General features: G+C 71.9%; 58 protein-coding genes, 1 tRNA gene and 1 pseudogene (1 of these 60 cut by a window edge). 38 read left to right on the top strand and 22 right to left on the bottom strand.

Annotated features, from left to right (window positions below; all coding sequences use genetic code 11):
• Positions 1–14, bottom strand: the 5' end (the start) of a protein-coding gene (locus BMZ92_RS33540; RefSeq protein ID WP_091516056.1) for a hypothetical protein. Its footprint begins 463 nt before the window's first position; the window shows 14 of its 477 coding nt (coding positions 1–14); its start codon is at positions 12–14; its stop codon lies off the left edge, out of view.
• Between the two features lie 134 nt (positions 15–148).
• Here BMZ92_RS33540 and nfi point away from each other — a divergent pair, with 134 nt between their 5' ends.
• Positions 149–808, top strand: a complete 660-nt coding sequence (gene nfi, locus BMZ92_RS33535) for a deoxyribonuclease V (RefSeq protein WP_091516080.1) — start codon at positions 149–151, stop codon at positions 806–808.
• A gap of 331 nt (positions 809–1,139) precedes the next feature.
• Here the strand turns inward: nfi and BMZ92_RS33525 are convergent, their stop codons facing one another.
• Positions 1,140–1,736, bottom strand: coding sequence for a TetR/AcrR family transcriptional regulator (locus BMZ92_RS33525; protein ID WP_091516054.1), 597 nt, complete (start codon positions 1,734–1,736; stop codon positions 1,140–1,142).
• Positions 1,737–2,002: 266 nt separating this feature from the next.
• Entirely contained in the window at positions 2,003–2,866 is an 864-nt protein-coding gene (locus tag BMZ92_RS33520) for a LysR family transcriptional regulator (protein ID WP_091516052.1), read from the bottom strand.
• A gap of 141 nt (positions 2,867–3,007) precedes the next feature.
• Between BMZ92_RS33520 and BMZ92_RS33515 the strand changes: the two genes are divergently transcribed.
• Entirely contained in the window at positions 3,008–3,865 is an 858-nt protein-coding gene (locus BMZ92_RS33515; RefSeq protein WP_091516050.1) for an NAD-dependent epimerase/dehydratase family protein, read from the top strand.
• A gap of 53 nt (positions 3,866–3,918) precedes the next feature.
• Here the strand turns inward: BMZ92_RS33515 and BMZ92_RS33510 are convergent, their stop codons facing one another.
• From BMZ92_RS33510 to BMZ92_RS33500, 3 genes are read right to left on the bottom strand one after another with little or no spacing between them, the layout of a single operon-like run.
• Complete coding sequence (locus BMZ92_RS33510) at positions 3,919–4,254, bottom strand: SCO6045 C-terminal-like domain-containing protein (RefSeq protein ID WP_091516048.1); 336 nt, start codon at positions 4,252–4,254, stop codon at positions 3,919–3,921.
• A complete protein-coding gene (locus tag BMZ92_RS33505; protein WP_091516078.1) occupies positions 4,251–5,054 on the bottom strand; it encodes an MbnB/TglH/ChrH family RiPP precursor modification enzyme in 804 nt (267 codons plus the stop codon). Before BMZ92_RS33505 ends, BMZ92_RS33510 begins: the two co-directional genes overlap by 4 nt.
• On the bottom strand, positions 5,054–5,902 hold the full coding sequence (locus BMZ92_RS33500; RefSeq protein WP_091516046.1) for a TIGR04222 domain-containing membrane protein: 849 nt from the start codon (positions 5,900–5,902) through the stop codon (positions 5,054–5,056). Before BMZ92_RS33500 ends, BMZ92_RS33505 begins: the two co-directional genes overlap by 1 nt.
• A 104-nt stretch (positions 5,903–6,006) precedes the next feature.
• Between BMZ92_RS33500 and BMZ92_RS37120 the strand changes: the two genes are divergently transcribed.
• Complete coding sequence (locus tag BMZ92_RS37120; RefSeq protein WP_143250005.1) at positions 6,007–6,192, top strand: hypothetical protein; 186 nt, start codon at positions 6,007–6,009, stop codon at positions 6,190–6,192.
• Between the two features lie 138 nt (positions 6,193–6,330).
• Here BMZ92_RS37120 and BMZ92_RS33495 read toward each other — a convergent pair.
• The 3 genes from BMZ92_RS33495 to BMZ92_RS33485 form a co-directional block, all read right to left on the bottom strand.
• Positions 6,331–6,407: transfer RNA gene (locus BMZ92_RS33495), tRNA-Ile, on the bottom strand.
• A 325-nt stretch (positions 6,408–6,732) separates the two neighbouring features.
• The gene (locus tag BMZ92_RS33490) at positions 6,733–7,575 is read right to left on the bottom strand and encodes an NAD(P)H-binding protein (RefSeq protein WP_091516044.1); all 843 of its coding nucleotides are present in this window, start codon (positions 7,573–7,575) and stop codon (positions 6,733–6,735) included.
• Entirely contained in the window at positions 7,572–8,000 is a 429-nt protein-coding gene (locus tag BMZ92_RS33485) for a nuclear transport factor 2 family protein (RefSeq protein WP_091516041.1), read from the bottom strand. Before BMZ92_RS33485 ends, BMZ92_RS33490 begins: the two co-directional genes overlap by 4 nt.
• Before the next feature lie 102 nt (positions 8,001–8,102).
• Here BMZ92_RS33485 and BMZ92_RS33480 point away from each other — a divergent pair, with 102 nt between their 5' ends.
• Entirely contained in the window at positions 8,103–8,954 is an 852-nt protein-coding gene (locus BMZ92_RS33480) for a helix-turn-helix transcriptional regulator (protein WP_091516076.1), read from the top strand.
• Here BMZ92_RS33480 and BMZ92_RS33475 read toward each other — a convergent pair.
• Positions 8,914–9,927: a LacI family DNA-binding transcriptional regulator gene (locus BMZ92_RS33475; RefSeq protein WP_245783408.1), complete on the bottom strand. Its 1,014-nt coding sequence runs from the start codon at positions 9,925–9,927 to the stop codon at positions 8,914–8,916. The genes BMZ92_RS33480 and BMZ92_RS33475 overlap by 41 nt on opposite strands.
• Positions 9,928–10,082: 155 nt before the next feature.
• Here BMZ92_RS33475 and BMZ92_RS33470 point away from each other — a divergent pair, with 155 nt between their 5' ends.
• The 6 genes from BMZ92_RS33470 (at position 10,083) to BMZ92_RS33445 (ending at position 15,584) form a co-directional block, all read left to right on the top strand.
• Positions 10,083–11,102 (top strand): asparaginase, encoded by a 1,020-nt coding sequence (locus BMZ92_RS33470; RefSeq protein ID WP_091516073.1) that lies wholly within the window; start codon positions 10,083–10,085, stop codon positions 11,100–11,102.
• Between the two features lies 1 nt (position 11,103).
• Positions 11,104–11,982, top strand: a complete 879-nt coding sequence (locus tag BMZ92_RS33465; RefSeq protein ID WP_091516036.1) for a polysaccharide deacetylase family protein — start codon at positions 11,104–11,106, stop codon at positions 11,980–11,982.
• Positions 11,983–12,010: 28 nt separating this feature from the next.
• Complete coding sequence (locus BMZ92_RS33460) at positions 12,011–13,330, top strand: MFS transporter (RefSeq protein ID WP_091516033.1); 1,320 nt, start codon at positions 12,011–12,013, stop codon at positions 13,328–13,330.
• Entirely contained in the window at positions 13,330–14,085 is a 756-nt protein-coding gene (locus BMZ92_RS33455) for an SDR family NAD(P)-dependent oxidoreductase (RefSeq protein ID WP_091516032.1), read from the top strand. The genes BMZ92_RS33460 and BMZ92_RS33455 overlap by 1 nt, the downstream gene beginning before the upstream one ends.
• An 8-nt stretch (positions 14,086–14,093) precedes the next feature.
• The gene (locus BMZ92_RS33450) at positions 14,094–14,804 is read left to right on the top strand and encodes an SDR family NAD(P)-dependent oxidoreductase (RefSeq protein ID WP_245783407.1); all 711 of its coding nucleotides are present in this window, start codon (positions 14,094–14,096) and stop codon (positions 14,802–14,804) included.
• Between the two features lie 177 nt (positions 14,805–14,981).
• Positions 14,982–15,584: a hypothetical protein gene (locus BMZ92_RS33445; protein ID WP_143250004.1), complete on the top strand. Its 603-nt coding sequence runs from the start codon at positions 14,982–14,984 to the stop codon at positions 15,582–15,584.
• Positions 15,585–15,824: 240 nt separating this feature from the next.
• On the opposite strand, the gene BMZ92_RS33440 is transcribed toward BMZ92_RS33445, so the two are convergent.
• From BMZ92_RS33440 to BMZ92_RS33425, 4 genes are read right to left on the bottom strand one after another with little or no spacing between them, the layout of a single operon-like run.
• Positions 15,825–16,976 (bottom strand): sulfotransferase family protein, encoded by a 1,152-nt coding sequence (locus tag BMZ92_RS33440; RefSeq protein ID WP_091516025.1) that lies wholly within the window; start codon positions 16,974–16,976, stop codon positions 15,825–15,827.
• A complete protein-coding gene (locus BMZ92_RS33435; RefSeq protein WP_091516023.1) occupies positions 16,973–17,749 on the bottom strand; it encodes an SDR family oxidoreductase in 777 nt (258 codons plus the stop codon). The genes BMZ92_RS33440 and BMZ92_RS33435 overlap by 4 nt, the downstream gene beginning before the upstream one ends.
• Entirely contained in the window at positions 17,749–18,912 is a 1,164-nt protein-coding gene (locus BMZ92_RS33430) for a hypothetical protein (protein ID WP_091516018.1), read from the bottom strand. The genes BMZ92_RS33435 and BMZ92_RS33430 overlap by 1 nt, the downstream gene beginning before the upstream one ends.
• An 11-nt stretch (positions 18,913–18,923) precedes the next feature.
• A complete protein-coding gene (locus BMZ92_RS33425) occupies positions 18,924–19,409 on the bottom strand; it encodes a nuclear transport factor 2 family protein (protein WP_091516070.1) in 486 nt (161 codons plus the stop codon).
• A 59-nt stretch (positions 19,410–19,468) separates the two neighbouring features.
• Between BMZ92_RS33425 and cysD the strand changes: the two genes are divergently transcribed.
• The 3 genes from cysD to BMZ92_RS33410 are packed head-to-tail and all read left to right on the top strand — an operon-like array spanning position 19,469 to position 22,707.
• Positions 19,469–20,380, top strand: coding sequence for a sulfate adenylyltransferase subunit CysD (gene cysD / locus BMZ92_RS33420; protein ID WP_091516016.1), 912 nt, complete (start codon positions 19,469–19,471; stop codon positions 20,378–20,380).
• Between the two features lies 1 nt (position 20,381).
• Positions 20,382–22,196 carry an adenylyl-sulfate kinase gene (cysC, locus tag BMZ92_RS33415; protein WP_091516014.1) on the top strand — a complete coding sequence of 605 codons (1,815 nt, stop codon included), beginning with the start codon at positions 20,382–20,384 and terminating at the stop codon, positions 22,194–22,196.
• Between the two features lies 1 nt (position 22,197).
• Positions 22,198–22,707: a pyridoxamine 5'-phosphate oxidase family protein gene (locus tag BMZ92_RS33410; RefSeq protein WP_091516012.1), complete on the top strand. Its 510-nt coding sequence runs from the start codon at positions 22,198–22,200 to the stop codon at positions 22,705–22,707.
• Here the strand turns inward: BMZ92_RS33410 and BMZ92_RS33405 are convergent, their stop codons facing one another.
• On the bottom strand, positions 22,708–24,024 hold the full coding sequence (locus BMZ92_RS33405; RefSeq protein WP_091516009.1) for an MFS transporter: 1,317 nt from the start codon (positions 24,022–24,024) through the stop codon (positions 22,708–22,710). It lies immediately after the preceding gene.
• Positions 24,025–24,168: 144 nt separating this feature from the next.
• Between BMZ92_RS33405 and BMZ92_RS33400 the strand changes: the two genes are divergently transcribed.
• Positions 24,169–24,870 carry a FadR/GntR family transcriptional regulator gene (locus BMZ92_RS33400; protein ID WP_091516066.1) on the top strand — a complete coding sequence of 234 codons (702 nt, stop codon included), beginning with the start codon at positions 24,169–24,171 and terminating at the stop codon, positions 24,868–24,870.
• Positions 24,871–24,876: 6 nt separating this feature from the next.
• Here the strand turns inward: BMZ92_RS33400 and BMZ92_RS33395 are convergent, their stop codons facing one another.
• Together BMZ92_RS33395 and BMZ92_RS33390 are read right to left on the bottom strand one after the other, a co-directional pair.
• Positions 24,877–25,653 carry a tyrosine-protein phosphatase gene (locus BMZ92_RS33395; protein ID WP_091516007.1) on the bottom strand — a complete coding sequence of 259 codons (777 nt, stop codon included), beginning with the start codon at positions 25,651–25,653 and terminating at the stop codon, positions 24,877–24,879.
• Between the two features lie 11 nt (positions 25,654–25,664).
• Entirely contained in the window at positions 25,665–26,411 is a 747-nt protein-coding gene (locus BMZ92_RS33390) for a rhomboid-like protein (protein WP_177228984.1), read from the bottom strand.
• 128 nt (positions 26,412–26,539) lie between these two features.
• Here BMZ92_RS33390 and BMZ92_RS33385 point away from each other — a divergent pair, with 128 nt between their 5' ends.
• Entirely contained in the window at positions 26,540–27,562 is a 1,023-nt protein-coding gene (locus BMZ92_RS33385; RefSeq protein WP_091516005.1) for an aminotransferase class V-fold PLP-dependent enzyme, read from the top strand.
• Here BMZ92_RS33385 and BMZ92_RS33380 read toward each other — a convergent pair.
• The gene (locus tag BMZ92_RS33380) at positions 27,546–28,547 is read right to left on the bottom strand and encodes a Gfo/Idh/MocA family protein (RefSeq protein WP_091516002.1); all 1,002 of its coding nucleotides are present in this window, start codon (positions 28,545–28,547) and stop codon (positions 27,546–27,548) included. The genes BMZ92_RS33385 and BMZ92_RS33380 overlap by 17 nt on opposite strands.
• A gap of 83 nt (positions 28,548–28,630) precedes the next feature.
• Here BMZ92_RS33380 and BMZ92_RS33375 point away from each other — a divergent pair, with 83 nt between their 5' ends.
• Together BMZ92_RS33375 and BMZ92_RS33370 are read left to right on the top strand one after the other, a co-directional pair.
• Positions 28,631–29,218 (top strand): TetR/AcrR family transcriptional regulator, encoded by a 588-nt coding sequence (locus tag BMZ92_RS33375; protein ID WP_091515999.1) that lies wholly within the window; start codon positions 28,631–28,633, stop codon positions 29,216–29,218.
• A gap of 23 nt (positions 29,219–29,241) precedes the next feature.
• The gene (locus BMZ92_RS33370; RefSeq protein ID WP_091515996.1) at positions 29,242–29,868 is read left to right on the top strand and encodes a hypothetical protein; all 627 of its coding nucleotides are present in this window, start codon (positions 29,242–29,244) and stop codon (positions 29,866–29,868) included.
• 240 nt (positions 29,869–30,108) lie between these two features.
• On the opposite strand, the gene BMZ92_RS33365 is transcribed toward BMZ92_RS33370, so the two are convergent.
• A complete protein-coding gene (locus tag BMZ92_RS33365; protein WP_091515993.1) occupies positions 30,109–31,032 on the bottom strand; it encodes a ferritin-like domain-containing protein in 924 nt (307 codons plus the stop codon).
• Positions 31,033–31,137: 105 nt separating this feature from the next.
• Between BMZ92_RS33365 and rimP the strand changes: the two genes are divergently transcribed.
• The 6 genes from rimP to rbfA all read left to right on the top strand — a co-directional run bounded on the left by rimP (position 31,138) and on the right by rbfA (position 36,943).
• Positions 31,138–31,674, top strand: a complete 537-nt coding sequence (gene rimP, locus BMZ92_RS33360) for a ribosome maturation factor RimP (RefSeq protein WP_091515990.1) — start codon at positions 31,138–31,140, stop codon at positions 31,672–31,674.
• Positions 31,671–32,696, top strand: coding sequence for a transcription termination factor NusA (gene nusA, locus BMZ92_RS33355; protein ID WP_091515989.1), 1,026 nt, complete (start codon positions 31,671–31,673; stop codon positions 32,694–32,696). Before rimP ends, nusA begins: the two co-directional genes overlap by 4 nt.
• Before the next feature lie 23 nt (positions 32,697–32,719).
• The gene (locus tag BMZ92_RS33350) at positions 32,720–33,019 is read left to right on the top strand and encodes a YlxR family protein (protein ID WP_091515986.1); all 300 of its coding nucleotides are present in this window, start codon (positions 32,720–32,722) and stop codon (positions 33,017–33,019) included.
• Positions 33,020–33,173: 154 nt separating this feature from the next.
• Complete coding sequence (gene infB, locus BMZ92_RS33345) at positions 33,174–36,113, top strand: translation initiation factor IF-2 (RefSeq protein ID WP_091515984.1); 2,940 nt, start codon at positions 33,174–33,176, stop codon at positions 36,111–36,113.
• A 63-nt stretch (positions 36,114–36,176) separates the two neighbouring features.
• A complete protein-coding gene (locus tag BMZ92_RS33340) occupies positions 36,177–36,470 on the top strand; it encodes a DUF503 domain-containing protein (RefSeq protein WP_091515982.1) in 294 nt (97 codons plus the stop codon).
• 17 nt (positions 36,471–36,487) lie between these two features.
• Positions 36,488–36,943 (top strand): 30S ribosome-binding factor RbfA, encoded by a 456-nt coding sequence (gene rbfA / locus BMZ92_RS33335; RefSeq protein WP_091515979.1) that lies wholly within the window; start codon positions 36,488–36,490, stop codon positions 36,941–36,943.
• Positions 36,944–36,988: 45 nt separating this feature from the next.
• Here rbfA and BMZ92_RS33330 read toward each other — a convergent pair whose 3' ends face one another.
• A complete protein-coding gene (locus tag BMZ92_RS33330; RefSeq protein WP_091515978.1) occupies positions 36,989–38,011 on the bottom strand; it encodes a TRM11 family SAM-dependent methyltransferase in 1,023 nt (340 codons plus the stop codon).
• Positions 38,012–38,075: 64 nt separating this feature from the next.
• On the opposite strand from BMZ92_RS33330, the gene BMZ92_RS33325 reads away from it, so the two are divergent.
• From BMZ92_RS33325 to BMZ92_RS33270, 12 genes are all read left to right on the top strand, one after another.
• A complete protein-coding gene (locus BMZ92_RS33325; protein ID WP_091515975.1) occupies positions 38,076–39,056 on the top strand; it encodes a DHH family phosphoesterase in 981 nt (326 codons plus the stop codon).
• Positions 39,057–39,645: 589 nt separating this feature from the next.
• Positions 39,646–40,950 (top strand): MATE family efflux transporter, encoded by a 1,305-nt coding sequence (locus tag BMZ92_RS33320; protein WP_091515973.1) that lies wholly within the window; start codon positions 39,646–39,648, stop codon positions 40,948–40,950.
• A 122-nt stretch (positions 40,951–41,072) separates the two neighbouring features.
• The gene (locus BMZ92_RS33315; protein WP_091516064.1) at positions 41,073–42,383 is read left to right on the top strand and encodes an MFS transporter; all 1,311 of its coding nucleotides are present in this window, start codon (positions 41,073–41,075) and stop codon (positions 42,381–42,383) included.
• Between the two features lie 25 nt (positions 42,384–42,408).
• Positions 42,409–43,302 (top strand): tRNA pseudouridine(55) synthase TruB, encoded by an 894-nt coding sequence (truB, locus tag BMZ92_RS33310; protein ID WP_281245246.1) that lies wholly within the window; start codon positions 42,409–42,411, stop codon positions 43,300–43,302.
• Between the two features lie 24 nt (positions 43,303–43,326).
• Positions 43,327–44,283 (top strand): bifunctional riboflavin kinase/FAD synthetase, encoded by a 957-nt coding sequence (locus BMZ92_RS33305; protein ID WP_091515971.1) that lies wholly within the window; start codon positions 43,327–43,329, stop codon positions 44,281–44,283.
• A gap of 113 nt (positions 44,284–44,396) precedes the next feature.
• On the top strand, positions 44,397–44,873 hold the full coding sequence (locus BMZ92_RS33300) for a helix-turn-helix domain-containing protein (RefSeq protein WP_091515970.1): 477 nt from the start codon (positions 44,397–44,399) through the stop codon (positions 44,871–44,873).
• A 6-nt stretch (positions 44,874–44,879) separates the two neighbouring features.
• Positions 44,880–45,398, top strand: a complete 519-nt coding sequence (thpR, locus tag BMZ92_RS33295; RefSeq protein ID WP_091515968.1) for an RNA 2',3'-cyclic phosphodiesterase — start codon at positions 44,880–44,882, stop codon at positions 45,396–45,398.
• Between the two features lie 111 nt (positions 45,399–45,509).
• On the top strand, positions 45,510–45,779 hold the full coding sequence (rpsO, locus tag BMZ92_RS33290; RefSeq protein WP_091515966.1) for a 30S ribosomal protein S15: 270 nt from the start codon (positions 45,510–45,512) through the stop codon (positions 45,777–45,779).
• Between the two features lie 223 nt (positions 45,780–46,002).
• A complete protein-coding gene (locus BMZ92_RS33285) occupies positions 46,003–48,240 on the top strand; it encodes a polyribonucleotide nucleotidyltransferase (protein WP_091515963.1) in 2,238 nt (745 codons plus the stop codon).
• Between the two features lie 77 nt (positions 48,241–48,317).
• Positions 48,318–49,667: a M16 family metallopeptidase gene (locus tag BMZ92_RS33280; RefSeq protein ID WP_091515960.1), complete on the top strand. Its 1,350-nt coding sequence runs from the start codon at positions 48,318–48,320 to the stop codon at positions 49,665–49,667.
• Positions 49,664–50,422 (top strand): 4-hydroxy-tetrahydrodipicolinate reductase, encoded by a 759-nt coding sequence (dapB, locus tag BMZ92_RS33275; protein WP_091515957.1) that lies wholly within the window; start codon positions 49,664–49,666, stop codon positions 50,420–50,422. Before BMZ92_RS33280 ends, dapB begins: the two co-directional genes overlap by 4 nt.
• On the top strand, positions 50,419–50,871 hold the full coding sequence (locus tag BMZ92_RS33270) for a hypothetical protein (RefSeq protein WP_091515956.1): 453 nt from the start codon (positions 50,419–50,421) through the stop codon (positions 50,869–50,871). Before dapB ends, BMZ92_RS33270 begins: the two co-directional genes overlap by 4 nt.
• Before the next feature lie 3 nt (positions 50,872–50,874).
• On the opposite strand, the gene BMZ92_RS33265 is transcribed toward BMZ92_RS33270, so the two are convergent.
• Positions 50,875–51,399, bottom strand: coding sequence for a YqaA family protein (locus BMZ92_RS33265; RefSeq protein WP_091515954.1), 525 nt, complete (start codon positions 51,397–51,399; stop codon positions 50,875–50,877).
• Positions 51,400–51,588: 189 nt separating this feature from the next.
• On the opposite strand from BMZ92_RS33265, the gene BMZ92_RS33260 reads away from it, so the two are divergent.
• Positions 51,589–52,083: a GtrA family protein gene (locus tag BMZ92_RS33260; protein WP_245783406.1), complete on the top strand. Its 495-nt coding sequence runs from the start codon at positions 51,589–51,591 to the stop codon at positions 52,081–52,083.
• A 72-nt stretch (positions 52,084–52,155) separates the two neighbouring features.
• Positions 52,156–53,073 (top strand): annotated as a pseudogene (locus BMZ92_RS38445) (glycosyltransferase family 87 protein); the annotation flags it as partial.
• A 279-nt stretch (positions 53,074–53,352) separates the two neighbouring features.
• Here BMZ92_RS38445 and BMZ92_RS33250 read toward each other — a convergent pair.
• Positions 53,353–53,910, bottom strand: coding sequence for a GNAT family N-acetyltransferase (locus tag BMZ92_RS33250; protein WP_091515952.1), 558 nt, complete (start codon positions 53,908–53,910; stop codon positions 53,353–53,355).
• A 56-nt stretch (positions 53,911–53,966) separates the two neighbouring features.
• On the opposite strand from BMZ92_RS33250, the gene BMZ92_RS33245 reads away from it, so the two are divergent.
• Positions 53,967–55,169 (top strand): winged helix-turn-helix domain-containing protein, encoded by a 1,203-nt coding sequence (locus BMZ92_RS33245; RefSeq protein WP_091515950.1) that lies wholly within the window; start codon positions 53,967–53,969, stop codon positions 55,167–55,169.
• Positions 55,170–55,690: the final 521 nt, after the last annotated feature.

Genomic DNA, 55,690 nt, shown 5'->3' with positions numbered 1-55,690 from the left:
TCAACAACGGGCATGGTGTCACTTCCTGTCGATCCGCTCGCCGTTCTTACCAGGTACCCCTGCCGCTGGGGGTGCTGATCATCATCTGTATGACAACTGTTACTCTTCGGCCGTGTTTCGGTCCTGTGGGTCGACTCCCTTCCGCGAGTTGACGACTGTATTGCCTCGCGATGAAGCCGAAGCGGTCGAAATCCAGAACGAACTCCGGCGACATGTCCACGTTGAAGATGACCTGCGTGGGCCGGTGAAAACTGCGATGGGCGTGGACGTTGCCTATCGCTTGTCGTCGGATCGAGCCTTCGGTGCCGCTGCCGTGCTCGACGTGGCCGACTTCTCCGTCGTCGAGAGCGCGGTCGCTGATGCGAACTCGGAATTCCCGTATGTCCCAGGGCTGTTCGCGTTCCGCGAAGTACCGGTCCTGGTCGAGGTGCTGCGGAAGATATCCACCGCACCTGATGTCGTCCTCTGCGACGGGAACGGTATCGCACACCCGCGGTCGTTCGGCCTTGCTTGTCACCTCGGACTACTGCTGGATCTGCCGACGATCGGCGTAGCGAAGAACCCGATGATGGGCGAGTACTCGGAGCCAGGCCAGAACCGCGGCGATCGGTCCCCGGTGCACATGAACGGCCGGGTGGTGGGGTACGTGCTGCGCACGCGCCCCGGGGTCAAACCGATTTTCGTCTCGCCCGGGCACAAAGTATCCGTCGACACGGCCGCGCAGATCGTCCTCGACCTTTCGCCGCGCTATCGGCTGCCGGAGCCCATCAGGGCCGCGGACCACGAGTCGAAGCTCGCCAGGGGTTGAGTTTTCGTTCAAGCTGATGGCATGTCGGAACAGGTGACCGCCGGACGTCGCGCTGCGCGAGCGATCCTCATCGACGACAGCGGCCGGTTGGCGTTGATCAAGCGCACCAAGCCGGGCTAGGCGCCGCACTGGACCGCGCCCGGTGGAGGCGGCTCTGCAACCGGGAACTGGTGGAGGAACTCGGCGTAAAGGCCACGGATGCGTCAGGGGTGCTCCTGTTCAGCTTGTGGGCCCCCGGATGGCGCGGCACTGCTGCACGCGGCGACGACCGCGGTGATCGGCGGGGTGCCGCTGGACCGGCTCTGGCATGCGGTGCCGGCGTATCCCACTGTCAGCGCAGGTGTGCCTTCACCGCGACGTGGTCCACTATGGACGCATCCCGGTACTTCAGGATCCCTTCGACGCCGAGCAGGAAGGTCTCGCAGACCGGCGCGGGGTCGGACAGGCAACCCGCCGCCATCGCGCCGTCGCGCAGCATGACGAAGTGCCGGGCGTGCGGCGCGGGTGTGGTCTCGCCGGTGGCGGCCATCAGCTCGGTGATCGTGTCGAGGAACCACTGCCGGTGCTTCAGGACGGCTTGGTGGACCGGGTGCTCGACGTCGGGGTACTCGGCGGCGGCGTTGAGGAACGCGCACCCGCGGAACCCCTCAGAGCGGATGCCGTCGGTGATCGTCCCGGCGACGGCCCGGACCGTGTCCGCGGGGGAGTGTCCCGCCGCGCGCACGGAGTCGATCTGGCTCCGGATCAGTTCGTCCGCGGCGGTCAGGTAGGCGACGACCAGGTCGTCCTTGCTGGGAAAGTGCCGGTAGAGCGTGGCCCGCGTGACCTTCGCCTCGGCGACGATCCGGTCGATGCCGACCGAGTGCAGCCCCTCCGCGTAGAAGAGCCGGCTGGCTGTGCCGAGCAGCCGGGCACGTGCTTCCGACACCTGGTCACCTGCTTTCTGGTCGCTCCCAGTGTACGAGGCGAACGTTCGGTCTTGATGACCGCGACGGCTTGGCGTCAGGGAGGCTTCCGGCTCCCTTCCGGCAAGGAGCCGGAAGCCTCGAGCGTCAGCTCCGGGGGTGTGGTCGTCCCGGTTTGTTTTGAGCTGACCGTGTCATCGTGCTGCATGCCCGTTCGGGTGCCGTTGGCCGGAAGCGTCCCACCGCGGCATGGTGTGTTCGGGGAGGCCGACGGGAGCGCTTGCCGAGACTAGGGCACCAGCTTTGCCGCAGCGGCGGCGAAAGCGTCGATCAGCGGCGACCGGCGCGTCGCGAGCCAAGCCAGGCACACCTGGTTCGGCCCGATGTCCTCGACCGGGATGCCGATGACGTCCGGGCGGGTGTAGAACGTCGCCGTCGACAACGGGATCACGCTGATCCCCGCTCCGGCGGCGACGAGTTCCAGTTTCTCTTCGACGCTGTTGATGCGAGGCACTTCGGGGCGTTCCGGCTTGCGCAGTTCGAGGGCGATGTCGCGCCACTCCGGGACGGCGTCGGGGTCCTGCAGCAGGTGCTCGCCGGCGAGTTCGGTGACCGACACGGACTCCTTGCCGGCCAGCCGGTGCCCGGCGGGCACCATCACGACGCGGGGTTCGGTGAACAGCGGTCGCACGGTCAGCCCGCGCTGGTCGACCGGCAGTCTGACGATGCTGACGTCCACGCGGCCGTCGTGGACGACCTCCACCTGGTCGTGCCAGCTCGTGCGCAGCAGCCGGACGCTGACGTCCGGCCGCCGCCGGACCAGTTCCTGTATGGCCGGGGTGACCACGATGCCCGGCATGAACCCCACGGTGAGCACCGGCTTCGCCTCGGCCGCGGCCGCGACCCTCCGGTGCACGGCCTCGGCCGCCGCCAGCAGGTCCCGGGCGTCGGCAAGGAGCTGTTCACCCGCCCCGGTGAGGACCGTGCTCCGGCGGTCGCGGACGAACAGCGGCGTCTTCAGCTCGTCCTCGAGGGCGCGGATCTGACGCGACAACGCCGGCTGGGCGATGTGCAGCCGCGCGGCGGCCCGCCCGAAGTGCAGCTCTTCGGCCACCGCCACGAAATATCGCAGCTTCCGCAAGTCGAAGTCCACGTCGACGCACCTCCGCTCCCGCCCATCATCGCAGGTCTGTGATGCCGTCGCGGCATCACAGCGCGCGGAACGGGTCTTGGACGCACCCCGGGTGCCCGGGTCACCGTGGAGGAGGAACGGAACACGAGTGATGGGACAGTGATGAAGATCTTCCTCACGGGCGGTTCGGGCTACATCGGCCGCGCGACGATCGGCGAGCTGGTACGGCAAGGGCACATCGTCGAGGCGCTCGCGCGCAGCGAGCGTGCCGAGGCGGCCGTGATCGCCGCCGGGGCGAGCGCGGTCCGTGGCGACCTGACCGACCTCGACGTGCTCAACCAGGCAGCGGCCCGGGCGGAAGCGGTGGTCCACCTCGCTCAGGCCACCAGCGGCGAGGAGGACCTGGCGGCCGCGACCGCGATGCAGGACGGCGTCGGGGGCGGTACCTACGTGCACACCGGCGGCAGCTGGGTCTACGGCCACACCGACGGGGTCCAGGACGAAACCGCACCGTGGAACCCGCCGGCCGTCGTGGCCTGGCGGCAGGCCGTCGAGAACGCGGTGCTGGCCCGGGCCGCCGACGGCGGACGCCCGGTCATCGTCCAGCCCGGCCTGCTCTACGGGGGCGACAACCGCCTGATCGACATCTTCTTCGTCCAGCCGGGGAAGGAAAACGGCGCGATCCCCTACATCGGCGACGGCGGCAACCACTGGGCACTGGTCCACCTCGACGACCTCGCCCGGCTGTACGTGGCGGCGTTGTCGGCTCCGGCGGGCTCGGTGTACCTCGGCGTGGGCGGGGTCAACCCGACGGCCAAGGAGGTCGCCGAGGCCTGCGCCCACGCCGCCGGGCTCGACGGGAAGACCGTCTCCCTCAGCCTCGAGCAGGCCCGCGAGCAGATGGGCCCGATCGCCGACGCGTTCGCCCTCGACCAGCAGCTCACGTCGGCCAAGGCGCAGCGCGAGCTGGGCTGGACGCCTGCGCACACCGATCCGCTGACCGAGTTCGCAGCGGGATGAGCCGGGAGTACCAACCAGGGCAGCACCGTTACGGCGGGAAAGCCGCACGGCGGTCAGCGCCGGAAGCGGTCCCACGGCCAGCGCTTGAGGTGGCCTTCGCGGCGGGCCCACGCCACGAACGCTCGCGCGTCCTCCCGGGCGTGGACGCCCTCCTGCCGCGGATGAGCCCGCGCGTACTCGGCGAACAACGCCGGAAAGCGTTCTCCGAGCAGCCGGCACTCCCGGAAGGCGAGTTTCGCCACGACGCGCCCGCGCTTCGCCCGCAGGGCCGCCGCTTCCACGTCCAGCCGGACGGGGTCGAAGCCCGGCGGCGGGGGAGCGCCGGCGAGCAGCGTACGCAGGAGGGCCGCCTGGGCCGCGGCGAGCTGTTCCCGCTGGGGCTCCGTCACGGCGGGGTCACCACCGCGCGGATCGCCGCCAGCTCGGCCGCGAGCTCGTCGTCGGTCGGGAAGTCGTCGTCGCGTTCGAGCAGGACACCAGGCGGATCGGTGCGTGCCGCCAGCTCCTCGAGCAGCTCGAGGACCTCGGGGAGGATCGGATGGGCATGCGTGTCGTGATACACCCCGTCGCGCTCGACGCCGCCCGCGATGTGCACGTACGCCAGCCTCTCCAGGGGCAGTTCGTCGAGCAGGCGTTCCGGGTCGCTGCCGAGGTTGCGCGCGTTCGCGTACAGGTTCGCCACGTCGACCAGGAGGAGGCAGCCGGTCCGCTCGGTCAGCTCGGTGAGGAACTGCGCTTCGGTCAGTTCCGCGTCCGGCCAGTCGAGCAGGGCGGCGATGTTCTCCAGCGCGAGCGGCACGGGAAGCGCTTTCTGAGCCTCGCGCACGTTCGCCACGAGCACGTCCAGCGCCTCGCGGGTGCGGGGCACCGGCAGCAGGTGCCCGGAGTCGAGGCCACCCGCCCGCACGAAACACACGTGATCGCTCACCAGGGGAGCTTCGAGGGCTTCGGCCAGCGCGGCCAGGCGCGCGACGCGCTTCACCTCGACCGGCGCGGCCCCGCCCAGCGACAGCGAAACCGCGTGCGGCAGCACGGGGAGCCCGCGTTTCCGCAGCAGCACAAGGGATTCCGGCAGCCGGTCCGGCCGCAGGTTCTCGGCGACCACCTCGGCGAAGTCCACTCCCGGCAGTCGTTCCACCGTCAGGTCGAGCTCCGGCCGCCAGCCGATCCCGACACCCAGCGCGCCCATCAGCCGCCGCACCCGCCTCCACCGCCGCACGAGGAACCGCTGCTGCACGACGAGCTGAACGACGACGAGTCGCCCCCGGAGGAGCCCGATGAGCTGGACGCACCGAGGGCCTGGGCGATGGCCTGGTTCGGATAGGCGGCGATGCCGCCGATGGCGACGGCCGCGGCCGCGCCGGTCAGACTGGGCAGTCTGACCGGGAGGTTCTTCGAGCGGTTCCGGCTGCGCATCGCGGTATGCACCTCTGCTCCGGCCCGGCTGCGCCACGGCGATCGTGGCCAGAGCGCGACGAACGTGGCGATCGCGGCGCAGACGAGCAGCAGGATCAGGTTGCCGACGGGCCGGTACAGCCGGACGCCGTTGACCAGCCGGGCGATGCCGACCCCGAGCACCACGAGCAGCGGGAGCGCGCACAGCAGCGCACGCGACCACGCCTGTGGAACGATCAGTCCGCGTTCCACGAGCGAGGCACGCGTTTCCCGTACCTCCGGATGGCGTCGCAGCGCCGAACGCACCTGGCGCAGCGATCGCTCGCCGTACTCCCGGACGTGGTCGTACACGGCGCGCGCCAGGTCGGCTTCGCTCGACTCCTTGCCGACGGCCTGGAGCCACCCGCCGCGCCGCGCCCGCAGCCGCTGGGCCTTCAGCAGCGTGGCGACCGCGGAGTCCAGCACGCGGCGCGGGCCGCCCGCGAGGTACGCGGCCTCCCGCAGGCTCAGCTTGCTCTGCGCCGGCGGGACCGGGCGCCGTGCCACCAGCCGCCGCAGCAGGAAGGTCAGCAGGATCCCGGCCACCACGGCCGCGAAGTACAGGCCGGTGAACTGCGGTCCGGACAACCCCCATGGCTCCATGCGCGGAGCCTAACCTCCGGAACGGCCGTTCCGGAGCGAAAACCCGGTGCTCGTCCCGAGCTGTGATCTTGTTGACTCGGGGACCGGGTGGGTACCCCGAGCGCATGAAGGACCATCCACGGACGAGTGCCGTGTCGCTGTTCACCGCGGTCGGCACGGTCGGGATCCTCGCCGCCGGTGTGCTCGGGCTCGTGGCGCGGCACGCGGCGCTGGGCTGGTGGCTGCTGTGGTGCGGAGCGCTGGTCGTGGTGATCGGCCTCAACGTCTGGGCGTATTTGGCGTCGCGGTGAGCACGTTCTGGCGTTGGCCACTGAAAATGCGAACGTTCGAGTCGGAGAACAGCAATTCGGCGATGACGAATCCAGAAGAGGCGATCTTCAAGGTCGACGAAGCGTTCTAGTTCTCTGGCAATCATGCTTGGTCGCAGCTGGTGGGCCGGGCGGGGCTCGAACCCGCGGCCAAGGGATTATGAGTCCCCTGCTCTAACCAACTGAGCTACCGGCCCCAGGGCACAGGGCGAGCGCACCCCGGCCGTTATGAGTTGTTCGTCAACATACCGCACGCACCCGGCTGCGCCCGACAGCGGGCGTGCCGACTGGTCCGCAGGTGGGCACGCCGACCCGCCCGCACCCGGGCGTGCCGGGCACGCCGACCCGCCCGCACCCGGGCGTGCCGGGCACGCCGACCCGCCCGCACCCGGGCGTGCCGGGCACGCGCCCCGAGCGTCAAGGCGCTGACCGCCTCCGGGCCCGCCCCGCAGGCCAACGCCACAGGCACACCAAACACCCGGGTGCGCCTCCGCGGCATCAAGCGCGGAGGCGCACCCCAACTCACCCGGCCAACCACGCCCCCGCGTGCTCCTGCGCGAACTCCGCGAACGACCTGGGCGCGTGCCCGGTCAGGTCGAGGACCGTCGTGGTCACCTGGTCCTCCCGGCCCGCTCGCACGCGGGCCTCCACCGCCACGAGGGCCTCCGCGAACGCGGCGGGCACGCCGGCCGCCTGGTAGTGCGCCGACAGCTCCCGGCTGTCCGCGTGCACCACGCGGACCGGCCGGCCCGTGTGGGCCGAGATGATCGCCGCCGCGTCTGGGTAGCTCAGCGCCTTCGGGCCGGTCAGCAGGTGGTCGCGGGGCTCCGCGGGGTCAATGTCGGAGCAGGACAGCAGCACGGCGGCCGTCGACGCGATGTCGCGCGCGTCGATCCAGCCGATGCGGCCCTCGCCGGCCGACGTGCGGATCTCGCCGTCCCGGCGGATCCGTTCGCCGAGCGGGTGCGGGCTCAAAAAATTCTGCATGAACCCCGACGGGCGCAGCACCACCCAGCCCGGCCGCGCCCGCACCTCGGCCGCCAACTCCTGCGAGTTCGGCAGCACGATGGCCGTTCCGAGCAGCACGACCCGCCGCACCCCGCGCCGTTCCGCCTCCGCCAGGAACGGGGCGACGACCGGCACCGGGTCGACGCTGTTCACCGGTGGCACCAGGAAAACCCGGTCCACGCCCTCCAGCGCGCGAGCATGCGTCGCCGGGTCGGTCCAGTCGAAGGCGACTGCGTCCGGATCACCCGCAGGCGGCTTGCGGCACGCCACCCTCGCCATGACCCCGCGCTCCCGCAACAGCCTGACCAGCGCACTCCCGGTCTTCCCAGTGCCGCCGGTCACCAGTACCGCGCTCATCGGGCGACCGACGCGAGCAACTCCGGCAGCACCCCGGCCGCCGACGCCGCGGCCAGCGGGCTCCAGTAGTCCCGGTACCGCGTGATGAGACCGTCCCGCACCGTCACCACCACGATGTAGTCCAACCGATACGGCTCCCCAGTACGAACGGTGAGCCCGGTCGCGGTCAGCTCGACCACGATCGTGTCCGGGTGATCCGTGCGGTACACCGTCAGCGCCGGGAATTCCCGCACGTCGATCCGCTCGGGGTAGTTCGCCAGGTACCGGCGGACCTCCTCGCGGCCCGTCAGCCGCCGCGGCGAGGCTCCCGCGGCGAACGGGAACTCCGCCACCCCGTCCTCCGCCCACAGGTCCGCGACCGCGTTCATGTCCTTGGCCAGCAGCAGATCCAGCATCTTCTGGACCAGGTCTTCGGGTTGAGTCATGTCATCCACAGTCACGGACCGTCCGGCACCGTGGCACACCCAGCTGTGCCACGGACTGCCAGTCCGTGGCTCGCGCCGCCGCCCCGTGCCACCATGAACGTGATGAGCAAAGGGGAACTGGCCGACTTCCTGCGACGCCGCCGGGAAGCGCTGCGGCCGGACCAGCTACCGGCGACCGGCCGCCGCCGCACCCCCGGCCTGCGGCGCGAAGAAGTCGCCGCACTGGCGGGGGTGTCGGTCAGCTACTACGAACGTCTCGAACAGGCCCGCGCACCGCGCCCGTCCCCCGAAGTGCTGGCCGCGCTCGGCACGGCGCTGCGGCTGACCGGCGTGGAACGCGAGCACCTCGCCCGCCTGGCCGGCCAGGTCCCGCCCGGGCCGGACGACGGACGCGCCGAGGTGCCCGCCCACGCCCGCCTGCTGCTGGACCGCCTCGGCCCGGTACCGGCGTACCTGGCCGACGAGCGGCAGGACATCCTGGCCTGGAACGCCGCCGCCGCCGCGTTGATCACCGAGTTCGCGGAGCTGCCCGTGGCGGAGCGCAACGTCCTGCGGATCGCCATGCGCCTGGGTGGCACAGTCTGTTCAGGACAGCCGGGCCGCTTCGCCCGGCAGTCGGCCGCGCAGTTGCGTGCGGCCAGCGCCCGCAGACCGGCCGACCGCGTGCTCGCCGAGCTGGTCAACGCCTACGCCGCACACAACCCCGAGTTCGCCGCCGGCTGGCGCGAGCACGACGTGCAACCGGTCCCGACGCTGCGCAAACGCTTGCGCCATCCCGATTTCGGCGAACTGGAGCTGGACTGCCACACGCTGCTGGTGCCCGGAACCGACCTCCGGCTGGTGATGTACACCGCGGAGCCGGGCAGCCCCAGCGCGGCCGCGCTGGCTCGCCTCAGTCCAAAGGGGACAGAGGTCACCCCGTCGTCGAAGCACGCACCATCAGCTTCGGCGTAAGCCGTTCCGGCTCGACGGTCTCGCCCGCCATCAGGCGCACCAGCAACGACAACCCCCGGTACCCCATCTCGTGCATGGGGGAGCGCACCGTCGTCAGGGGGACCGGCAGCTCGGCCGCCAGAGGAGTGTCGTTGAAGCCCACGATCCCGATGTCCTCGCCGACCCGCAGTCCCGCGTCGCGTGCCGCGCCGATGGCGCCGATTGCCGCGAAGTCGTTCACCGCGAAGATCGCCGACGGGCGTTCCGCCAGGAGCCGCTCGGCGCCGAGGCGGCCGCCGCGCGCGTCGAACGGGGTGTGGACGATGCGGGACTCCGGCACGGGGCAGCCGGCCGCCGCGAAGGCGTCCACGAAACCCGCCGTCCGGTCGATTCCCGTGCTGGCGTACGGCTCGCCCGCGATCACCGCGACCCGCGAATGCCCCAGCGACAACAGGTGTTCCGCCGCGAGCCTGCCGCCTTCGTAGTCGTCGCACGTCACCGACGGGTACTCGCCCGAGCGGCGGCTCACCAGCACGAACGGGACACCGCGAGCGGCGACGGAAGCGAGGAATTCCCCGTCGGCGTAGGCATCACCGAAGATGAGCCCGTCCACGCGGCGGCCCAGCACCATTTCGGTGCGCGCCCGCTGCACCTCCGGCACGTCCCGCGTGTTCGTGACGAACGTCGACAGTCCGTGCTCCGCCGCCGCTTCCTCGATGCCCTCGTAGATCGTCGCGAGCACGATGTCCGACAGGCGCGGCACGAGCACGCCGACGAGGTTGCTCCGCCGCGTCCGCAGGCTCGTCGCGTGCGGGTTGGGGCGGTAGCCCAGCTCGTCGGCCAGCTTGCGGATCCGCTCCACCGTCGCGCCTGACGCCGCTCGCGCGCCTTCGTCCGGCTTCGCGTGCAGCACCCGGGACACCGTGGAGACGTGCAGCCCGAGCTGGTCCGCCAGGGTGCGCAGGGTGACGGGTCGCTGCTTCTCCGTGCCCACTTCGCGCTGCCTCCCGGCGGGTTTACAGAGCCTTTCCCGATCGTAACAGCGAGTTGATTGACCGCGGCCCCTCCTCGTGTGCATGATACCCAAACGTTTGGGCCAAACGATTGGGTAGCTGAAGGTGACCGCCGTGGTCACTCCGAGGAGGTATGGTGAGCAAGGTCGTGGTGTTGTCGACGGGCGGAACGATCGCGTCGCGCCAGAACGGGCGGGGTGCGAGCCTCGCCAGCGACGCGGTGTCCGCGCTGCTCGACCGCCTGCCGTTCGACGTGCCGGTCCCCGTCGAGGGCCGGGACGTGCTGTGCGTCGGCAGCTACCTGCTCACCCCCGCCGACATGGCGCTCATCGCGCGGGAGATCCGCGCCGCGCTGGCCGAACCGGGCGTGCTCGGCGTCGCGGTCACGCACGGCACGGACACCATGGAGGAAACCGCTTTCCTCGCCGACCTCGTGCACGACGACCCGCGTCCGGTGGTGTTCACCGGCGCGCAGCGGCCGGCGGACGCGGCCGACACCGACGGCCCGCGCAACCTCGCGGACGCCATCACCGTCGCCGCCGACGAACGGGCCCGCGACCGCGGCGCGCTGATCACCTTCGACGGGGCGGTGTTCGCCGCCAGGGGTACGCGCAAGACGCAAACCCTTGCCGCTGCGGCGTTTTCCACCCCCGACGCCGGTCCCGTCGGCCAGGTCCGCGAAGGCGCGGTGCTGTTCACCGCGGCCCCCGCCCGCGGCCCGCGCGTCGAGCTGACCGGCCTCGACGCGCGGGTCGACATCGTCGCGCTCTACCCCGGCGTGGACACCGCCGCGCTGGACGCCGTGGTCGCGGCGGGCGCGACCGGTGTCGTGCTCGAAGCGACCGGCGCGGGCAACGGCAACCCGCGCATCCGCGACGCCGTCGCCCGGCTGACCGCCGACGGTGTCGTCGTCGCCCTGTCCACCCGTGTCCACGCCGGGCCCGTCGCCGCGCTCTACGGCAACGGCGGTGGCGTGGACCTCGTCGAGGCGGGAGCCGTCCCCACCGGGATGCTCCGCCCGTCGCAGGCCCGCATCCTGCTGACCGCCCTGCTGGCCGCCCACCGCGATCCGGTGCGCGTGGCCGAGGAGCTCACCCGGCACGCCGAGAACCCCTTCGGCGCCCGCAACCCCCTGTCTCTCGGAAGGAAGTACTGACGTGGCAAAGGAAATTCGTGTCGCCTTCGGCGTGGACGTCGACGCGGTGGCCGGCTGGCTCGGCTCCTACGGCGGCGAGGACTCGCCCTGCGACATCTCGCGCGGCATGTTCGCCGGCGAGGTCGCCGTCCCGCGCCTGCTGAAGCTGTTCGAGCGCAACGACCTGCGCACGACCTGGTTCATCCCCGGCCACTCGATCGAGACGTTCCCGGACCAGACGCGGATGGTGGTCGACGCCGGGCACGAGATCGGCGCGCACGGGTACTCGCACGAGAACCCGATCGCGATGACCCGCGCGCAGGAAAGCGCTATCCTCGACCGCAGCATCGAGCTGATCGAGAAGCTCACCGGCAGCGCGCCGACCGGCTACGTCGCGCCGTGGTGGGAGTTCTCCCCGGTCACCAACGAGCTGCTGCTCGAACGCGGCATCAAGTACGACCACTCGTTGATGCACAACGACTTCACGCCGTACTACGTGCGCGTCGGCGACAGCTGGACGAAGATCGACTACGCCAAGCCCGCCGAGGAGTGGATGAAGCCGCTGGTCCGCGGCGAGGAGACGAACCTCGTCGAGATCCCGGCGAACTGGTACCTCGACGACCTGCCCCCGATGATGTTCGTCAAGGCCAGCGCCAACAGCCACGGCTTCGTCAACCCGCGTGACCTCGAACAGATGTGGCGCGACCAGTTCGACTGGGTCTACCGCGAGCTGGACTACGGCGTGTTCACCATGACCATCCACCCGGACGTCTCCGGCCGCCCGCAGAACCTGCTCATGCTCGAGCGCCTCATCGAGCACATCAACAGCCACGAAGGCGTGCGCTGGTCGACCTTCGACGAGATCGCCGACGACTTCCTCGCGCGTTTCCCCCGTTCCTGAGCACTACCCTCCCCAGAAGGGCACTCTCATGACCACTGCGCCTTCCACCGGTGTGCGCTCCTTCCCCCGCGTCGGGGTCAAGGCCACCCGCCGGGCGACGATCATCGCGTTCTTCGCCTGGCTGTTCGCCGTCTACGACTACATCCTGTTCGGCACCCTGCTCCCGGAGATCGGCGGGCACTTCGGCTGGAGCGACTCCACGGCGTCGCTCGTGTCCACTTTGGTCTCGGTCGGCACGGCGGTGGTCGCGCTCGCGGTGGGACCGATCGTCGACCGGATCGGCCGCCGCCGCGGCATGATCCTGACGGTCTCCGGCACCGCCGTCGCCTCCGCGCTCAGCGCCGCCACCCCCGGCGCGGGGTACCTCGTCGGCGTGCGGGCGTTCGGCGGGCTCGGCCTGTCCGAGCAGGCGGTGAACGCGACGTACCTCAACGAGATCTACGCCGTCACCGAGGACGAGAAGATCAAGAAGCGGCGGGGCCTGATCTACAGCCTCGTGCAGGGCGGGTGGCCGCTCGGCGTGCTGCTGGCGTCGGCGTTCGTCGCGATCTTCCTGCCGCTGGTCGGCTGGCGCGGCTGCTTCCTGCTCGCCGTGTTCCCCGCGGTCGTCATCGCGCTGGCGCGGCGCGGGCTGAAGGAGAGCCCGCAGTTCGAGCTGGAGCAGCGGCTGCGTGCGCTGCGCAAGCAGGGCAAGGCCGACGAGGCGGCCGCGCTGGCGGGGGAGTACGGCGTGTCGGCCGAGCCGTCGGCGCCGCTGGCGGCGATCTTCAAGGGCGCGGCGCTGCGGAACACGCTGGTGCTCGGGTTCGCGTGGCTGGTCAACTGGTTCGGCATCCAGGTGTTCAGCGTGCTCGGCACGACGGTGCTCACGGCGGGCAAGGGCGTCAGCTTCACCGGCTCGCTGGTGATGCTCATCGTGATCAACGCGATCGGCTACCTCGGGTACGTGTTCCACGGCTGGATCGGTGACCGCTTCGGCCGCCGGAACGTGATCGCGATCGGCTGGCTGATCTCGGGTGTGCTGTTCACGCTGACGCTGACCGTCGCGAGCGGGACCGTCGCGGTGGTGACGCTGTACTCGCTGGGGATGTTCTTCCTCATCGGACCGTACGCGGCGCTGCTGTTCTACATGGGAGAGTGCTACGACACCCGTTGCCGTGCCACGGGAACCGCTTTCCTGAACGCGCTTTCCCAGCCGGGCGCGATCCTCGCCGGCGTGATCACCACGGCGATGCTCGCCTCGGGTTCGAACTGGAACACGGCGGCGCTGCTGGTCGGCGCGGTGGGCACGTTCGCTTCGGGACTGGTGATGTTCGCCGCCCGCAAGGTCAAGACGCTGGAGGCGTGATGGAGGTCGCGATCATCAGCGGCGCCGCGAGCGGCATCGGCCGCGCGCTGGCCGTCGCCTACGCGGAACGGGGCGTGCGGACCGTGGTCGGCACGTTCCCCGGCGACCCGCACGATCCACAGGAGACGGTCGCCGCCGTGAAGGAGGTCGGCGGGGAGTGCGTCGTGCACGAAGTCGACGTGCGGGACTCGTCCCAAGTGGACGCTTTCGCACAGCGTGCGCTCGACGAGTGGGGGCGGCTGGACTTCGCCGTCGCCAACGCCGGGGTGCTGCGCAAGGCCGCGCTCGCCGACCTCGACGACGCGGCGTGGGACGACCTGCTGCAGGTGGACCTCACCGGCGTGCTGCGGGTGTTCCGCGCCGCGGCCGCGCGGATGAGCGGGCCGGGTGCGATGGTCGCGGTGTCGTCGATCGCCGGTGGCGTCTACGGCTGGGGCGAGCACGCGCACTACGGCGCCGCGAAGGCCGGGGTGTTCGGGCTCAGCCGGAGCGTGGCGGTGGAGCTGGCGCCGCGCGGGATCCGGGTGAACACGGTCGTGCCCGGCTACGTCGTGACGCCGCAGTCGCTCGACCCGGTCAACTCACTCGGGCCGGACGGGCTGGAGCGCGCCGGCCGGGACATCCCGCTCGGCCGCCCGGCCCGGCCGGAGGAGATCGCCGCCGTGATCCGGTTCCTGACGTCGGCGGAGGCGTCGTACGTGACCGGGCAGACGATCACGGTGGACGGTGGGCTGACCGTGCGGATGCCGGCGTAGGAGGAATGGTGTCACTGCTGGAAAACCGGACCGCGCTCGTCGTCGGCGGCGCGAGCGGGATCGGGCAGGCCATCGCGAGCGCGTTCGTGAAGGAAGGTGCGCGCGTCGTCGTGGCGGACCGGGCGGAGAGCGCGGCGTTCGACTCGGTGCCGATCGACGTGACGGACGAGGACTCGGTGGTCGCGGCCGTCGCGGCGGCCACCGGGCGGCTCGGGGAGATCGACGTCCTGGTCAACTCGGCCGGGATCCTCACCGAGTCGCCGCTGACCGAGATGTCGCTGGAGACGTGGTCGCAAACGCTGGCCGTGGACCTCACGGGCGTGTTCCTGTGCTGCCGCCACGTCGTGCCGCGGATGGTCGAACGCGGGCAGGGGCGGGTGATCAACATCGCTTCGCAGCTCGGCATCAAGGGCGGGCACGGGCTGGCGCACTACGCGGCGGCGAAGGCCGGCGTGATCGGGCTGACGAAGTCGCTCGCGCTGGAGGTGTCGGGGCGGGGCGTGCTGGTGAACGCGATCGCGCCGGGCCCGATCGAGACGCCCATGGTCGAGGGCATCACGGAGGACTGGAAGGCGGCGAAGCGGGCGGAACTGCCGCTGGGCCGCTTCGGGCGGCCGGAGGAGGTCGCGCCCACGGCTGTTCTGTTGGCCAGCGATCCGGGTGGGAACCTCTACTGTGGACAGACGCTGGGTCCGAACTCGGGTGACGTGATGCCGTGAGGGGCTTTCCGGGGCTTGCCTCCGTCCCTGGCCTCGTGGTGCGCGGTCCGGGCGCGGTGGCCTGGGCTCCGTCGCCTGCTGAGGCTCACAGGCTCGGCGATACCGTCCGGCCGAGCGGGATCGCCGGGTGTGAGGGCGTCGTCCGCCGCGGAAGGGCGAGGAGCGAAAGGAGGCGGGATGTGCGGAGCCTGCGGTGAGCACGGCGCAGTGGACTGGGCCCGCCCCTTCCTCGCCAGCGTGCCTGCCCGAGGTGCGGTCGCGGGCGCGGTAAAAGCGCTTGCTCGGCCGGGTCTGCGCGTGCAGGCCCGGCCCGGCGGCTGGCTCGTATCGGCCCCGACCGGGCGGACCGTCGCGTGTGCGGGGCTCACCGAGCTGGCCGACGCCGTGCGGCCGTGGGTGGCGCCGGGGTCGTACTGCGGACGTGGTTCCGGCGCTGTGACGGTGCCGGAACCCGACGCCCGGCGGCCGGTGCGCATCCACGTCGATCCGAGTCGGCCGGAGAAGCTGAGTGGTGACGACCTCGTCGTGTCCTACGTCGAGCACGAGCGGCACCTGCTGGCCGAGCTGGCCCGGCCGCCGTGGTCGCTGCGCTGCTACCTCGCGCCCGGGCGCGAGCCGGATCTGGTCGACGACGAGCCCGCCAACGCTGCCGACCTTCTCGTGTGGCTCGCGCTCACACAACCGGAGGAAGCAGTCGTGCGAGGAGCGCTCGCCGAAGAGGTGTGGCTGGACATCGAGATCCGGGCCGGGCACGTCGTGAGGGCGTGCGCGCGCAGGTAGTGGGGTTTGGGTCACGTCACGTCGTGAAGGCGCGAGCAGGTAGCGAGATCCGGGCCGGGCACGTCGTGAGGGCGTGCGCGCGCAGGTAGCGGGTTCGGGCCGGGTCGCGTCGTCAGGGCACGGGCGTGCAGGTGGCGGGATCCGGGCCGGGCACGTCGTGAGGGCGTGCGCGCGCAGGTAGTGGGGTTTGGGTCACGTCACGTCGTGAAGGCGCGCGCAGGTAGCGAGACCCGCGCCCCATCACCTGTTCGGGGCGTGCGCCTCCAGGTAGCGCGCGAAGCGTTCATCGACCTGCTCGACGGTCAACCCGAAATCCTCCAGCGCGTACCGGTGGCCGGGGCGGGAAGCGCTTTCCCGCTGCAGCCGCGTCATCTCCGCCCGCGCGGACGGCGTGAACGGCAAGTCGAAATGGCGATAAATCCCCTCGACCGTGCCCACCGGGTCCGCCATGAAATCCGCGTAGTCCACATCGCAGAACTGGGCCGCGTCATAGCGCTTGCGGGCATCGAGGAACTCCGACGCGCCGCGCGACCACAGCTCCAACTGCGTGCGCCCCACGGTCTCCCCGTGGAAGACGGTCGACCACTCCGCCGCGGCCTGCTCGTTCAGGCTGCACACCGAGGCGATGATCGTCGACGGCGTGCGGTGGGTTTGGACCACCAGCGCATCCGGGTACACAGCCATCAGCGCGTCCAGCGCGAACAGGTGGCTCGGGTTCTTCAGCACCCACCGCCGGTCCTTGTCCGGCAACCCGATCAGCTGCAGGTTCCGCCGGTGCCGCCGGTAGGCGTCCGTCCAGTCCTGCCGCCGCAACCACTCCGAGTACGTCGGCAGGTACGCCAGGCACTCGTAGGACACCGACTTCGCCGACTGCCGCAGCAGCTGCCAGCACTCCTCGACCTGGTCCGCCGACATCTCGTGCGCGCCGAGGAACTCCGGGTGCTCGACGTGGTGCTGCTCGTACCCGGCCTGGATCCGCTGGAACACCGGGTTGTCCGCCCACGTCGCCCGCGGCGGGCGAGGCTGCGGGACCTCCGTCAGCCACACCTCCAGCCCCTGGTGCGCCGGATCGGCGGTGAGCAGCCGGTGCAACGCCGTCGTGCCCGTGCGGGGGAGGCCCGTGACGAAGATCGGTCGCTCGATCGGGACGTCCGCGTGTTCGGGAAAGCGCTTCCACGCCGCCTCGCTCAGCAGCCGGGCGATCAGCGCGCCCCGCAGGAACGCGCGCTTGACCCGCCGCCCGAACGGCGTGAGTGACGCGTCGCGCTCGTACGACTCCAGCAGGACCGCGAGGCCTTCGCGGTAGTCGTCGTCGCCGAAGTCGTCGAGGCCCGTGAACCGGGTGGCGGAGGCGTGGAGATCCTCGACCGTGCCGACGTTCTCGCGCGTCATGAGTGGTACTCCCCGCCGTTGACGTCCAGGCAGTGCCCGGTGATCGCGCGCGCCAGGTCCGAGACCAGGAACACCACCGCGTCGGCGATCTCCTCGGGCTCCGGCAGCTTCCGCAGGTCGATCGTCGCGGCCGTCTCCTCGTAAACCTGTTCCGCCGTCACGCCGCGTTGCTGGGCCAGGTAGGCGAAGTAGAACTTCAGGTGGTCGCCCCAGATGTAGCCGGGCGCCACCGAGTTCACGCGCACCCCGCGCGGCCCGAGCTCGGTCGCCAGCGCCTGCGCGACCGCCAGCAGCGCCGCCTTCGCCGTCTTGTACGGCCCGAACCCCTGCCGCGAGTGCCGCAGCACCGCGGAGTTGATCATCACCGCCGAGCCGCGGGTCTTCTCCAGCTCCGGCACGAACAACCGGGTCAGCCGGAGCGTGGCTAGCACGTTCGTCTCCAGTGCCGCCCGCAGCTCGGGCAGTCCGACTTCGGCGAGCCCGGTGATCGGTGGCATCGCGAAGGCGTTGTTCACCAAGGCGTCCACTCGACCGAAAGCGTCCACAGAGGACTCGACCAGCCGGCGCGCGGCGGCTTCGTCGTCGATGTCGGTCGGTACCACCACCGCCCGCCGACCGATCTCCGCGACCTCCTTGGCGACCTCCGCGAGCCGGGACTCCGTCCGCGCCGCCAGCACGACGTCCGCCCCCGCCCGCGCGCTCTGCACCGCGATCGCCCGGCCCAGCCCGGACCCGACGCCGGACACGACGACCACCTTGTCCCGCAACAACATCAGCCGAGCATCCTCCTCGCGACGGCGGCCTGCCGGGCCGCGATGCGCGCCGCGAACCCGTCCGGCGCGATCTTCGCCTCGTCGTAGTAGGGCAACCGCGCGGGCAGATCGTCCACTTTGACCACCGACACCTCCGGCCCGTCCTCGGGCCCGAGCGCGCGGGACAGCCGCTGCCAGCGGATCTGCACGTACCCGCGCCGGTGCCCGGTGCGCTCCAGCCAGTTCACCACGCCGGGATCGCGCTCGCTGATCACGAACCGCAGCTTGCCGTCCGGGTCCAGGTGCGCCTGGTCGGCGGTGAGGCTCGTCTGGTGGTTGACGTAGTCCAGCGAGATGTACCACATGCTGCCGAGCTGGATGCCCTGGTACGGCGCGTCCGACTTCGGCACCGTCACGATCATCGCCTCGTCGTCGGCGAGCTCGTAGTGCCCCGCGGAGGAGAACTGCGTGCTCAGCCCGCCCGGGGTCGAACGCGGTTCGGTCATCGTGTTGACCGGCAGGTCCAGGTAGAACCACTTCGGGAACGCCAGGAACGTCCGCAGCCGGGACAGCAGGAGCTTGCCGGCCACGCCGTACCGCTTCTCCAGCACGTCCCGGGTCAACGGAGGCGGTGCGTGACCCACGTGATCCGCCCGCGCGATCCTGATCGTGCCGCGTTCTTCGCCGGTCCAGTCGCTGTACACCTCGCGTACGACGAGCATCGCCGAACCCGGGCCGAGCGTGAAGTAGTTCGGTCCCGCCTTGCCGGGACCGAACCGGATTTCGTAGTCCCCGTCCGGGCCGATCTCGATCTCGCGGTCGTCGAAGGCGGTCAGGCTGTCCGGCACGTCGGCGGGGGAGTAGTCGCCGTTGAGGATCTGGAAGCTGAGGTCACGCGTCGTGCCGCGCGTGCCCGTGACGACGTACTCCGCGTTGTCGCGCAGGTAGGAGTGGAAGTACAGGGTGTCGGGGTTGTCCAGCCCCATCTTCGTGTACGGGCCTGTGGACTGGACGAAGAACGGGAAGTCGCGCTCGTAGGCCCACGCCATCTGGAGCGAGGCGCGGATGCTGCCCGCGAGGTAGTCGTAGCCTTCGACGAGGTCCTGTTCGTCGCGGACGTGCGGCGCCTCGGCGATGACCTTCTCGGCCTCCGCGATGGCGGCGGCGAACTTGTCCGTCAGCATCGCGCGGCCCCCTAGAACGCGTTCTCTACGGATGTCCAGCGGTTCGCTGTGAAGCGCAGGCTCGGCACGTCGTCGAAGGACAGCATGAACTCGTACGTCCGGGTGTAGCCGGTGTGCGTGATGCGCCAGCGCCCGTCCTCGCAGCGGCGGTAGGTGTCCTCGTACACCGCCGCGCCCTTGATCATGATCCGGTGCTCCGGCGCGATGACCGTGTCCTCGAACGGCCACAACCCGGTCGCGGTGTCGCCGTCGACGTCGATCTCCGGCTGCACCGCGAAGTGTGTGGTGATCAGGCTTCCGCCGAGCTTCTCGCGGAGGAACCCGACGATGGCCTCGCGCCCGGTCAGCGAGATCGGCTCCCCGTAGGTCGGCGTGCCGTAGCTCGCCGTCGCCTCGGGGGTGAGGGTGTCGGCGACGTCGTCCCAGCGCTTGAGGTCCACGCAGCGGAGGTAGCGGTGCTTGACCCGCCTGATGTCTTCGAGCACGCCGAGGTCCATGCCGCCCAGCATGCTCCGGGGATTGACCGAAAGCAAGAACGTGTTCTAATTTCGAGCTCGTGACCACGGCCTACGAGCTGTCGGGCCTCGAGGCGCTCGAGGCCGAGTCGGTGCACGTCTTCCGCGAGGTCGCGGCCACGTTCGAGCGGCCGGTGCTGCTGTTCTCCGGCGGCAAGGACTCGGTGGTGATGCTGCACCTCGCACGCAAGGCGTTCTGGCCCGCGCCGCTGCCGTTCCCGGTGTCGCATGTGGACACCGGGCACAACTTCGACGAGGTGCTGGACTTCCGTGACCGCACCGTCGAGAAGTACCACCTGCGGCTCGTCGTCGGTTCCGTGCAGGACGACATCGACGCCGGGCGGGTGACCGAGGAGACCGGCCCACGAGCCTCCCGCAACCGCTTGCAGACCGTGACGCTCCTGCGCCTGATCCGGGAAAACGCTTTCGACGCCGTGTTCGGCGGGGCCCGGCGCGACGAGGAGAAGGCCCGCGCGAAGGAACGCGTGTTCAGCTTCCGGGACGAGTTCGGCCAGTGGGACCCGCGCAACCAGCGCCCGGAGCTGTGGCACCTCTACAACGGGCGCCACCGGCGCGGCGAGCACATCCGCGTCTTCCCGCTGTCCAACTGGACCGAGCTCGACATCTGGTCCTACATCGCGGCGGAGGACATCGAGCTGCCGTCGCTGTACTACGCGCACCGGCGCCAGGTCGTGCAACGCGACGGGATGCTGCTCGCGCACACGCGGCACCTGCGCCTGCTGGACGGTGAACACCCTTACGAGGCCACGGTCCGCTTCCGCACGGTGGGCGACGCGACGTGCACCGGTTGCGTGGAGTCCACCGCCGCGACGGCCGAGGAGGTCGTCGCCGAAACCGCCGCCACGCGGCTCACCGAACGGGGCGCCACGCGCGCCGACGACCGCATTTCCGAGGCGGGCATGGAGGACCGGAAGAAGGAAGGGTACTTCTGACATGCCCCAGGAGCTGCTGCGGCTCGCCACGGCGGGCAGCGTCGACGACGGCAAGTCCACCCTCATCGGCCGCCTGCTGTTCGACTCCAAGACGCTGTTCACCGACCAGCTCGCCGCCGTCGAGCGCGCCAGCCGCGACCGCGGCGAGGACTACCCGAACCTGGCGCTGCTCACCGACGGCCTGCGGGCCGAACGCGAGCAGGGCATCACGATCGACGTCGCGCACCGCTACTTCGCCACCCCGCGCCGCCGTTTCATCATCGCCGACACCCCGGGCCACCTGCAGTACACGCGGAACATGGTCACCGGCGCGTCGACCGCCGACCTCGCACTGATCCTCGTCGACGCCCGCAAGGGGGTGCTGGAGCAGTCGCGGCGGCACGCGTTCCTCGCCAGCCTGCTCGGGATCCCGCACCTGGTGCTGTGCGTGAACAAGATGGACCTCGTCGGCTGGTCGCGGGAGCGGTTCGACGAGATCCGCGAGGAGTTCCGCCGGTTCGCGATGAAGCTGTCCGTGCCCGACCTGACGTTCGTGCCGGTTTCCGCCTTGCACGGCGACAACGTCGTGCACCGGAGCACGAGCATGCCGTGGTACGAGGGCGTGCCGCTGCTGCACCACCTGGAGGAGGTGCACGTCGCGTCCGACCGCAACCTCGTCGACGCCCGGTTCCCCGTGCAGTACGTGATCCGCCGCGACGACTTCCGCGGGTACGCCGGCACCCTCGCGGGCGGGGTGTTCAAGCCCGGCGACGAGGTGCTCGTGCTGCCGTCCGGCCTGCGGACGCGCGTGCGCGAGATCGTCGCGCCCGGTGGCCGGGAACTGGCCGAGGCCTTCGCCCCGCAGGCCGTCACGATCCGGCTCACCGACGACCTCGACGTGGGGCGCGGGGACCTGATCTGCCGTCCCGGCAACCGGCCGCACAGCGGGCAGGACCTCGACGCGATGGTGTGCTGGTTCTCGGACCGCAGCACGCTCGCCCCCGGCGCGACCTACACCCTGCGGCACACCACGCGCGAGACCAGGGCGGAGGTGCGCTCGCTCGACTACCGGCTCGACGTCAACACCCTGCACCGCGACGAGTCCGCCGCCGCGCTGGCGCTCAACGAGATCGGCCGCGTCCACCTGCGCACGCGGCAGCCCGTCCTGTTCGACCCCTACCGCCGCAACCGCGCCACCGGAAGCTTCATCCTCGTCGACGACACCACCAACGACACCGTCGCCGCCGGCATGATCACCGGGGCCGCGACGCCGGTCGTGTGGCACGCGGCGACCGTCACCCGTGACGAGCGCCCGACCCGCGGGCTGACGGTGTGGCTCACCGGGCTGTCCGCCTCCGGCAAGTCCACCGTCGCCGCCGAGCTGGAACGCCTGCTCGTCGCCGCCGGGCGGCCCGCCTACCGGCTGGACGGGGACAACCTGCGGCACGGGCTCAACGCCGACCTCGGGTTCGGCGCCGCCGACCGCGCCGAGAACGTGCGCCGCGTCACGGCCGTCGCGCAGTTGTTTGCCGACGCGGGAATCGTGGCGATAGTGTCGCTGATCAGTCCCTACCGCGCGGACCGGGCCAAGGCCAGGGCGGCGCACGAGGACGCCGGACTGTCCTTTGTGGAGGTTTTCGTGGACACGCCGCTGGAGGTGTGCGAGGCACGCGACCCGAAGGGCATGTACGCCCGCGCCCGTGCCGGCGAGATCCGCGGCTTCACCGGCGTCGACGACCCGTACGAGCCGCCGGTGGCGCCGGAACTCGTGCTGCGGCCGGGGGACGGCGACCCGACGACGATGGCCTCGGCCATCCTGAACCTCCTGGACGGCTGACATGGGCGTCAACCAGCGCGCGCAGATCCGCATGACCGACGACGAGATCGAGGCGTTCGTGGCGCGCAGCCGCACCGCCACGATGGCCACCCTCGGCCCGAACGGCACCCCGCACCTCGTCGCGATGTGGTATGCGGTCGTGGACGGGAAGATCTGGTTCGAGACGAAGGTCAAGTCGCAGAAGGTCGTGAACCTGCGCCGCGACGACCGGATCACGGTGCTCATCGAGGACGGGCACACCTACGACAAGCTGCGTGGGGTGTCGATCGAGGGCCGTGCCGTGATCAGCGACGACCCCGACGACATCTGGCGCGTCGGCGTCAGCGTGTGGGAGCGCTACACCGGCCCGTACACCGACGAGGCGAAACCGCTCGTGGAGATGATGATGAACAAGCGTGTCGTGGTGCGCGTGGACCCGGAGCGGACGCGTTCGTGGGACCACCGCAAGCTCGGGCTCGACCCGATGCCGCTGGGCGGCACGACGGCGGAGTTCCTGAACGGCAGCGACTGATCAGTTCTGCGGCGTGGCGAGCGCGGACGTCTGCGAAGCCTGCCTGCGCGGCGCGTCGCCGAGTGACTTCACGAGCACGCCGCCCGCCGTCATCACCAGCCCGATCGTGACCAGGCCCCACTTCGCCGAGCCGAACAGGCTGGACATCCAGCCCACCCAGTACGGGCCGATGAAGCCCGAGAGGTTGCCGATCGAGTTGATGACGCCGATCGCCCCGGCGGCCGCCGCACCGGCCAGGAAGGCCGACGGCAGCGTCCAGAACGCCGGGAACGCCGCCATCACCCCGATGGCGCAAGCGCACAGGCCCGCGTACCCGAGCCACGGCGCGCTGGTCAGGAACGCCGAGACGACCAGCGCCAGCCCGCCGATCACCATCGGCAGCATCGTGTACGTCGACGACCTGCCCGTCCGGTCGCACGCCCGGCCCCACACCACCATCGCCACCGCGCCGATCGCGTAGGGCGCGGCGGTGAGCAGCGTGACGCTGAGGTTGTCCTTGATCGCCAGGCTGGACTTGATGATCTGCGGCATCCAGAAACCGAGGCCGTAGAGCCCGAACGCGATGCCGAAGTACACCAGGCCGAGCGCGATCGTCCGGCCGCTGAACAACGCCTTGCGCACCGGCAGCGGGTTGCCGCGTTCGGTCGCCGCCTGCTCGCGGGTCAGCACGTCCTCGATCGCCGAGCGCTCGTCCTCGGTGAGCCATTTGGCCTTCGCGGGCCGGTCGGGCAGCAGCCACAGCAGCGCGACGCCGAGGAAGACGGCGGGCAGGCCCTCCGCCAGGTACAGCCAGCGCCAGCCGCTCAGCCCCGCGACCCCGTCGAGCTCGAGCAGCAGCCCGCCCAGCGGGGCGCCCAGCGCGGTCGACAGCGGCACCGCCACCATGAACAGCCCGGTCACGGTGGCCCGGCGCGCGGCGGGGAACCAGTAGGTCAGGTACAGGATCATGCCGGGGAAGAACCCGGCCTCGGCGATGCCGAGCAGGAACCGCAGCACGAAGAAGCTGACCTCGCCGGAGATCGCCGCGCACGCCGCCGCCACGAGGCCCCACACGATCATGATCCGGGCCATCCAGCGCCGCGCGCCGACGCGGTGCATGATCAGGTTGCTCGGGGCGTCGAGCAGGATGTAGCCGAGGAAGAGCACGCCGGCGCCGAAGCCGTACGCGGTCGCGGTGAACCCGAGTTCCTCGTTCATGGTCAGCGCCGCGACCGAGAGGTTCGTGCGATCCAGGTAGGCGACGAAGTAGCAGACCGCCATCAGGGGGACCAGCCGCCTGGTGGCCTTGCGCAACGCCGCGGACGTCAGCTCGGACATGCCTCTCCTCGGGCACCCGGGTCGGTCCTCGTCCGACCACACCGTCGGAAGGCGACGCTAGCAGAGACGATCAGCAACTGGTAGGACCAATTTTCGGGCCGCGGGACGCGCGACAGGGCGCGGGTGATCGGGCAGGATGCCGTCGTGAGCACCGGCGACGAGCAGGTCTGGAGCGCGACGGTGGACCACCTGCGCGCGCTCATCGACAGCGGGGAGCTGCCCGCGGGCTCGCGGCTGCCCTCCGAGCGGAAGCTGTGCGAGCAGCTCGACGTCAGCCGTGGTTCGCTCCGGCAGGCCCTGCGGGTGCTGGCCTCCATCGGGTACGTGTCGATCCGGCCGGGGTCGGGGACGTACGTGCGGGACCGCGAGGGCACGGACCGGGAGCTGCGCACGTGGTTCCGCGAGCACGACCAGCTGGTGGACCGGCTGTTCGACCTCCGCATGATGGTCGAGCCGACGCTCGCGGAGCGGCTGGCGGCGGAGCACACCGAGCCGGTGCTCGCGCGGCTGCGGTCGAACGTGGCGGAGATGGCGGCCGCCGCGGCCAAGGGGGACATGCTGCGCGTCATCGCCACCGACGCCGAGTTCCACCGGGTCATCGCGGAGAACGCGGGCAACGACGACGTCGCCGGGCTGCTGCGCTCGGTGCTGTCCCTCGTCGGCGAGGAACGGCGCGCCGCGCTGCGCCTGCCCGGCCAGATCGCCAAGGCCGTCGAGGAGCACGGCGAAATCCTCGCCGCCATCGAGAAATCCGATGGGGAGCGGGCCAGGGAGCTGACGGTGAGTCATCTGCGCGAGGCGCAGTCACTGGTGCACCGGTACGCCGGTGAGTCCACTTCGGACTGACCGGCGCTACGCCACGAGCTTCTCCCGCAGCCGCTGGGCGTCGGACTCGCCGAAGCCGTGTTCCGCCAGCCACGCCAGCGGTCCGCCGTAACGCTCGTCGACCTGGGTGAGGAACGCTTCCATCGTTTCCGGGCGCGGGCGGTGCTTCTCGTCGTCGCCGCCGCGTTTTTCCAGGTCCGGCGCGTAGGTCGGCGACGCCCGCAGCCGCGCCATGATCCCCGCGATCCGCGTGCCGCTCGCGGCGTAGTCCGCCACCACCGCCTCGCGCTCGACGCCCGCCACCGTCAGCGACAGCGCCACCACGACCCCCGTGCGGTCCTTGCCCGCCGCGCAGTGCACGAGCGCCGCACCCGGCGTGTCCGCGATCGTCCGCAGCGCGCGCACCACGCTTTCCGGCCGGTCCTCCAGATAACCCAGGTACAGCGCGCACATCGGGTCGTCCGGGTAACGCTCCAGCGTGCGCTCACGGCGCGAGAACAACGCGTCCACCGCCGCGTCGGTCATCTCGCCGAGCTCGGGCAGGACGGACAGGTGCACGTGCCGCACCCGCTCGACCGCGCGCAGCGGCCCCGGCCCCTCCGACTCGACCTCGTGCGTGCTGCGCAGGTCGACCACCGTCCGCAGCCCGACGTCCTCGACGAGGAGCTTGACGTCCGCGGGTGTGAGGCCCTGCAGGTTGTCCGAGCGCAACAGCGTGCGGTCCGCGATCACCCCGCCGTCGGCGGTCGGCAGGCCGCCGAGGTCACGGGCGTTGGCCGCCCCTTCGAGTTCGAGCCACTGCATGCCCCCATCGTTCACGGCGCGATCGAGCCGGCCAAGGGAGCGTCCGGGCGAACCGGATCACGGCGCCGCCGGGGCAGCCGCAGCGTGCCGGTCAGCCCGCGCCGCCGCAACCACGCCCACCAGCCCAGAACCCCGATGTGCACGGCGATCGCGTGCCCCGCGAGCGTGACCACCGACAGCAGCGAACCCGGCTCGTCAGCGACGTAGATCACACCCACGAGGAGTTCGAGCAGCACCACGGCGGGCAGCCGCAGCCGCCGTTCCAGCACCGGCACCATCGCGCCCGCCGTGGCGAAGAAGCCGTAGCTGACGCCGATGTCGAGCCAGTGCGCGTCCGTCGGCGGCAGCCAGCCCTCCCGCAGCGCCACCATCACCGGCAGTTCCGTGGCCAGCGTCGCGAGCGCGTGCCCGCTGGCGAAGACCGCGAACGTCCAGCCCGCGCCGACGCGGCGTTCCAGCGGCGCGACCGCCACCGCGAAGATCAGCACGTAGACCAGCCAGCCCGAGTCGTCGATCCACAGCGCACTGCTGATCAGGCTGGACACGGGGCGGTGCCACAGGTTGTGGGCGTCCGTGCTGGCCTCCGCGAGCAGCTCCGCCGACACCGATTCGCCCACGACGCGCTGCAGCACCGTGGTCGCGAGCAGCACCGCGAGGTACCAGAACGTGAACGGGGTGGTGCCGGGACCGGGCAGCAGTACGGCGGCGCGGGTGGTCCACCGCGGACGGCCGTGCGGGGTGATCGTGTCTGTGGGCACGCGGCCAGTGTGGTGGCTCACCCTGAAAGCCAACCAGCCGCGCGCTGTGAGTCCGCTGAGAAGACGCACTTTCCCACTGTGCGCCGAAATCCCGTGATCCGCTCGCCGGGATCGGGCAGGCTGGGGGCATGCGCACCGCTTTCGGCGCCGGGTTCGACGTCCCGGACGGCTACCTCAACACCCCCAGCATCGGCGTCCCCCCGGCCCCCGTGGCCGACGCGGTGGCGGCGGCGGTCGAGGACTGGCGCCGCGGCGCCGCCACCCCCGGTGACTTCGACGAGCCGGTGGCGCGGTCCCGGCAGGCGTTCGGGGACCTGATCGGCGTGCCGGCCGAACGCGTCGCCATCGGGGCCGCCGTCTCGCAGCTGCTGGGCGTGGTGGCGTCCGGACTGCCGGACGGGGCGAAAGTGCTGGTCGCGGAGGGGGAGTTCACCAGCGTCACGTTCCCGTTCGCGGCGCACGCGCACCGCGGCGTCACCGTCACCGAGGCCCCGCTCGCGCAGCTGCCGGAGCGGGTGGCGGGGTACGACCTCGTCGCGGTCAGCGTGGTCCAGTCCGCCGACGGCGCGCAGCTCGACCTCGACGCGCTGCGTGCGGCGAGCGAGGCCGCGGGGGTTCCCGTGATGCTCGACGCGACGCAGGCGGTGGGCTGGCTGCCGCTGCGGCTGGACTGGGCGGACTGGGTGGTCGCGGCGGGCTACAAGTGGCTGATGTCGCCGCGCGGGGCGGCGTGGCTCGCGGTCCACCCCCGCGTGCTCGACCGCGGCGTCCCGGTCGCCGCCGGCTGGTACGCGGGGGAGGACCCGTGGCAGGCGTTGTACGGCCTGCCGGCGCGGCTCGCCGGGAGCGCGCGGCGGTACGACCTTTCGCCGGTGTGGCTCGCGCACGTCGGCGCCGCGGTTGCGTTGCCGTACCTGGCTTCGCTGGACCTGGAGTCCGTCCGGGAGCACTGCGTCGGGCTGGCCGACACCCTGCGCGTGCGCCTCGGCCTGCCGGAGGCGGGCAGCGCCATCGTCTCCTTCGACGGCGACGCCGAACGCCTCCGCGCCGCGGGCGTGGTCGCCAGCGCCCGAGCGGGCAAGGTGCGGGTGGGCTTCCACCTGTACAACACCACCGACGACCTGGACCTCGTGCTCAAGGCCGTGCGGTAGCGGTCTCCAGCAGCCGGTGCAGCCGGACGCCCGCCGCGAAGCCGGGCACCGGCGCCCCGGCCGCGAACGCGCGGTAGAGCCCGGCCACGTTCACCGCTTCCGCGGGCAGGTCCGGCTCCGGCACGTCGATCCCGCGCAGCGGGCTGATCTGCAGCTGGCCGCCGAGCGGGTCGCCGTCCGCGTCGGCGGTCAGCGTCAGGTCGCCCCGGGTGCCGGTGATCTCGATCCGCACGCGGGAGCCGCCGACCCGGCCGTCGTGCACGTGCAGTGACGCCACCGCCCCTCCGGCGAGCGTGGCGTGTGCCAGGAAGTGGTCGGGTGCGGTGACCTCGATCGAGCGGCCGGTGTCGGTGACGTGGTGCGCGCGCTGGACCGACACCGCGGCCGACAGGTCCGTGATCTCACCGCCCAGGAAGGCGATCGCGTCGAGGGTGTGCCCGCCGTACACCTCGACCAGCCCCGCTCCTGACGCGGCGTCGTAGGTGTAGGCCGTCCACTCCGGCACGACGTCCTCCGCGCCCTTGCCCCGTGCCGCGTACACCGTGATCGACGTGAGGCGCCCGAGGGAGGGCAGCAGCTCGCGGGCGCGCACGAGGGCGGGGGAGTAGCGGGCCTGCAGGCCGACGACCGTCCGCACCCCGGCGGCTTCCGCTTCCGCCGCCAGCTCCTCGGCTTCCCGGGCGGTGCGGGCCAGCGGCCACTCACAGTAGACGTCCTTGCCCGCCGCGAGTGCCGCCCGCACGAGCTCGGCGTGCGCGGGCACCCGGACGGTCACCACGACGAGGTCCACCGCCTCGGCGAGTGCCCGCGGATCGGTGAAGGCGGGCACGCCGAACGCTTCCCCCGCCCGGGCGGCGCTTTCGGCCCGGCTCGTCCCGACCGCCGCCAGCTCGTAGCCGTCCAGCCGCCGCAAGGCGGGGATGTGCGAGCGCCCGGCCCAGCCGCGGTCCGGGCTGGCGCCGAGGATCCCGACCCTGATGGTCATCGTGTCCACCTCCAGTAAACGGACTAGCTGCGTCCGTTTCAAGCCTAACCGGACCCGCCGAGTCCGTTTGCTAGGGTCGGCCCGTGGGCGCGGTGGAGCGGTTGCAGGAGGACGGGGCGCGGGCGGACGCGCGGCGGAACGTGGCGCGGCTCGTCGACGCGGCACGCGAGGCGCTGGCGGAGGTCGGCATCGAGGTCACGGCCCACGAGATCGCGCGCCGGGCCGGCGTCGGCATCGGCACGTTCTACCGCCGCCTGTCCTCGCGGGAAGCGTTGCTGGAGGCGGTGCTCACCGACCTGCTCGACGAGATGACCGCACTCGCCGAGGACGCGCTGACCGATCCGGACCCGTGGGCGGGGTTCGCGCGGTTCGCCCACGACTACGTGCGGCTGCGGGCCACGAGCTGCGGGGTGCGTGAAGCGCTCGGCGGGACCGCGCTCGACCTCGCCGCCCCGCTGGCGAGGATCCGGCGGCGGCTGCGGGAACTGGTCGAGCGCGCCCAGCGCGCCGGGGTGCTGCGGCCGGACGTCGGCTGGCGCGACGTCGCGTTCCTGCTGGCCGCCGTGCTGCCCGGCGACCACACGCTCGGCCTGGTCACGCCGAAGGGGCAGTGGCGGCGCAACCTGGGGCTGACCCTCGACGGATTGCGCCACAGGCACACGTCAGGGTGAACCGTCCGATACGGTGTTCCCTCGTGGTCGGACCGCAATACCCTCCGGGCCGTGGGGACACGGCGCCCCTGCCGCGCGTTCCCGCGCAGCCGCGGCGAGGCGCAGGCTGGCTGCTCAAGGGCGCCGGGCTGGTGGCCGTCGCCGTGGTGGCGGGGCTCGTGTGGTGGCTCGTCCAGCGCGACAGCACCCCGGCCCCGGTGGCCCAGCCGCCGGCGAAGCAGTTCTCGTTCACCCTCACCGAGGGGCCGGTCGCGTCGACCGACTGCGTGGCCAAGTCGACCGCCGACGTCAAGCGCTGGTTCGGCGAGCACGCGTGCGCCAGGCTCTCCCGAGCGCTGTACACGACGACCGCGGGCGGTGGAAACGCCCTGGTGTCGGTCGTGCTGGTCACGATGCCCGACGCGGCGCAGGCGCAGCAGCTGAAGGCGCTCGTGGACCGCGACGGCACCGGCAACGTCGTCGACCTCGTCCGCGACGGCACCGCGAAACTGCCGAACGCCCCGAAACTCGCCGACGGCAAGTACGCCTCCCGCGCCACGGGCGCGAGCGTCACGATCGTGCTGTCCGCCTTCTTCGACGGCCGGGCCGACGACGGCACGCTCGGCCGGGTCAACGCCGAGGCGCTGGATCTGGCACCGCAGCTGGGTTAGGCGCCGCCACCGCTCGCGGCAGCAGGGAACAGGCCAGTAGCGCCACCAGGAACAGTCCGGCGCCGACCAGCAGGCTCGTCGTCGTGGCCGCGGGGAAGTCGCCGTCCGCCGCGAGCCTGCCGAAGAACACCGTGCCGACGGTGGTCGGGTGCCGCGCATCAGGCGCTGACGCCGGTGGGGTGGGATTCTCACGGGCGACCACGAAGCCGCCCGAGGGCCCCGAAGCGGGTCCGGGGCTCCTCAGGCGTTCACGCCGATCAACGCCAGCGCGGCCGGGTTCTCCCCGGCGGCCTGGCGCCACCGCGTGCCGCGGCGGGCCGAGCCCAGCAGCGCGGTCAGCGCGACCTTCCGCAGGCCTTCGTCGTCCGTGCGGGCCAGCACCCCGGCCCACGCGTTCGCCGCGTCCGCCTCCGCCGTGGCCACCACGCTCTTCGCCGACGTCGCGTCCGTCACCGGCTTCGGCGTGATGTACGCGGGCTCCGGCCCGTGCGGCGTCGCACCGGCCGCGTCGAGCATCCGGACGCACGCGTCGCGCCGGTCCTGGTGCTCACCCGCCCCCTCCGCGACCCCGGCGTTGTAGTTGGCCGGCAGGAAAGCGCTCACCAGGCCGTACACCCACACCGCGGCGTGCTCGGCGTCGAGCGCCTTCTGCAGCGGGTCGACCGATTCCTCCGGCACGGAGCCCACCGGGCTGACGGTCCCGGGATCCGCACCCGGCCCGAGCCGGTCGTCCAGCTGCTGCAGCCCCGCGCACCCCGCCGCGACGGCGGCGACCAGGCCGGCCCGGTACCGCTCCATCGGCACCACCAGCGCCTCCGCCTGTCCGCGTGCGGTCGCCAGCCGCTCCTTCAGCCCCGCGAGCCCACTGCCGCCCGGGGTCTCGGCGTGCACGGGGGCCTTGGGCCGGTTGAGCCGGTCCACTTCGGCCTGCAGCGCCCGCGCGTGCGCGTCCCGCACGGTCGCGACCTGCTTGGCCAGGCTCGCTTCCGCCCCCGCACCCGACGCCAGCGCGTTCGCCGCCGCGGCGTCGGCCCTCGCCTGCTCGGCGAGCGACGCGAGCGGGTCGGGCTCGTCGGAATATCCGGTTCGGCACGCGGCGAGCGGGACGGCCAGTGCCGCCAGTGCGCTCAGCCGCAGCAGGTCGCGGCGCGTACGGGGGGTCACGTGACGCCATATTGCCAGGAGGGCGACGACCACGGGCGATGCCGGGGGCCAACCGGTTAAGCTGGTCCCTCACGACAGGGACCAAACAGGAGAGAGAGCGCCAAGGTGCCAGGAGAACTCGCCGGCAAGCTGGAGCCGATCGTGGCCGAAGCGGTGGCCGGTGCTGGTTTCGACCTCGACGCGCTCGACGTCCAGCAGGCCGGGCGCCGCAAGCTGGTGAAGGTGGTCGTCGACGCCGACGACGGCGTGGGGCTCGACGAGGTGGCCGAGGTCAGCCGCGTCGTCTCCGCCGTGCTCGACCGGCACGACCACCTCATCGCGGGCGCCTACACCCTCGAAGTCACCTCGCCCGGCGTGGACCGGCCGCTGACCACCCCGCGGCACTGGCGGCGCGCGAAGTACCGGCTCGTGCGGATCACCCCGCACGAGGGCGCCGGTTTCCTCGGCCGCGTGGGTCACGCGGGGCCCGAATCGGTCCGCGTGCTCGCCGACGGGCAGCTCCGCGACGTCCGCTACCGCGACGTGGCGAAGGCCGTCATCGAGATCGAGTTCAAGCAACCGCCGACGGAGGACCTGAAACTGCTGGAGCAAGACGCCTCGGGGATGATCGACACGACCGGGACGGAGGGAGAGCCGAAGTGAACGTGGACATCGCCGCGCTGCGCGCGATCGAGCGGGACAAGGACATCCCCTTCGAAACCGTCATCGAGGCCATCGAAACCGCGCTGCTGACGGCCTACAAGCACACCGAGGGCCACCAGCCGCACGCGCGCATCGACATCGACCGCAAGACCGGCTACGTCCGGGTGCTCGCCCACACGCTCGACGAGAACGGCGAGGTGGACGAGGAGTGGGACGACACGCCGGAGGGGTTCGGCCGCATCGCCGCCACCACCGCGCGCCAGGTCATCCTGCAGCGGCTGCGCGACGCCGAGCACGAGAAGACCTACGGCGAGTTCTCCGCCAAGGAGGGCGAGATCGTCGCGGGCGTCATCCAGCGTGACGCCCGCGCGAACGCGCGGGGCATGGTGATCGTGCAGGTGGGCGACACCGAGGGCGTGCTGCCCCCGGCCGAGCAGGTGCCCGGCGAGTCCTACCAGCACGGCAGCAGGCTCAAGGCGTACGTGGTGGGCGTGTCCCGCGGCAGCCGTGGCCCGCAGATCACCCTGTCCCGGACGCACCCGAACCTCGTGCGCAAGCTGTTCGCGCTGGAGGTGCCCGAGATCGCCGACGGCACGGTCGAGATCGCCGCGGTCGCCCGCGAGGCCGGGCACCGTTCGAAGATCGCCGTGAAGTCCACGGTGCCGGGCGTCAACGCCAAGGGCGCGTGCATCGGGCCCGTCGGCGCCCGCGTGCGCAACGTGATGAGCGAGCTGGCCGGGGAGAAGATCGACATCATCGACTACTCCGAGGATCCGGCTCGCTTCGTCGGGAATGCGCTGTCGCCCGCGAAGGTTGTCTCCGTACAGGTGGTGGACGAGCGCGCGAAGACGGCCCGCGTGGTGGTGCCCGATTTCCAGCTGTCCCTCGCCATCGGCAAGGAAGGGCAGAACGCCCGGCTGGCCGCGAGGCTGACCGGGTGGCGCATCGACATCCGCAGCGACGCCGCGGGAAGTGAGCAGGATGACACCCCGCGCGCCGCGACAACCGGTTCGGCTGAGTGACAGGCCAGGGGCTAAACTCGAACATGGTTGAGAGCCCGCGTTCGGGTAACGCGCGCGACGGACACCGGGAGGCACCGGTCCGGACGTGCGTGGGCTGCCGGAAGCGGGCTTCGGTCGGTGAGCTGCTGCGAGTGGTCGCGGCGGACGGGCACGTGGTCGTCGACGAACGTCGGCGGCTGCCGGGCCGGGGTGCGTGGCTGCACCCCGAACCGGGTTGCCTGGCCAAAGCCGGGCGGCGGCGGGCGTTTCCCAGAGCGTTACGAAGTTCTGGGACACTCGACGACGCACCGGTGCGGCGCTACCTCGAGCGGCACGCCGGTTGAGCGGGCCGGGGACCTTCCCCGGGCCGAACGGAAACGAAGGAAGCAGGTCGACCCGTCATGAGTCAGCCGTGAAGCTGAAGCCATGAACGCGCGACGATAGGACGAGGTCAGCGGGTCCCTTACCGCCAGCTGGCCTCATCAGTTGAGGAGAGCAGTGGCAGGCAAGGCCCGCGTGCACGAGCTGGCGAAAGAGCTCGGTGTCACCAGTAAGGAAGTTCTCGCCAAGCTCAAGGAGCAGGGCGAGTTCGTGAAGTCCGCGTCTTCGACCGTCGAGGCACCCGTTGCCCGCCGGCTGAGGGACGCGTTCACCGCCGGCGGCGGAAAGCCCGGCGGCAAGTCCGGCGGCCGCAAGCCGGTGCCGGGTCCGTCGAACGGCAACGGCGGCGCTCCCGCGCCCGCCAGGACCCCGGAGTCCCAGGACCGGCCGCGGCCCACCGCGGTACCCGGTCCGCGTCCCGGCCCCCGGCCCCCGGCGCAGCAGCAGCCGCAGACCCCCCAGCAGCCGCAGCAGCAACAGCCGCGTCCGCAGCAGCAGCCGCAGGTGCCCGCCGCGAAGGCGGAGCCGAAGCCGCAGCAGCCGGGCCCGCGGCCCGGTGGTGCGCCCGCGCAGGGCGGCGGCAGCTCGGTGGTGCCCCCCAAGCCGCAGGGCCCCAAGCCCGGCGGTCCCAAGCCCGGTCCGCGCACCCCGCGGGTCGGCAACAACCCCTTCGGTGTCGGTTCCGGCGCGCCCGCGCCGCGTCCCGCGCCGCCGCGTCCCGGTGGCGGGGCAGGCGGTGACCGCGGCCCGCGGCCCGGTGGCGAGCGTCCGGCCGAGCGTGCCGGCGGCGACCGGCCGGCCCCCGGGCCCCGTCCCGGCGGCGGCAACCGGCCGAGCCCCGGCAACATGCCGCCGCGCCCGAACCCGGGCATGATGCCCGGCCGCACGCAGCGTCCCGCCGGTCCCGGCGCGGGCCGTGGCGGTCCTGGCGGTGGCCGTGGTGGCGCCGGTGCGGGCCGTGGTGGTCCCGGTGGCGCCGGCCGTCCCGGTGGCGGTGGCGGCGGTGGTTACCGCGGCGGCGGTGCCGGTGCCGGTGGCGGCGGCTTCCGCGGCGGCCCCGGTGGCGGTGCGCCCGCCGGCGGTGGCGGTTTCCGCGGTGGCGGCGGTGGCCGTGGCGGCGGTGGCCGCGGCGGTACGGCCGGTGCCTTCGGCCGCCCCGGTGGTCCCTCGCGCAAGGGCCGCAAGTCGAAGCGGCAGAAGCGCCAGGAGTACATGGACAACATGCAGGCGCCCAGCGTCGGCGGTGTGCGGCTGCCCAAGGGCAGCGGCGAGACGATCCGCCTGCCGCGCGGTGCCTCGCTGACCGACTTCGCGGAGAAGATCGACGCGAACCCGGCTTCGCTGGTGCAGGTGCTGTTCCACCTCGGCGAGATGGTGACGGCCACGCAGTCGGTGTCCGACGAGATCCTCGAGCTGCTCGGCTCGGAGATGAACTACAACGTGCAGGTCGTGTCGCCGGAGGAGGAGGACCGCGAGCTGCTCGAGTCCTTCGACATCACCTACGGCGAGGACGAGGGCGGCGAGGAGGACCTCCAGGTCCGGCCGCCGGTCGTGACCGTCATGGGTCACGTCGACCACGGTAAGACGCGACTGCTGGACACCATCCGCAAGACGCGGGTGCGCGAGACCGAGGCGGGTGGCATCACCCAGCACATCGGCGCGTACCAGGTCGAGACGGAGCTGGAAGGCAACAAGCGCCTGATCACCTTCATCGACACCCCGGGTCACGAGGCGTTCACCGCCATGCGTGCCCGTGGTGCGCAGTCGACGGACATCGCGGTCATCGTGGTCGCCGCCGACGACGGCGTCATGCCGCAGACGGTGGAGGCGATCAACCACGCCCAGGCGGCGAAGGTGCCGATCGTGGTCGCGGTCAACAAGATCGACAAGGAAGGCGCGAACCCGCAGAAGATCCGCCAGCAGCTGACCGAGTACGGCCTCGTGGCCGAGGAGTACGGCGGCGACACCATGTTCGTCGACATCTCCGCCCGCGAGAACATCAACATCGAGCAGCTGCTCGAGGCGATCCTGCTGACCGCGGACGCGACGCTGGACCTGCGGGCCAACCCGGACATGCCGGCCCAGGGTGTCGCCATCGAGGCGCACCTGGACCGCGGCCGCGGTCCGGTGGCCACGGTGCTGGTGCAGCGCGGCACGCTGCGGATCGGGGACTCGGTCGTGGCGGGCGACGCCTACGGCCGCGTGCGCCGGATGGTCGACGAGTACAACGAGGACGTCACGGAGGCGCTGCCTTCGCGGCCGGTCCAGGTCATCGGGTTCACCTCGGTGCCGGGCGCCGGTGACACGTTCCTGGTCGTCGAGGAGGACCGCGTCGCGCGGCAGATCGCCGAGCGCCGCCAGGCCCGGTTGCGCAACGCGCAGAACGCGGCCAAGCGGAAGCGCGTCAGCCTGGAGGACCTGGACTCCGCGCTGAAGGAGACCTCGACCCTCAACCTGATCATCAAGGGTGACAACTCGGGTACCGTCGAGGCGCTCGAGGCGGCCCTGGTGCAGCTGGACGTGGGTGACGAGGTCGAGCTCAACGTGGTCCACCGCGGTGTCGGTGGCGTGACCGAGTCCGACATCGACCTGGCGACGGCGTCCGACGCGATCGTGCTCGGGTTCAACGTGCGGGCACAGGGCAAGGCGACCGAGCGGGCCACCCGCGAGGGCGTCGACGTCCGGTACTACACGGTGATCTACCAGGCGATCGAGGAGATCGAGCAGGCTCTGAAGGGCATGCTCAAGCCGGAGTACGAAGAGGTCGAGCTCGGCAAGGCGGAGGTGCGCGAGGTCTTCAAGTCCTCGAAGTTCGGCACCATCGCCGGGTGCCTGGTCACCTCGGGCGAGATCCGGCGCAACGCCAGGGCGCGGTTGCTGCGGGACGATGTGGTCATCGCCGAGAACCTGCCGGTCAGCTCGCTGCGGCGGTTCAAGGACGACGTGGTCGAGGTGCGCGAGGGCTACGAGTGCGGTCTGACGCTCGGGTCGTACAGCGACATCAAGGTCGGCGACGTGGTCGAGACCTACGAGCAGCGCGAGAAGCCGCGCGTCTGAAGTCGCGAGTGAGCCGGGGCCGGTCCTGCGGGACCGGCCCCGGCCCTGCCCACGAGGAGCCCGTTGTACGTCGGTGCGTGTGAGTTCGACCTGTTGCTGGGCGACGTCCGGTCGCTGAAGCAGAAGCGCTCGGTCGTGCGGCCGCTGGTCGCCGAGCTGCGCAAGCGGTTCGAGGTGTCGGTGGCCGAGGCCGGGCACCTGGACCTGCACCGCCGCGCCCTGATCGGGGTCGCGGTGGTGGCGGCGGACGGGGAGCACGTCCGCGACGTGCTCGACGAGTGCGAGCGGGCGGTCGCGGGCAGGCCGGAACTGGAGCTGTTGTCCGCGCGCCGCCGGCTGCTCGGACCGGAAGACTAGGAAGTAGGGGAGATGTGATGGCCGATCCGGCGCGTGCGCGGAGGCTGTCCAAGCGGATCTCGCAGATCGTGGCCTCGGCCATCGAGCACGAGATCAAGGATCCGCGGCTGACTTACGTGACGATCACCGACACCCGCGTCACCGCGGACCTGCACGACGCGACGGTGTACTACACGGTGCTGGGCGAAAGCCTCGACGCCGCACCGGATTTCGCGGGTGCGGCGGCGGCGCTGGAGTCGGCGCGCGGGGTGCTGCGGACGAAGGTCGGGCAGGGCACGGGCGTGCGGTTCACGCCGACGCTGACGTTCGTCGCCGACACCGTGCCGGACACGGCGCGGCACATCGAGGAGGTGCTGGCGAAGGCCCGCGAGGCCGACGCCGAGGTGGCGCGCCGTTCGGCGGGCGCCCAGCACGCCGGCGACCCGGACCCGTACAAGGCGCCGCGCGAGGACGACGAGGACGACGAGGACTGAGGTCCTTTTCGGAAGCGGGCCACCCTTCGCGGGCGGCCCGCTTTTTCACGCCTTGCGGGCGACGATCAGGTCGCGCTGGATGGCCTGGTCGACGCGGTGCGCGAAGTCCGGCAGCTCGCGGACGTCGAGCCCGGCGTCGGTGAGGATCCCGGCCACCTCGTCCCGTTTGGCCACGTGCGTGTTCCACGAGATGCCGAGCGCGCCGCCGGGCCGCAGGGTGCGCACCCACGCGGGGACCGCGGACTCCAGCAGCTCCAGGGGGTTGCGCGAGAGGTCCTCGGGGCGGTGGCTGCCGTGCTGCACCCCGTACGGCGCGTCCGTCACGATCGCGTCCACGGAACCGGTCTTGAGCAGTCCGGCGGCGGTCACGGTGTCGCAGTTGTAGTACGTGATCCGCCGGACGTCACCGGCCTTGTACTGCTCCTTCGTGAGCCCGAAGCCCAGCTCCAGCCGCTGCCCGAGCTTGACCTTGTTGCGGCGCAACTGCCCGGACTCCGCGGTGTGCTTGATCCGCCGGCCGCGCAGCCAGGTCTTGATGAAGTGCTCGTAGGCCTCGAAATCGCGCTTGTCGAGTTCGAACCCGGTGGCGTCGAGGCCGTAGTTCATCGCCTGGTTCAGCGTGGTTCCCCGGCCGCACAACGGGTCCAGCACGTGCAGGGGGCCGTGCAGGAACGCGGTGGGGTCCGTTGTGGACAGCAGCGTCACGTTCAGCAGGAGCTTGGTGAACAGCTCGTTCGTCTTGCCGGGGTACTTCTGGATCGTCAGCAGGTCCGAGCCGAACCGGTCGAGCGGGGTGACCTCGACCGGGCGCAGCAGGCCGTCGGTGAGTTCGAACAGGGCGTAGAGCGCCGAGAGGTTCGACAGCAGCGCGATGTCCTCTTCGGACAGCCGCTCGGCGGTGGAGAAGGTCACGTAGGTGACGCCGCCGAGCCGCCGCTCGCCGACTTCTTCCGGCGGCGTGCTCAGCGCCTCGCCGAACACGGCCAGCTCGGCCCGCAGCAGGCCGGCGGAGGCGTCGGCGTACACGCGGTTGGCCGAGGGGTAGAGGAGGATCCCGTAGTCGAACATCGCAGAGAAGGGTACTGCCCTGTTGAGGGTGGCGGTGGCTGCCGGGTGGGCCTAGCTTGCGGTCATGAGCCTTTCCTCGCCGCTCGACCTGCTCCGTGCCGCGACCGACGTCACGCTGCTCGCCCACGTCCGCCCGGATGCCGACGCACTCGGCAGCGCACTGGCCCTCGGCCGGGCGCTGCGGCAGCGGGGCGCGGTGGTGCGGGTGGCGTTCGCGCTCCCCGACGAGGTCCCGGAGAGCCTGCGCGGCCTCGACGTGGGCGGGCTCGTGGTGCCCGCCGCGGAGGTCCCGGCGAGCAGCCCGCTGCTGATCTGCTGCGACACCCCGGTGCCCGCGCGGCTGGGGTCCCTCGCCGACCGCGTCGAGGCGACGAAGGCCGCCGGGGGAGCGGTGCTGGTGGTGGACCACCACGCGTCCAACACCCGCTACGGCACGCACCACGTGGTGGACGAGACGGCGGAGGCGACGGCGGTGCTCGTGCTGGACCTGCTGGACCAGCTGGGCGTCGAGCTGGACGAGCCGATCGCGCGGTGCCTGTACGCGGGCCTGATGACGGACACGAGCGGTTTCCGCCGCGCGAAGCCGTCTACGCACCGGGCGGCCGCACGGCTGGTCGAAGCGGGCGTGGACCCGGACCGGCTGACCCGCGAGGTGGTGGACGACCACCCGTTCGCGTGGCTGCCCATGCTGTCGGCGGCGCTGGGCACGGCGAGGCTGGAGCCGGAGGCGGCGCAGGGGTACGGCCTGGTGTCGGCGTTCGTCACGCTGGAGGCCGCGGCGGGGGTGCGGCTGGAGGAGGTCGAAGGCGTGGTGGATGTCGTGCGCGGTGTCCGGGAGGCCGAGGTGGCGGCCGTGTTCAAGCAGCAGGCACCGGACGAGTGGACGGTCTCGCTGCGCGCGGTCGGCAAGATCGACGTCTCGGTGGCGGCCCGCACCCTCGGCGGAGGCGGCCACCGCCTCGCGGCGGGCTGCACGGTGCACGGCTCAGCGGACGAGGTACTCACCGCGGTGCGCAACGCGCTGGCGACGGCCCCGCTGCTGTAGGGGTTGGGGCGGCGGTTTCGCGGGCGGCAGCCCGGGAACTTGCCGCTCGCCGTCCGCCGCTCGCCGTCCGCCGCCGCTCCGCGGTGGGCCTGCGCGCTCGCCCCCGCAGCCATCCCGCCGAACCCGACCGGGCCTCCGCGCCCCGCTCCGCAGTGCGCCCCGCCCTCGCGCCGCACCGATGGCACCCCCGCCCCGTTTCGCGGGGCCCTGGCAGGCGGCCGCCGCTGCCCCACAGCGCGCCGCGCTCGCGCCGCCGCCCCGTGTCGGGGCGGCGCCAGGCGGCCGCTCCGCCAACTGCGCCGTGCCCTCGCGTCCCGCAGCGATCGGGGCTCCGCGCCCCCGCTCCGCGGTCCGCCCCGCCCCGCTTCGCGCCGCCCCGCTTCGCGCCGCCCCGCTTCGCGCCGCCCCGCTTCGCGCCGCCCCGCTTCGCGCCGCCGCTGCGCGCCGCCGCTGCGCGCCGCCGCTGCGCGCCGCCGCTTCGCGCCGCGCCGCCGCTGCGCGCCGCCGCCGCTGCGCGCCGCGCCGCCGCAACCCCCACCCCGGCCACCGCCCCTCCCGGGGAACGCCGGTTAACCTGCCTCATGTGCGCATGACGGCGGAGCGGGTGCCCGCGAAGAAGGTGTTCGGGCTCGCGATTCCCGCGCTCGGGGTGCTCGCGGCGGAGCCGTTGTACGTCCTCGTCGATACGGCCGTTGTGGGGCACCTTGGCGCCCTGCCGCTCGCCGGGCTGGCGCTCGGCGGCGTCGTGCTGTCGCAGATCTCCACGCAGCTGACGTTCCTCTCCTACGGCACCACCTCGCGCACCGCCCGCCTGCACGGCGCCGGCCGTCGCGCGGAGGCGGTCAGCGAGGGCGTCCAGGCGACGTGGCTCGCGCTCGCCGTCGGGGTCGTGCTGCTCGTCGCCGGGCAGTTGCTCGCCGGGCCGATCGCCCGCGCCCTCTCCGGCAGTGACGACATCGCCGCCGAGGCCGTCTCCTGGTTGCGGATCGCGCTGTGCGGGGCGCCGCTGATCCTCGTCACGATGGCGGGCAACGGCTGGATGCGCGGTGTGCAGGACACCGTCCGCCCGCTGCGTTTCGTGTTGCTGGGCAACGGGATTTCCGCCGTCCTGTGTCCCGTGCTCGTCTACGCCGCCGACTGGGGGCTCGAAGGCTCCGCCGTCGCGAACGTCGTGGCCCAGCTGATTTCCGCGAGCCTCTTCCTGCGGGCGCTGTTCGTCGAGAAGGCGCCGCTGCGACCGCATCCCGCCGTGATGCGTGCCCAGCTGACCCTGGGCCGCGACCTGGTGCTGCGCAGCCTCGCGTTCCAGGCCTGCTTCGTCTCGGCCGCCGCCGTCGCGGCCCGCACGTCCACCGCCGCCGTCGGAGCGCACCAGATCGTGCTGCAGCTGTGGACGTTCCTGTCCCTCGTGCTCGACTCGGTCGCGATCGCCGCGCAGTCGCTCGTCGGGGCCGCGCTCGGCGGCGGGGCGCGGCGGCAGGCGCAGGGCGTCGCCGGGCAGATCACCGCCTACGGGCTGCTGCTGGGCTGCGTGCTGTGCGGCCTGTTCGCGGCCCTGTCCCAGGTGCTGCCGCACGCCTTCACCGCCGACCCCGGCGTACTGGGCGAAATCCCGCACGCGTGGTGGTTCTTCGTCGCGCTCCAGCCGATCGCGGGCGTCGTGTTCGCGCTCGACGGCGTGCTGCTGGGGGCGGGGGACGCGGCGTTCCTGCGCACCGCGACGCTCGGCAGCGCCGCACTCGGGTTCCTGCCGCTGATCTGGATCTCGCTCGCGCTCGGCTGGGGCCTGACCGGCATCTGGACCGGGCTGTCCCTGTTCATGGTGCTGCGGCTGGCGGCCGTCGTCGCGCGGTGGCGGTCGGGCCGCTGGGCGGTCGTCGGCGCAGTGCGTTAGGCCATGTGGCCGAGAACACCGTTATTTCCGGTAAGTATTTCTGTTGCGTAGTCGATACAAACAATGGTTGTACCCCGACTTCGCATCAGGAGGCTTTCTTCGTGCCGCCCCAGCAGGCACCCGTGATCGGCAAGGCCAGCCGCCGGTCCTGGCTCATCTGGTTCACCGCAGCTCTCGTCTACCTCCTCTCCGTCTTCCACCGCACCTCCTTCGGGGTGGCGGGACTGGAAGCCGCCGACCGCTTCGGCGTCGGCGCCGCCGCACTCGGCACCTTCACCGTCCTGCAGGTCGGCGTCTACGCCGCGATGCAGATCCCCACCGGCGTCCTCGTCGACCGCCACGGCCCGCGCAAGGTCCTCGTCGCCGCACTGCTGTTCCTCGGCCTCGGCCAGATCCTGCTCGCCGTGGCGCACTCCTACGGCCTCGGCCTGCTCGCGCGCGGCGTCCTCGGCTTCGGCGACGCCCTCACGTTCGTCAGCGTCCTGCGGCTGATCGCCGCCCACTTCCCGGGCCGCCAGTACGCCGTGGTCACGTCCTTCACCACCGCCATCGGGTTCGTCGGCAACCTCGCCGCGACCGTCCCGCTGACGCTGCTGCTCGCCGGCCCCGGCTGGCTGCCGACGTTCCTCGTCGCCGGCCTCGTGACGACGCTGTACGCGACCGTCGTCGCCGCGCGGGTCCGCGACACGCCGCAGGGCCACGCCGCGAAGACCGCGCGTGTCGACCGCCGTGAGCTGCTGCGCCAGGTCCGCACCGCTTGGCGCGTGCCCGGTACCCGCCTGGGTTTCTGGGTGCACTTCACGACGATGTTCGCGCCCAACGTGCTGACCCTGCTGTGGGGCGTGCCGTTCCTCGTGCAGGGCCAGGGTCTCGCCCCGGCGACGGCCAGCGCGCTGCTGACCGTGTTCGTGTTCGGCTCGATGCTCGGCGGGCCGCTGACCGGTGCCCTCATCGGGGCACGGCCGGGCCTGCGCATGCCGCTCGTCGTCGGCTACCTGGCGGGCGCCGCGCTGGTGTGGGCGCTGCTGCTCGGCTGGCCCGGCACGATCCCGGTGGCGGTGCTGGTGCCGTGCTTCGCGTTCCTGTCGCTGGGCGGCCCGGCGTCGATGATCGCCTTCGCGTTGGCCCGCGACTACAACCCGCTGCACCGCGTCGGCACGGCGACCGGCGTCGTCAACGTCGGCGGCTTCGTCGCGACGACGATCACCGCGCTCGCGGTGGGCGTGCTGCTGCAGCTGAGCGGGAACTTCCGCGTCGCGCTGCTGGCCGTCGTGGTCGTGCTCGCGCTGGGCACGTTCCGCACGCTGGTGTGGTGGCGCCGGGCGCGCGCGGCGCTGTTCGCGGCGCAGGCGCGGGGTGAGCAGGTGCCGGTGCAGGTGCGGCGCCGGCTGTGGGACGTCCAGGAGGACCGCCAGGTCCCCGCCGCCGCGTGAGCGTCGACGGATAGGGTTTCTCGTCGTGCCACCGAAGTCCCCGCCTCCGCCGCCCGGTCTGCTCGTCGTCGACAAGCCGCCGGGGATGACGTCGCACGACGTCGTCGCCCGCGTCCGCCGCATCATGGGCACCCGCAAGGTCGGGCACGCCGGCACGCTCGACCCGATGGCCACCGGCGTGCTGGTGCTGGGCATCGAACGCGCCACGAAACTGCTCGGCCACCTGGCGCTGGACCGCAAGACCTACCTGGCGACGCTGTCGCTGGGCAGTGCCACCACGACGGACGACGCCGAGGGCGAGGTGCTGTCCACAGCGGACACCGGCGCGGTCACCGACGAGGAGATCGCCGCCGGGATCGCCGCTCTCACCGGGGAAATCGAGCAGGTGCCCAGCGCGGTGAGCGCGGTCAAGGTGTCCGGCAAGCGGGCCTACGCCCGGGTGCGCGCGGGCGAGGAGGTCGCGCTGCCGCCCCGCAAGGTGACGGTGTACCGGTTCGACCTGCTCGCCACGCGCCGCGAGGCCGACCGCATCGAGCTGGACGCCGTCGTCGAGTGCTCCTCGGGTACCTACGTCCGGGCGCTCGCGCGGGACCTCGGCGCCGCGCTCGGCGTCGGCGGGCACCTCGCCGCGCTGCGGCGCACCACCGTCGGCCCGTTCACCCTCGCCACCGCGCGCACCCTGGAGCAGCTGGAGGAGAAGCCGGAGCTGACCCACGACCTCAGCGAGGCCGTGGCGAAAGCGTTCCCGCGTTACGACGTGGACGCGGCGACGGCGAAGGCCGTCCGGTACGGGCAGCAGGTCCGGGCGTCGGGCATCGAGGGCACCTACGGCGTCTTCGGCCCGGACGGCCGCGTGCTCGCGCTCGCCGTCGACGCGGGCGGCGTGGCCCGTTCCGTGGTGGTGCTGGAACCGGCCTAGATCGCGCGGCAGTAGGCTTCCCGCGTGCAGAGGTGGCGTGGTCTGGAAGAGCTCCCCGGCGGCTGGGGGCGGTGCGTGGTCACGATCGGCGTGTTCGACGGGGTGCACCGCGGGCACCAGGCGCTCATCGGCAAGACCGTCGAGATCGCCAAGTCCCGCAACCTGCCCAGCGTCGTGCTCACGTTCGACCCGCACCCGTCGGAGGTCATCCGCCCCGGCAGCCACCCCGCGCAGCTGACCACGTTGCGGCGCAAGGCCGAGCTGGTCGAGCAGCTGGGCGTCGACGTGTTCGCGGTGCTGCCGTTCACGCCCGAGCTGATGCGCATGCCGGCGCACGAGTTCGTGCACGAGATCCTCGTCGACCGGCTGCACGCGGCCGCCGTCGTGGTGGGGGAGAACTTCACCTTCGGCGTCAAGGCCGCCGGGAACGTGGCGCTGCTGCGGGAGCTGGGCAAGCGGTTCGGGTTCGCGACCTACGGCGCCGAGCTGCAGGGCGAGCGGGACGACGCCGCCGAGATCACCTTCTCCTCCACCTACGTCCGCTCGTGCATCGACGCCGGTGACGTCGTCGCCGCCGCGGAGGCGCTGGGCAGGCCGCACCGCCTCGAAGGCATCGTCGTCCGCGGCGACGGCCGGGGGCACGACCTCGGCTACCCCACGGCGAACCTGTCCACCCCGCGCTTCGCGGCCGTGCCCGCCGACGGCGTGTACGTGTGCTGGTTCATCCGCGCCGCCGACCCGGAGCGCCGCCTGGCGTCGGCCGTGTCCGTCGGCACCAACCCCACGTTCTCGGGCCGCGAGCGCACGGTCGAGGCGTTCGTGCTCGACGTGGACGAGGACTTCTACGGCCAGCACGTCGCGCTCGACTTCGTCGCGAGACTGCGCGACCAGATCAAGTTCACCTCGGTCGAGGACCTGATCCTGCGGATCGACGAGGACGTCGCCCAGACCCGGGGGATACTCGGGCTCGCCTCCGGCTGAGTCGCGTTCGCGAATCGCTGCGCCAAACCCCGTCCGCGCCGGCGCCGCGCCTGGCAAAATGCTCCTGCGCCCGCCGGGCGCGGCACAGGGGAGCAAAGGGGAGTACTGGCAGCGTGGAGGACTCGAAGATCGTCCAGCGGAACATCGCACTGCAGCGCGAGTGGTACGGCGAGCCGCTGGGTGACCGGGTGCGCAGGCTCGTCGTGGCCTTCGACGTGTCGCAGGCCTACCTGGCGGAGGTGCTGGGCATCAGCGCCCCCATGCTGAGCCAGGTGATGAGCGGCCGCCGCGCGAAGATCGGCAACCCCGTCGTGCTCGCCCGGATGATCATGCTCGAACGCAAGTGCCTGATCCCCGAGGTCGCCGCCGGCCACAAGGACGCGCTGATGGCGGCGCTGGAGGACGTGAAGGACGCGCGGCCCACCGTGGGCCGCGACAACATCCCGGTCGCCGCGGTGGACGACCGGATGGCGCTGGCCGCGCTGCGCGAGGTCGCCGAGGACGAGGACCTCACGGAGGCGGCGAAGCGCCTGGACGACGACTTCCCGGCGATCGCGGACCTGCTGCGCCGGGCCGGAGCGCAGGGGTGAGCTGACATGCTGCTGTTCTCGGCACTGCTACCGCCGGACCAGGTCGTCCGGTCGCTGCGGGCGCACCTCGCGCCGCTCCAGGAGGAGGTCACCGCGCCGCGGTGGGTCCCGCCGAGGCAGTGGCACGTGACGCTCGGCTTCTACGGCGAGGCCGATCCGGACGAGCGGGTAGAATGGCTGACGAAGGCGCTCGCCGGGCACCACGCCCCGACGCTGCGCCTCCAGGGTGCCGGGGCTTTTTCCCGGGTGCTGTACCTGGGGGTCTACAGCGAGGGCCTGACGGAGCTGGCCACCGCGGCGGGCGCCGGGGACGAGCGGCCGTACCTGCCCCACCTGACGATCGCCCGCACGGAGGGTGACGTACCGGCCGAGCTGCCGAAGCGGCTCGGGGGTTACGTCAGCGAACCGTGGACGGCACTCGAGGCCGTGCTGATGCGCAGCGAACTCACCGGTTCCGGCTCGCGCTACTCGATCGTGGCCCGGTTCCCCCTCGAGTCCCGGCAGGCCGGGGGAGGGGCTGCCTGATACCCTGAAACACCGGGTCCGGCTGCAGTCCGTGGCGGCCGTGACCGACTCACCCGGCGCGCACCCGCGTCCGGGCCGCACGGCACAGAGAAGAACCAAGGAGAACACGGCGTGGCGCTGTCCACCGAAGAGAAGAAGTCGATCCTCTCCGAGTACGGTCTGCACGACTCGGACACCGGATCCCCCGAGGCCCAGGTGGCCCTGCTGACCAAGCGGATCATCGGCCTCACCGAGCACCTCAAGGCTCACAAGCACGACCACCACTCGCGCCGCGGGCTGCTGCTGCTGGTCGGCCGCCGCCGCCGGCTGCTCAACTACGTGGCGAAGGTGGACATCGAACGGTACCGGTCGCTGATCCAGCGACTCGGCCTCCGCCGATAGCGCACTGGCGAGGGGGAGCGGCCGCCCGGTCGCTCCCCCTCGCCACATGACAGCAACAAAGAGGCAAGGCGAGAACCGCGCGAGGACTTCCCCGCCGGTCCTCGGTAGTGGCTTCCGGGACGCCTCCCGGTGGCTTCGATCGAAGACCGGCCTCGTTCCTCGGGCGTCACCCCGCACGGGCGGGGTGAGTTTCCCGCCGCACGAACGAGGAGAAACACAACTCATGACCGACGCAGTCGGCAACCAGGTGCACGAGACCGAAGCCGTCATCGACAACGGCCGGTTCGGCACCCGCACCATCCGGTTCGAGACCGGGCGCCTGGCCCGCCAGGCCGCCGGCGCCGTCGTGGCCTACCTGGACGAGGAGACCATGCTCCTGTCCGCCACCACGGCGTCGAAGCAGCCGAAGGAGCACTTCGACTTCTTCCCGCTCACCGTGGACGTCGAGGAGCGCATGTACGCCGCGGGCCGCATCCCCGGCGCGTTCTTCCGCCGCGAGGGCCGTCCCTCCACGGACGCGATCCTGACCGCGCGGCTGATCGACCGGCCGCTGCGCCCGTCCTTCGCCGACGGTCTCCGCAACGAGATCCAGGTCGTCGTCACGGTGCAGAGCCTGCACCCCGAGGACCCGTACGACGTGCTGGCGATCAACGCCGCGTCCGCGTCCACCCAGATCGGCGGCCTGCCGTTCTCGGGCCCGATCGGCGGCGTCCGCGTCGCGCTGATCGAGGGCCAGTGGGTCGCGTTCCCGACGTGGACCCAGCTGGAGAAGGCCACCTTCAACATGGTCGTCGCGGGCCGTGTGGTCGGTGACGATGTCGCGATCATGATGGTCGAGGCCGAGGGCACCGAGCAGACGCTCGACCTGGTCGCCGCCGGTGCCACGGCGCCGGACGAGGAGACCGTCGCCCAGGGCCTGGACGCGGCCAAGCCGTTCATCCGGGTGCTGTGCGAGGCGCAGCAGAAGCTCGCCGACGTGGCCGCCAAGCCGACCGGTGACTTCCCGGTGTTCCCGGCGTACCAGCAGGACGCGTACGACGCCGTCGCCGCGATCGCGACCGAGGACCTGTCCCGCGCGCTGACCATCGCGGGCAAGCAGGAGCGCGAGAACGCGACCGACGAGGTCAAGGCCGCGGTGCTGGAGAAGGTCGGGCTCGGCGAGGGCGAGGCCTTCGAGGGCCGCGAGAAGGAGATCGGCGCCGCGTTCCGCGCGCTGACCAAGAAGCTGATCCGCCAGCGGATCCTGCGTGACAAGGTCCGCATCGACGGCCGCGGCGTCACCGACATCCGCAGCCTGTCGGCCGAGGTCGGCATCGTGCCGCGGGCCCACGGCTCGGCGCTGTTCGAGCGCGGTGAGACCCAGATCCTGGGCGTCACCACGCTGAACATGCTCCGCATGGAGCAGCAGATCGACTCGCTGTCCCCGGAGACCACGAAGCGCTACCTGCACCACTACAACTTCCCGCCGTTCTCCACCGGGGAGACGGGCCGCGTCGGCTCGCCGAAGCGGCGCGAGATCGGGCACGGCGCGCTCGCCGAGCGGGCGCTGGTGCCGGTGCTGCCGAAGCGTGACGAGTTCCCGTACGCCATCCGCCAGGTGTCGGAGGCGCTGGGCTCCAACGGGTCCACCTCGATGGGCTCGGTCTGCGCCTCGACAATGGGCCTGTACAACGCGGGCGTGCCGCTGAAGGCGCCGGTCGCGGGCATCGCGATGGGCCTGGTGTCCGACGAGGTCGACGGCGAGACGCGCTACGTCGCGCTGACCGACATCCTCGGCGCCGAGGACGCGTTCGGCGACATGGACTTCAAGGTCGCCGGCACCCGCGACATCATCACCGCGCTGCAGCTGGACACCAAGCTCGACGGCATCCCCTCCGAGGTGCTCGCCGCCGCGCTGAAGCAGGCCAAGGACGCCCGGCTGACGGTGCTCGAGGTCATGCTCGAGGCGATCGACGGGCCGGACGAGATGAGCCCGTACGCGCCGCGCGTCACCAGCGTGAAGATCCCGGTCGACAAGATCGGCGAGGTCATCGGCCCGAAGGGCAAGATGATCAACTCGATCACCGAGGAGACCGGCGCCGACATCTCCATCGAGGACGACGGCACGATCTACGTGGGCGCGGCCGACGGCCCGTCGGCGGAGGCCGCGATCAGCAAGATCAACGCCATCGCCAACCCGCAGCTGCCGAAGGTGGGCGAGCGGTTCCTCGGCACCGTGGTGAAGACGGCCGCGTTCGGCGCGTTCGTCTCGCTGCTGCCGGGCAAGGACGGCCTGATCCACATCTCGAAGCTGGGCAACGGCAAGCGCATCGGCAAGGTCGAGGACGTGGTCAACGTGGGCGACAAGCTCCGCGTCGAGATCGCCGACATCGACAACCGCGGCAAGATCAGCCTGGTCCTCGTCAAGGAAGAGGACGAGAAGGCGGGCGACAAGGCCGAGGACAAGGCCGAAGCCAAGTAGGGTTTCCCCTTTCGCGAATGGCCCGTTCGAGCGCGTCTCGAGCGGGCCATTCGCGCGCTGGAGGAGTTAGGGACTTCATGGCACGACAGATCCCGGGCTACGAGCAGCCCGTGGGCAGCACCCGGAAACTGGACGAGGCGGTCAGGCGGACCGTGCTGCCCGGCGGCCTGCGGGTGATCACCGAGCACGTGCCGGGCGTGCGCTCCGCGACCGTCGGGCTGTGGGTCGGCATCGGCTCCCGCGACGAGCCGCCCGCCGTCGCCGGCGCGGCGCACTACCTCGAGCACCTGCTGTTCAAGGGCACCCGCACCCGCAGCGCGACGCAGATCGCCGAGGAGATCGACGCGGTCGGCGGCGAGTTCAACGCGTTCACCGCCAAGGAGCACACGTGCTACTACGCGCAGGTGCTCGACGAGGACCTGCCGCTCGCGGTGGACCTGGTCACCGACGTGGTCTTCGAGGCGCTCTGCGCGGAGTCCGATGTGGACACCGAGCGCAGCGTGGTGCTGGAGGAGATCGCGATGCGCGACGACGACCCCGAGGACCTGCTGCACGAGACGTTCGTCGGCGCGGTGCTGGCGGGGCACGCGCTCGCGAAACCCGTGCTGGGCACCGAGGAGTCGATCCGCGGCATGTCGGCGAAGGCGCTGCGGGGCTTCTACCGCCGCCGCTACACGCTGCCGCGCATGGTCCTCGCGGTCGCGGGGAACGTCGAGCACGCGCAGGTGCTCCGCCTGGCGCGCAAGGCGCTCGGCGAGCGGCTGTCCGGTCCGGGCACCCCGGTCCCGCCGCGCCGCGGCCGGGCCCGCATCACCGCCGGGCCGCGGCTGGAGCTGCACACCGACGACACCGAGCAGGCCCACGTGATGCTCGGCATGCGCGCGCTGTCACGGCACGACGAGCGCCGCTACGCGCTCAGCGTGCTCAACGCCGCGCTCGGCGGCGGCATGAGTTCCCGGCTGTTCCAGGAGATCCGGGAGCAGCGGGGGCTGGCGTACCAGGTGTACTCGTCTATCGCGGCGTACGCGGACACCGGGCACCTGTCGGTGTACGCGGGCTGCCAGCCGGAGCGGCTGGGCGAGGTCGCGAACGTGCTGCGGGACGTGCTGGGGCAGGTGGGCAAGGAGGGCTTCACCGACGCCGAGGTCGCCCGCGCGAAGGGCCAGCTGCGGGGCGGGCTCGTGCTGGGCCTGGAGGACACCGCGTCGAGGATGTCGCGCATCGGCAAGCAGGAGCTGAACTACGGGCTCTACGCGGGCGTCGACGAGACGGTGGAGCGCATCGACGCGGTGACGACCGAAGAGGTCTATGACCTGGCTCGCAGTCTGTTCTCGGCGCCGGGTGGGGTCTCCGTCGGCGCGGTGGTCGGGCCGTACGCTTCCCCGCAGGACCTGCCGGACGACCTGCACGAGGTGATTGCGCGATGACCCGCGGCGAGAACGACCCGATCCGAGTCGGTGTGCTCGGTGCCCGTGGCCGCATGGGGGCCCAGGTGGTGAAGGCCGTCGAGGCTGCGCCGGACATGACCGTCGTCGCGACGGTGGACGCGGGTGACGAGCTGTCGGCGCTCACCGGGGCCGAGGTCGTCGTCGACTTCACGCACCCCGACGTGGTGATGGACAACCTGCGCTTCGCGGTCGAGAACGGTATCGCCGCCGTGGTGGGCACCACCGGGTTCACCGAGCAGCGGCTGGAGACGGTGCGCGGCTGGCTGCGGGACCGGCCGGAGCTGGGGGTGCTGATCGCGCCGAACTTCGCGCTCGGCGCCGTGCTCGCGATGCGGTTCGCCCAGCAGGCGGCGCGGTTCTACGAGTCGGTGGAGATCATCGAGCTGCACCACAACCGCAAGGCCGACGCCCCGTCCGGCACCGCGGCCCACACCGCGCGGCTCGTCGCGGAGGCCCGCCGCGAAGCCGGGCTGAAGCCGGGCGCGGACGCGACGACGTCCGAAGTGGACGGTGCGCGCGGTGCGCTGGTCGACGACGTGCGGGTGCACTCGGTGCGCCTGCCCGGCCTGGTCGCGCACGAGGAGATCCTGTTCGGGCAGGAGGGCGAGACGCTCACCATCCGCCACGACTCGATGGACCGGACGTCGTTCATGCCGGGCGTGCTGCTCGGCGTGCGCGAGGTGCTGGGCAGGCCGGGGCTGACCGTCGGCCTCGAGAACGTGCTGGACCTGTGAAGGCCCGCAACCTCGCGCTGCTGCTGACGGCGGCGCTGGTGGTCTACCTGGTGCTGCTCGCCGACCGTGCGGTGCAGCTGCTGCGCACGGGCACCGGCGTCGGCATCGCGCTCGGCGTGGCGGTGTTCGTGCTGCCGGTGCTCGGGGCGTGGATGGTCGTCGCGACGTGGCGTTCCGGCGTGCGGATCCAGCGGCTGGCGCGGCGGCTCGACGAGGAGGGCGGCCTGCCCGACGTCTCCGACCTGCCGCGCCGCCCGTCGGGCCGGGTGGACCGCGCCGCCGCCGACGCGTGGTTCGAGGACCGCCGCGCGGAGCTGGAGGCGCACCCGGACGACTGGCGGTACTGGTACCGCCTCGCGTACGCCTACGACGTCGCGGGCGACCGCCGCCGGGCGAGGGCCACCATGCGCAAGGCGCTCGACCTGGAAGCCGCCGAGCACCAGCACTGATGTTCAGCTGAGGTGCGCCCAGGACGCGAACAGCGCGGGGCACGCGGCCAGCACGCTGTACCGGACGAACCGCCCCGCCAGCCCCGCGGTCAGGAACGTGGACAGGCGCATGTCGGCCAGCCCGGCGAGCACGGTGGTCGCCATGAACGGCGGCAGCCCGATGACCGAGCTGACCCCGTACGTGCCCGTCATCCAGAACGGGTGCCGGTGGCAGCGCTCGCGCAGGGCCTCCACCTTGCCGCGCAACCACTTCGTCCGCGCGTGCCAGCGGTCGCGCCGCCTGCTGGGCGGGCGCTGGCGGTGCAGCCGGTCGTGCAGCACCGGCGGCAGCTTGATCGAGCCGCGCGCGGCCAGGTAGTAGAGCAGCTTCCCGGCGATCTGCCCGATCGCGACGGCCGCGCCCACGAGGAACCACTGCGCGCCGGGCTCGCTGGACATCAGCCCCAGTACGAACACCTCGATGCTGATCACCGGGATCAGCGCCGAGCCGAAGGCGACCCCGAGCGTCAGGAAGAACCAGCCGAGCACAGCGCCTCCCGAGGTCTCCTGACGGATGGGCCCACTCCCCTGATCGGTGAGACGGGCCACTCCGTTTCGTGGTGGAACCCAGTCAACCGCACCACGATCGGGTGCACAGGGGGGTTCACCCTACTCTTCGCACCCTGCTGACCACCGCATGGCAACCTCCCGGTCACCCGCCGCTGGGAACCTGGCCGCGTGCCCGACGGACCTCCCGCCCCGCCCGCCCGGTTCGCCGCCCTGTGCGCCGCGATCGTGCGCCCGCTGCCGGTGCCCGTCCCGCCGAGCCTCGTGGGTTTCGCCCTCATCAACGGGATGACGTTCGGGGTGGACCTCGCGTTGCTCACGATCGCCACCTCGGTGCTCGGGCTGCCGCTGCCGCTGGGCATCACGATCGGCTACGCGACCGCGTTCGGGCTGGCGTTCGTGCTCAACCGGACGCTGAACTTCCGCTCCCACGCGCCGCTCGGCGGGCAGACGCTGCGTTACGTCCTGGTCGTCGCCGTGAACTACTTCGGGTGCATCCTCGGCATCGGTGCCGGCCTGGCCGCGCTGGGCGTGGAATACCACGTCGCGCGCGTGCTCGCCGGGGCCGCCGAGGCGGTGTTCATGTACTGCTCGCTGCGCTGGTTCGTCTTCTCCGGCGCCCGAGAGGGGACCCGCTCGAAGGTCGCGACACGCGGGCAACCATGATAGGAGCCGCCGCGTCTGTATGCCGGGATACTTCTCGTGGCTTAGGCACCTGGGAGAAGCGTTTTGAATTCAGTGGTCTCGACCTGGAGGCACGGGAGTACCGCCGCACGGGTGCGGCTCGCCCTGCAGCTGCTGCTGGCGCTCGGCCTGTTCTGCGCGCTCGCCTACTACGCGCACGGTATCCGGAAGTGGCCCACCGACGTCGACATCTACCGGCTCGGCGCGGACACCTTCCTCAAGGGGCACTCGATCTACACGCAGCTGCCGGTGTCCTCGATCGGCGGCGCGCTGCCCTACACGTACCCGCCGTTCTCGGCCGTGGTGTTCGTGCCGCTGGCGATCGTCCCGCCGCCCGTCGGCTACCCGCTGCTCACCGCCGCGACCTGCCTGGCGCTGTTCCCGATCCTGCTGGCCTACCGCAAGGTCTCGCCCGAGCTGAAGGGCCTGCTCGCGAAGCCGTGGATGGTCACCGCCGGCGCGTGCGTGCTGGTCGTCGCGCACCCGGTCGCGAACACGATCTTCTGGGGCCAGATCAACGTCCTGCTGATGATGCTGGTGGCGGTCGACTGCCTGTGGCCGAACCCGAAGTGGCCGCGGGGCGCGCTGATCGGCATCGCGGCCGCGATCAAGCTGACCCCGGCCGGGTTCGTGCTGCTGTTCCTGCTGCGCAAGGACTACCGCGCGGTGGTCACGAGCTTCGTCAGCTTCTGCGTGTGCACCGCGATCGCGTTCGCGCTCAACCCGGGTGACTCGTGGCAGTACTGGACCGACCGCGTGTTCCACGCGAGCAGCATGAACATCGGCCCGATCCACGCCAACGAGTCCGTGACCTCCAGCCTGGAGAAGCTCGGCCTCGGCGGCACGACGCTCACGATCGCCGGCGGGCTCGGCGTGCTGGCCGTCGTGGTGATGACCTGGCTGGGCACCCGCCGCGCGCTCGACGACGGTGACCTGGCCATGGCGCTGGGCGTCAACGCGACGGGCGTGCTGCTCGTCTCGCCGATCTCCTGGTCGCACCACTGGGTGCTGGCGCTGCCGACGGCGGCCCTGATCATGATCAAGGGCTACCAGCAGCACCGGTTCTGGCTGCTGTTCTCCGGCTGGGTGGGGGTCGTGGTGCTCTGGCTCGCGCCGCACTACCAGGTCCCGCTGGAGTACCAGATCTGGAGCTTCGCGCAGAAGGTCGCGGGCTCCAGCTACCAGCTCCTCGCGGTGATCTTCCTGATCGTGATGACCGTGCGGTGGTACCTCGGCCGCCGCGGGCGCGGGTCAGCCGACAAGCTCGATGTCGAGCTGACCGGTCAGGCGGACCTCGCGCAGCCTGCGCTCGCCGGTGTCGAGGGTGCGCACGGTGCCGTCCGGACGCCAGCCGGCGCGGCGGAAGAAGGAAAGTGACGCCGAGTCGGACTCGGCGACCCAGCTGATCCCGCGGTCCTTCTGCTGACGGCGCAGCCCCTGCGCGGCGCTGTGCAGGAGGCGGCCGCCGTGTCCCCGGCGGCCCCACCGCGGTTCCACCAGGATGGTGGCGATCAGCCCGGTGCGCCCGGCGTCCTCGGGCAGTTCGCCCGAGGCGCTCGCGACCTCCTCCTCGGGCGCGGGCCCGGCCACGCAGAAGCCGACGGTGTGGACACCCTCGGTGGCGACGTAGACCGTGGTGGCGGGGTGCGCGATCGCCTCGGCCCACTGCTGCTCGGCGGTCGTTTCGAGCTCGGCCAGCGCCTGCTCGCCGAGCAGGTCGGCGTAGGCGGTGCGCCACGTGACGAGCTGGATGCGGGCGATCTCCGGAGCGTCCTCGGGCACGGCAGCGCGGACTGCGGCTTCTGGCATGGCCCGGACACTAGCGACCCGGTTTTTGTCGGTGGGTGCTGGCACGATGACTCCCGATGGACACGATGAGCAACGCGGTGGCGCGGCGGGTCGCGCTGGCCGCACAGGGCTTCGCCGATCCCCGGCCCGAGGTCGCCACGCGCAGGCACCTCCGCCGGGTGCTGTCGCGCGTGCAGCTGATCCAGCTGGACTCGGTGAACGTCGCGGTGCGGGCGCACTACGCGCCGCTGTTCTCGCGGCTGGGGGCGTACGACCAGGCGCTCATCGACGAGGCGGCGTGGTCGCACAGCGCGCGGAAGCCGCGGATGCTGGTCGAGACGTGGGCGCACGAGGCGAGCCTGATCCCGGTGGAGGACTGGCCGCTGCTGCGCTCGGGGGCGAAGCGGGCGGGGTGGTGGCGGCACTACGCGCGGCTGGTCGACGAGTCGCCTTCGCTGGTCGAGGACATCCTCGCGGTGGTGAAGGAGCAGGGGCCGATCGGTGCCGGTGCCATCGAGCGTGAGGTCGTGGGGGAGTCGCGCCGCAGGCAGGGGCCGTGGTGGGACCGGTCGGAGGTCAAGAAGGTCTGCGAGTGGCTGTTCGGGATGGGGCAGCTGACCACGGGGACGCGCCGGTCGTTCGAGCGGTTGTACGACCTGACGGAGCGGGTGGTGCCGCCGGAGGTGCTGGCGCGGCGGGTCGGGCCGGAGGAGGGGGCGCGGGAGCTGGTCGCCCGCTCGGCGGCGGCGCTGGGGGTCGCGACGGAGACCGATCTGCGGGACTACTACCGGCTGGGCCCGGAAGTGATGAAGCAGGCGGTGGGGGAGCTGGTGGAGTCCGGGGTGCTGGAGCCGGTGCGGGTGCGGGAGTGGCGGCCGCAGGCGTACCGGTTCGCGGGGGCGCGGATGCCGAGGAAGGTCGTCGGGCGGGCGCTGCTGTGCCCGTTCGACCCGCTGGTCTGGGAGCGCGCGCGGACGGAGCGGCTGTTCGGGTTCACGTACCGCATCGAGATCTACGTGCCGGAGCCGAAGCGGGTCTATGGGTACTACGTGTTCCCGTTCCTGCTGGACGGTGAGCTGGTGGCGAGGGTGGACCTGAAGGCCGACCGGGAGGCGGGGGTGCTGCGGGTGCAGGGCGCCTTCGCCGAGCCGGACGTGGACGAGGTCCACGTGGCGGGCGAGCTGATGGCGGAGCTGCGGCTGATGGCGGAGTGGCTGTCACTGGACGGCGTGGCGGTCGGGGAGCGGGGTGATCTGGCACCGGTACTCCGGCGGGTGTGAGGCCGGGGGTTGGGCGCGGTGCTGGGGGCTGGGCTGGAGCTGGCGGCTGGGCGCGGCGCTGGGGGCTGGGCGTTGCGCTGGGCTGGGGGGCGGCGCTGGGACTGGGCGCGGCGTCGGGGGCTGGTGGTGCTTCGGCAGGGCGTTGTGGGCGCCTGATGCACGGGCGCGGCTGCTGTGGTGGCTTTGGCTGGCTCCCGACAGCAGTGCGAGGGGCGTCTGTTCGACGCCCCTCGCCATCCCCCTGACCTGGCGGCAGGCGCGGACTGAGGGAACACCCCCGGTCGCCTCGTCCTCGCCTTCCGCCGTTGGCAGGGCCAGCCGTCCGCCCTCGGCCTGCCCCCAAGCCCGGGCGCGTGCCCGCCGGCCGCACTGCCCCTCGCCCGGCCGCTCGCCGCCGGCGGCCGTCGCTCGTCGGGCCCGCTCGGCCTAGGGCGTGTCTGACAATGATTTCGGTTGTTGGCTGGGATGCTTCCGGGTGTGTCGCGGTTTCGGTTGTTGTCGGATGAGCAGTGGGCGTTGAT

This window comes from Amycolatopsis sacchari (assembly GCF_900114035.1).
Lineage (GTDB): Bacteria > Actinomycetota > Actinomycetes > Mycobacteriales > Pseudonocardiaceae > Amycolatopsis_E > Amycolatopsis_E sacchari.
Note: the sequence above shows the minus strand (reverse complement) of the source record. Positions and strands in the feature narration are given on the sequence as shown.

Coding starts and splice junctions, on each gene's coding strand:
- BMZ92_RS33405 (WP_091516009.1), bottom strand. CDS start 24,024: ATGTCCGAGCTGACGTCCGCGGCGTTGCGCAAGGCCACCAGGCGGCTG.
- BMZ92_RS33350 (WP_091515986.1), top strand. CDS start 32,720: ATGGTTGAGAGCCCGCGTTCGGGTAACGCGCGCGACGGACACCGGGAG.
- rbfA (WP_091515979.1), top strand. CDS start 36,488: ATGGCCGATCCGGCGCGTGCGCGGAGGCTGTCCAAGCGGATCTCGCAG.
- BMZ92_RS33320 (WP_091515973.1), top strand. CDS start 39,646: ATGACGGCGGAGCGGGTGCCCGCGAAGAAGGTGTTCGGGCTCGCGATT.
- BMZ92_RS33460 (WP_091516033.1), top strand. CDS start 12,011: ATGACCACTGCGCCTTCCACCGGTGTGCGCTCCTTCCCCCGCGTCGGG.
- dapB (WP_091515957.1), top strand. CDS start 49,664: ATGACCCGCGGCGAGAACGACCCGATCCGAGTCGGTGTGCTCGGTGCC.
- BMZ92_RS33490 (WP_091516044.1), bottom strand. CDS start 7,575: ATGAGCGCGGTACTGGTGACCGGCGGCACTGGGAAGACCGGGAGTGCG.
- BMZ92_RS33410 (WP_091516012.1), top strand. CDS start 22,198: ATGGGCGTCAACCAGCGCGCGCAGATCCGCATGACCGACGACGAGATC.
- BMZ92_RS33480 (WP_091516076.1), top strand. CDS start 8,103: ATGAGCAAAGGGGAACTGGCCGACTTCCTGCGACGCCGCCGGGAAGCG.
- BMZ92_RS37120 (WP_143250005.1), top strand. CDS start 6,007: ATGAAGGACCATCCACGGACGAGTGCCGTGTCGCTGTTCACCGCGGTC.
- BMZ92_RS33330 (WP_091515978.1), bottom strand. CDS start 38,011: ATGTTCGACTACGGGATCCTCCTCTACCCCTCGGCCAACCGCGTGTAC.
- BMZ92_RS33500 (WP_091516046.1), bottom strand. CDS start 5,902: ATGGAGCCATGGGGGTTGTCCGGACCGCAGTTCACCGGCCTGTACTTC.
- BMZ92_RS33250 (WP_091515952.1), bottom strand. CDS start 53,910: ATGCCAGAAGCCGCAGTCCGCGCTGCCGTGCCCGAGGACGCTCCGGAG.
- BMZ92_RS33505 (WP_091516078.1), bottom strand. CDS start 5,054: ATGGGCGCGCTGGGTGTCGGGATCGGCTGGCGGCCGGAGCTCGACCTG.
- BMZ92_RS33285 (WP_091515963.1), top strand. CDS start 46,003: ATGACCGACGCAGTCGGCAACCAGGTGCACGAGACCGAAGCCGTCATC.
- BMZ92_RS33515 (WP_091516050.1), top strand. CDS start 3,008: ATGAAGATCTTCCTCACGGGCGGTTCGGGCTACATCGGCCGCGCGACG.
- BMZ92_RS33280 (WP_091515960.1), top strand. CDS start 48,318: ATGGCACGACAGATCCCGGGCTACGAGCAGCCCGTGGGCAGCACCCGG.
- BMZ92_RS33380 (WP_091516002.1), bottom strand. CDS start 28,547: ATGACCATCAGGGTCGGGATCCTCGGCGCCAGCCCGGACCGCGGCTGG.
- BMZ92_RS33445 (WP_143250004.1), top strand. CDS start 14,982: ATGTGCGGAGCCTGCGGTGAGCACGGCGCAGTGGACTGGGCCCGCCCC.
- thpR (WP_091515968.1), top strand. CDS start 44,880: ATGCTGCTGTTCTCGGCACTGCTACCGCCGGACCAGGTCGTCCGGTCG.
- BMZ92_RS33440 (WP_091516025.1), bottom strand. CDS start 16,976: ATGACGCGCGAGAACGTCGGCACGGTCGAGGATCTCCACGCCTCCGCC.
- BMZ92_RS33435 (WP_091516023.1), bottom strand. CDS start 17,749: ATGTTGTTGCGGGACAAGGTGGTCGTCGTGTCCGGCGTCGGGTCCGGG.
- BMZ92_RS33455 (WP_091516032.1), top strand. CDS start 13,330: ATGGAGGTCGCGATCATCAGCGGCGCCGCGAGCGGCATCGGCCGCGCG.
- BMZ92_RS33425 (WP_091516070.1), bottom strand. CDS start 19,409: ATGGACCTCGGCGTGCTCGAAGACATCAGGCGGGTCAAGCACCGCTAC.
- BMZ92_RS33385 (WP_091516005.1), top strand. CDS start 26,540: ATGCGCACCGCTTTCGGCGCCGGGTTCGACGTCCCGGACGGCTACCTC.
- cysC (WP_091516014.1), top strand. CDS start 20,382: ATGCCCCAGGAGCTGCTGCGGCTCGCCACGGCGGGCAGCGTCGACGAC.
- BMZ92_RS33395 (WP_091516007.1), bottom strand. CDS start 25,653: ATGCAGTGGCTCGAACTCGAAGGGGCGGCCAACGCCCGTGACCTCGGC.
- BMZ92_RS33430 (WP_091516018.1), bottom strand. CDS start 18,912: ATGCTGACGGACAAGTTCGCCGCCGCCATCGCGGAGGCCGAGAAGGTC.
- BMZ92_RS33325 (WP_091515975.1), top strand. CDS start 38,076: ATGAGCCTTTCCTCGCCGCTCGACCTGCTCCGTGCCGCGACCGACGTC.
- BMZ92_RS33485 (WP_091516041.1), bottom strand. CDS start 8,000: ATGACTCAACCCGAAGACCTGGTCCAGAAGATGCTGGATCTGCTGCTG.
- BMZ92_RS33245 (WP_091515950.1), top strand. CDS start 53,967: ATGGACACGATGAGCAACGCGGTGGCGCGGCGGGTCGCGCTGGCCGCA.